This is a genomic window from Pseudomonas sp. MEJ108, assembly GCF_030208985.1.
Lineage (GTDB): Bacteria > Pseudomonadota > Gammaproteobacteria > Pseudomonadales > Pseudomonadaceae > Aquipseudomonas > Aquipseudomonas fragariae.
Genome location: NZ_JARVSW010000021.1, coordinates 1 through 57,155 on the forward strand (window position 1 = coordinate 1; position 57,155 = coordinate 57,155).

The 57,155-nt window shown below is 59.1% G+C and carries 54 protein-coding genes (1 of these 54 running past the window's edge); 16 read left to right on the forward strand and 38 right to left on the reverse strand.

Features of this window, described 5'->3' with window-relative positions; translation table 11 throughout:
- Positions 1-162: 162 nt before the first annotated feature.
- A complete protein-coding gene (gene queD / locus QRN50_RS11775; RefSeq protein ID WP_024639679.1) occupies positions 163-519 on the reverse strand; it encodes a 6-carboxytetrahydropterin synthase QueD in 357 nt (118 codons plus the stop codon).
- A gap of 186 nt (positions 520-705) precedes the next feature.
- Between queD and QRN50_RS11780 the strand changes: the two genes are divergently transcribed.
- The 5 genes from QRN50_RS11780 to QRN50_RS11805 all read left to right on the forward strand — a co-directional run bounded on the left by QRN50_RS11780 (position 706) and on the right by QRN50_RS11805 (position 4,684).
- Positions 706-1,014 (forward strand): PepSY domain-containing protein, encoded by a 309-nt coding sequence (locus QRN50_RS11780; RefSeq protein ID WP_024639678.1) that lies wholly within the window; start codon positions 706-708, stop codon positions 1,012-1,014.
- On the forward strand, positions 1,014-1,322 hold the full coding sequence (locus QRN50_RS11785) for a PepSY domain-containing protein (RefSeq protein WP_003317989.1): 309 nt from the start codon (positions 1,014-1,016) through the stop codon (positions 1,320-1,322). The genes QRN50_RS11780 and QRN50_RS11785 overlap by 1 nt, the downstream gene beginning before the upstream one ends.
- A complete protein-coding gene (locus QRN50_RS11790; protein ID WP_003405126.1) occupies positions 1,322-1,990 on the forward strand; it encodes a response regulator transcription factor in 669 nt (222 codons plus the stop codon). The genes QRN50_RS11785 and QRN50_RS11790 overlap by 1 nt, the downstream gene beginning before the upstream one ends.
- Positions 1,987-3,306, forward strand: coding sequence for a sensor histidine kinase (locus QRN50_RS11795; RefSeq protein ID WP_096126790.1), 1,320 nt, complete (start codon positions 1,987-1,989; stop codon positions 3,304-3,306). The genes QRN50_RS11790 and QRN50_RS11795 overlap by 4 nt, the downstream gene beginning before the upstream one ends.
- A 313-nt stretch (positions 3,307-3,619) precedes the next feature.
- Complete coding sequence (locus tag QRN50_RS11805) at positions 3,620-4,684, forward strand: AI-2E family transporter (protein WP_003405122.1); 1,065 nt, start codon at positions 3,620-3,622, stop codon at positions 4,682-4,684.
- Between the two features lie 134 nt (positions 4,685-4,818).
- Here the strand turns inward: QRN50_RS11805 and nuoN are convergent, their stop codons facing one another.
- The 22 genes from nuoN to QRN50_RS11915 form a co-directional block, all read right to left on the reverse strand.
- Positions 4,819-6,288: an NADH-quinone oxidoreductase subunit NuoN gene (nuoN, locus tag QRN50_RS11810; RefSeq protein WP_024642923.1), complete on the reverse strand. Its 1,470-nt coding sequence runs from the start codon at positions 6,286-6,288 to the stop codon at positions 4,819-4,821.
- 7 nt (positions 6,289-6,295) lie between these two features.
- Entirely contained in the window at positions 6,296-7,828 is a 1,533-nt protein-coding gene (nuoM, locus tag QRN50_RS11815; RefSeq protein WP_002554022.1) for an NADH-quinone oxidoreductase subunit M, read from the reverse strand.
- 39 nt (positions 7,829-7,867) lie between these two features.
- Positions 7,868-9,721 carry an NADH-quinone oxidoreductase subunit L gene (gene nuoL / locus QRN50_RS11820; protein WP_010427021.1) on the reverse strand — a complete coding sequence of 618 codons (1,854 nt, stop codon included), beginning with the start codon at positions 9,719-9,721 and terminating at the stop codon, positions 7,868-7,870.
- A complete protein-coding gene (nuoK, locus tag QRN50_RS11825) occupies positions 9,718-10,026 on the reverse strand; it encodes an NADH-quinone oxidoreductase subunit NuoK (protein WP_003317980.1) in 309 nt (102 codons plus the stop codon). The genes nuoL and nuoK overlap by 4 nt, the downstream gene beginning before the upstream one ends.
- Positions 10,023-10,532, reverse strand: coding sequence for an NADH-quinone oxidoreductase subunit J (gene nuoJ, locus QRN50_RS11830; protein WP_003317979.1), 510 nt, complete (start codon positions 10,530-10,532; stop codon positions 10,023-10,025). The genes nuoK and nuoJ overlap by 4 nt, the downstream gene beginning before the upstream one ends.
- A gap of 10 nt (positions 10,533-10,542) precedes the next feature.
- Positions 10,543-11,091 carry an NADH-quinone oxidoreductase subunit NuoI gene (nuoI, locus tag QRN50_RS11835; protein ID WP_003405112.1) on the reverse strand — a complete coding sequence of 183 codons (549 nt, stop codon included), beginning with the start codon at positions 11,089-11,091 and terminating at the stop codon, positions 10,543-10,545.
- An 11-nt stretch (positions 11,092-11,102) separates the two neighbouring features.
- Entirely contained in the window at positions 11,103-12,110 is a 1,008-nt protein-coding gene (nuoH, locus tag QRN50_RS11840; protein ID WP_003405110.1) for an NADH-quinone oxidoreductase subunit NuoH, read from the reverse strand.
- Positions 12,107-14,824, reverse strand: a complete 2,718-nt coding sequence (gene nuoG, locus QRN50_RS11845) for an NADH-quinone oxidoreductase subunit NuoG (RefSeq protein ID WP_096126789.1) — start codon at positions 14,822-14,824, stop codon at positions 12,107-12,109. Before nuoG ends, nuoH begins: the two co-directional genes overlap by 4 nt.
- Positions 14,825-14,960: 136 nt before the next feature.
- Complete coding sequence (gene nuoF, locus QRN50_RS11850) at positions 14,961-16,319, reverse strand: NADH-quinone oxidoreductase subunit NuoF (RefSeq protein WP_096126788.1); 1,359 nt, start codon at positions 16,317-16,319, stop codon at positions 14,961-14,963.
- Positions 16,316-16,813, reverse strand: a complete 498-nt coding sequence (gene nuoE, locus QRN50_RS11855) for an NADH-quinone oxidoreductase subunit NuoE (protein WP_003371730.1) — start codon at positions 16,811-16,813, stop codon at positions 16,316-16,318. The genes nuoF and nuoE overlap by 4 nt, the downstream gene beginning before the upstream one ends.
- A gap of 2 nt (positions 16,814-16,815) precedes the next feature.
- Positions 16,816-18,597: an NADH-quinone oxidoreductase subunit C/D gene (gene nuoC / locus QRN50_RS11860; protein WP_011268276.1), complete on the reverse strand. Its 1,782-nt coding sequence runs from the start codon at positions 18,595-18,597 to the stop codon at positions 16,816-16,818.
- A gap of 74 nt (positions 18,598-18,671) precedes the next feature.
- On the reverse strand, positions 18,672-19,346 hold the full coding sequence (locus QRN50_RS11865) for a NuoB/complex I 20 kDa subunit family protein (protein ID WP_003405105.1): 675 nt from the start codon (positions 19,344-19,346) through the stop codon (positions 18,672-18,674).
- A gap of 10 nt (positions 19,347-19,356) precedes the next feature.
- Positions 19,357-19,770 carry an NADH-quinone oxidoreductase subunit A gene (locus tag QRN50_RS11870; RefSeq protein WP_002554011.1) on the reverse strand — a complete coding sequence of 138 codons (414 nt, stop codon included), beginning with the start codon at positions 19,768-19,770 and terminating at the stop codon, positions 19,357-19,359.
- A 463-nt stretch (positions 19,771-20,233) separates the two neighbouring features.
- Positions 20,234-21,559: an isocitrate lyase gene (gene aceA / locus QRN50_RS11875; RefSeq protein ID WP_011268275.1), complete on the reverse strand. Its 1,326-nt coding sequence runs from the start codon at positions 21,557-21,559 to the stop codon at positions 20,234-20,236.
- Positions 21,560-22,087: 528 nt separating this feature from the next.
- Entirely contained in the window at positions 22,088-22,831 is a 744-nt protein-coding gene (locus QRN50_RS11880) for a secretin N-terminal domain-containing protein (RefSeq protein WP_003405102.1), read from the reverse strand.
- A 186-nt stretch (positions 22,832-23,017) separates the two neighbouring features.
- Positions 23,018-23,440: a GNAT family N-acetyltransferase gene (locus QRN50_RS11885; protein WP_003405100.1), complete on the reverse strand. Its 423-nt coding sequence runs from the start codon at positions 23,438-23,440 to the stop codon at positions 23,018-23,020.
- Positions 23,433-24,599 (reverse strand): ribosomal protein uL16 3-hydroxylase, encoded by a 1,167-nt coding sequence (locus QRN50_RS11890; protein ID WP_003405098.1) that lies wholly within the window; start codon positions 24,597-24,599, stop codon positions 23,433-23,435. Before QRN50_RS11890 ends, QRN50_RS11885 begins: the two co-directional genes overlap by 8 nt.
- A 60-nt stretch (positions 24,600-24,659) precedes the next feature.
- Positions 24,660-26,030, reverse strand: a complete 1,371-nt coding sequence (gene purB / locus QRN50_RS11895) for an adenylosuccinate lyase (protein ID WP_003371741.1) — start codon at positions 26,028-26,030, stop codon at positions 24,660-24,662.
- A gap of 131 nt (positions 26,031-26,161) precedes the next feature.
- A complete protein-coding gene (gene hflD, locus QRN50_RS11900; protein WP_003405097.1) occupies positions 26,162-26,782 on the reverse strand; it encodes a high frequency lysogenization protein HflD in 621 nt (206 codons plus the stop codon).
- On the reverse strand, positions 26,782-27,912 hold the full coding sequence (mnmA, locus tag QRN50_RS11905) for a tRNA 2-thiouridine(34) synthase MnmA (protein WP_011268273.1): 1,131 nt from the start codon (positions 27,910-27,912) through the stop codon (positions 26,782-26,784). The genes hflD and mnmA overlap by 1 nt, the downstream gene beginning before the upstream one ends.
- A 60-nt stretch (positions 27,913-27,972) precedes the next feature.
- Complete coding sequence (locus QRN50_RS11910; protein ID WP_024642112.1) at positions 27,973-28,419, reverse strand: NUDIX hydrolase; 447 nt, start codon at positions 28,417-28,419, stop codon at positions 27,973-27,975.
- A 43-nt stretch (positions 28,420-28,462) separates the two neighbouring features.
- The gene (locus QRN50_RS11915; protein ID WP_054092137.1) at positions 28,463-29,368 is read right to left on the reverse strand and encodes a LysR family transcriptional regulator; all 906 of its coding nucleotides are present in this window, start codon (positions 29,366-29,368) and stop codon (positions 28,463-28,465) included.
- Between the two features lie 300 nt (positions 29,369-29,668).
- Between QRN50_RS11915 and QRN50_RS11920 the strand changes: the two genes are divergently transcribed.
- Entirely contained in the window at positions 29,669-30,550 is an 882-nt protein-coding gene (locus QRN50_RS11920; RefSeq protein WP_003405090.1) for an alpha/beta fold hydrolase, read from the forward strand.
- A gap of 151 nt (positions 30,551-30,701) precedes the next feature.
- Here the strand turns inward: QRN50_RS11920 and QRN50_RS11925 are convergent, their stop codons facing one another.
- Both QRN50_RS11925 and cspD read right to left on the reverse strand, forming a co-directional pair.
- Positions 30,702-32,924 (reverse strand): NADP-dependent isocitrate dehydrogenase, encoded by a 2,223-nt coding sequence (locus tag QRN50_RS11925; RefSeq protein ID WP_003405089.1) that lies wholly within the window; start codon positions 32,922-32,924, stop codon positions 30,702-30,704.
- A gap of 618 nt (positions 32,925-33,542) precedes the next feature.
- Complete coding sequence (gene cspD, locus QRN50_RS11930; protein ID WP_080267645.1) at positions 33,543-33,821, reverse strand: cold shock domain-containing protein CspD; 279 nt, start codon at positions 33,819-33,821, stop codon at positions 33,543-33,545.
- A gap of 225 nt (positions 33,822-34,046) precedes the next feature.
- On the opposite strand from cspD, the gene clpS reads away from it, so the two are divergent.
- The gene (gene clpS / locus QRN50_RS11935; protein ID WP_003405085.1) at positions 34,047-34,409 is read left to right on the forward strand and encodes an ATP-dependent Clp protease adapter ClpS; all 363 of its coding nucleotides are present in this window, start codon (positions 34,047-34,049) and stop codon (positions 34,407-34,409) included.
- 30 nt (positions 34,410-34,439) lie between these two features.
- Complete coding sequence (gene clpA, locus QRN50_RS11940) at positions 34,440-36,713, forward strand: ATP-dependent Clp protease ATP-binding subunit ClpA (RefSeq protein ID WP_003317954.1); 2,274 nt, start codon at positions 34,440-34,442, stop codon at positions 36,711-36,713.
- 117 nt (positions 36,714-36,830) lie between these two features.
- Here the strand turns inward: clpA and infA are convergent, their stop codons facing one another.
- The 3 genes from infA to aat all read right to left on the reverse strand — a co-directional run bounded on the left by infA (position 36,831) and on the right by aat (position 38,596).
- Positions 36,831-37,049 carry a translation initiation factor IF-1 gene (gene infA, locus QRN50_RS11945; RefSeq protein ID WP_002553999.1) on the reverse strand — a complete coding sequence of 73 codons (219 nt, stop codon included), beginning with the start codon at positions 37,047-37,049 and terminating at the stop codon, positions 36,831-36,833.
- A 101-nt stretch (positions 37,050-37,150) separates the two neighbouring features.
- Entirely contained in the window at positions 37,151-37,858 is a 708-nt protein-coding gene (locus QRN50_RS11950; protein ID WP_003405082.1) for an arginyltransferase, read from the reverse strand.
- Between the two features lie 48 nt (positions 37,859-37,906).
- A complete protein-coding gene (aat, locus tag QRN50_RS11955; RefSeq protein ID WP_003405081.1) occupies positions 37,907-38,596 on the reverse strand; it encodes a leucyl/phenylalanyl-tRNA--protein transferase in 690 nt (229 codons plus the stop codon).
- A gap of 468 nt (positions 38,597-39,064) precedes the next feature.
- Between aat and ftsK the strand changes: the two genes are divergently transcribed.
- The 6 genes from ftsK (at position 39,065) to cysG (ending at position 46,578) form a co-directional block, all read left to right on the forward strand.
- The gene (ftsK, locus tag QRN50_RS11960) at positions 39,065-41,470 is read left to right on the forward strand and encodes a DNA translocase FtsK (protein ID WP_003405080.1); all 2,406 of its coding nucleotides are present in this window, start codon (positions 39,065-39,067) and stop codon (positions 41,468-41,470) included.
- A 77-nt stretch (positions 41,471-41,547) separates the two neighbouring features.
- Positions 41,548-42,171 carry an outer membrane lipoprotein periplasmic chaperone LolA gene (gene lolA, locus QRN50_RS11965; protein ID WP_003405079.1) on the forward strand — a complete coding sequence of 208 codons (624 nt, stop codon included), beginning with the start codon at positions 41,548-41,550 and terminating at the stop codon, positions 42,169-42,171.
- Positions 42,172-42,189: 18 nt separating this feature from the next.
- A complete protein-coding gene (locus QRN50_RS11970) occupies positions 42,190-43,512 on the forward strand; it encodes a replication-associated recombination protein A (RefSeq protein ID WP_003405078.1) in 1,323 nt (440 codons plus the stop codon).
- Positions 43,512-43,886, forward strand: a complete 375-nt coding sequence (gene crcB, locus QRN50_RS11975) for a fluoride efflux transporter CrcB (RefSeq protein WP_011268268.1) — start codon at positions 43,512-43,514, stop codon at positions 43,884-43,886. The genes QRN50_RS11970 and crcB overlap by 1 nt, the downstream gene beginning before the upstream one ends.
- A gap of 16 nt (positions 43,887-43,902) precedes the next feature.
- A complete protein-coding gene (gene serS, locus QRN50_RS11980) occupies positions 43,903-45,183 on the forward strand; it encodes a serine--tRNA ligase (RefSeq protein ID WP_003317946.1) in 1,281 nt (426 codons plus the stop codon).
- A complete protein-coding gene (gene cysG / locus QRN50_RS11985) occupies positions 45,184-46,578 on the forward strand; it encodes a siroheme synthase CysG (RefSeq protein WP_024652457.1) in 1,395 nt (464 codons plus the stop codon).
- Between the two features lie 50 nt (positions 46,579-46,628).
- On the opposite strand, the gene QRN50_RS11990 is transcribed toward cysG, so the two are convergent.
- From QRN50_RS11990 to tusD, 6 genes are all read right to left on the reverse strand, one after another.
- On the reverse strand, positions 46,629-47,627 hold the full coding sequence (locus QRN50_RS11990) for a glutathione S-transferase family protein (protein ID WP_024639669.1): 999 nt from the start codon (positions 47,625-47,627) through the stop codon (positions 46,629-46,631).
- A gap of 95 nt (positions 47,628-47,722) precedes the next feature.
- On the reverse strand, positions 47,723-48,724 hold the full coding sequence (locus QRN50_RS11995) for a glycosyl transferase family protein (protein WP_024639668.1): 1,002 nt from the start codon (positions 48,722-48,724) through the stop codon (positions 47,723-47,725).
- Positions 48,721-49,056 (reverse strand): TusE/DsrC/DsvC family sulfur relay protein, encoded by a 336-nt coding sequence (locus QRN50_RS12000; protein WP_003317943.1) that lies wholly within the window; start codon positions 49,054-49,056, stop codon positions 48,721-48,723. The genes QRN50_RS11995 and QRN50_RS12000 overlap by 4 nt, the downstream gene beginning before the upstream one ends.
- On the reverse strand, positions 49,053-49,352 hold the full coding sequence (gene tusB, locus QRN50_RS12005; RefSeq protein ID WP_096126787.1) for a sulfurtransferase complex subunit TusB: 300 nt from the start codon (positions 49,350-49,352) through the stop codon (positions 49,053-49,055). Before tusB ends, QRN50_RS12000 begins: the two co-directional genes overlap by 4 nt.
- On the reverse strand, positions 49,352-49,714 hold the full coding sequence (gene tusC, locus QRN50_RS12010; RefSeq protein WP_003405065.1) for a sulfurtransferase complex subunit TusC: 363 nt from the start codon (positions 49,712-49,714) through the stop codon (positions 49,352-49,354). The genes tusB and tusC overlap by 1 nt, the downstream gene beginning before the upstream one ends.
- A 1-nt stretch (position 49,715) precedes the next feature.
- On the reverse strand, positions 49,716-50,108 hold the full coding sequence (tusD, locus tag QRN50_RS12015) for a sulfurtransferase complex subunit TusD (RefSeq protein WP_024639665.1): 393 nt from the start codon (positions 50,106-50,108) through the stop codon (positions 49,716-49,718).
- Between the two features lie 234 nt (positions 50,109-50,342).
- Between tusD and QRN50_RS12020 the strand changes: the two genes are divergently transcribed.
- Positions 50,343-51,644 (forward strand): MFS transporter, encoded by a 1,302-nt coding sequence (locus QRN50_RS12020; RefSeq protein WP_011268262.1) that lies wholly within the window; start codon positions 50,343-50,345, stop codon positions 51,642-51,644.
- A gap of 16 nt (positions 51,645-51,660) precedes the next feature.
- Entirely contained in the window at positions 51,661-52,440 is a 780-nt protein-coding gene (locus QRN50_RS12025) for a substrate-binding domain-containing protein (RefSeq protein ID WP_024642106.1), read from the forward strand.
- Here QRN50_RS12025 and QRN50_RS12030 read toward each other — a convergent pair.
- The 4 genes from QRN50_RS12030 to QRN50_RS12045 form a co-directional block, all read right to left on the reverse strand.
- Positions 52,426-53,334 (reverse strand): LysR family transcriptional regulator, encoded by a 909-nt coding sequence (locus QRN50_RS12030; protein ID WP_096126786.1) that lies wholly within the window; start codon positions 53,332-53,334, stop codon positions 52,426-52,428. The two genes, QRN50_RS12025 and QRN50_RS12030, sit on opposite strands and share 15 nt — an antisense overlap.
- Before the next feature lie 74 nt (positions 53,335-53,408).
- Positions 53,409-55,592, reverse strand: coding sequence for a DEAD/DEAH box helicase (locus tag QRN50_RS12035; RefSeq protein ID WP_096126785.1), 2,184 nt, complete (start codon positions 55,590-55,592; stop codon positions 53,409-53,411).
- 43 nt (positions 55,593-55,635) lie between these two features.
- The gene (locus QRN50_RS12040; protein ID WP_096126784.1) at positions 55,636-56,931 is read right to left on the reverse strand and encodes an ATP-binding protein; all 1,296 of its coding nucleotides are present in this window, start codon (positions 56,929-56,931) and stop codon (positions 55,636-55,638) included.
- Positions 56,928-57,155, reverse strand: the end of a protein-coding gene (locus QRN50_RS12045) for a tellurite resistance TerB family protein (protein ID WP_096126783.1). It continues 2,316 nt past the right edge of the window; the window shows 228 of its 2,544 coding nt (coding positions 2,317-2,544); its start codon lies beyond the right edge, outside the window — the gene reads right to left on this strand; the stop codon is at positions 56,928-56,930. The genes QRN50_RS12040 and QRN50_RS12045 overlap by 4 nt, the downstream gene beginning before the upstream one ends.

A 57,155-nucleotide genomic window follows, 5' to 3' on the forward strand; every position in this document is an offset into this window, starting at 1 on the left:
CGTCAAGATTGAATTCCAGAAACCCTCATCGCTTACGCGTTGAGGGTTTTTGTTTTTTCGGCTAACAGAAATCCGGCATGTGAAGTGCCTCATTCAATACGTGCTGCCGGTCTACAGGCACAAAAAAACCACCGCTGAGGTGGTTTTTTATTGTCAGGGCAATCAGTCGCCGCGGTATTCACATCCGCTGGTGCAGGTCTCGTGAATACGGACTGCCGACAGCTCCGGGAGCAGAGGCTTTAATTCATTCCAGATCCATTTCGCCAGGTTTTCGCTGGTTGGATTATCAAGGCCCGGGATGTCATTCAGGTAGTTATGATCGAGGCGTTCATACAGCGGCTTAAAGATCGCCTTGATTTCCGAGAAGTCCCGGATCCAGCCGGTATGGGGATCAACCTTTCCGGCCAGATGAATGCCGACACGAAACGAATGGCCGTGCAGACGTCCACACTTGTGCCCCTCCGGAACGTGGGGGAGGCGGTGTGCTGACTCGAAGGTAAACTCTTTGAAAATTTCCACTGTGTATTGGCCCCGGAAAAATGGCGATCGCTAACGCGATAAATGCAATCGGGGAGTTTAACAGCAATGGCCTGAAACTCCATGCCAGGAGCGCTTGGTGGCACTCGGCCAGATCTATTCAGTTTGAGTTAAGTTGTACCGGTTAAGGTGGATGCCATAGAAGCACCGATCGCTATGGATACCCCTATGAAAACGCTGACGACCCTGCTGGCGGCCCTTACATTTGGTTTGACGTCCTGTTTCATTCAGGCGCGTGAGGTCGACCCACAGGAAGTGCTGCGCCTCAGTGATGCAGGTACGCTTCATTCGGCTGAAAAGCTCGATGCCAAAGCGCTGAGCAAACACCCCGATGCCCGTATCATTGGCACGCAGTTCAAGAACATATACGGCAGGTACGTTTACAATGTCGAGCTGCGTGACAAACAGGGTATCGAGTGGGTTCTCGAAATGGACGCCGCCACGGGCCAGGTCTACAGGAATCATCAGGACAACTAATGAATGTCGACAAGCGTCTCTGTGTCATCCTTGGTTTGAGCCTGACCTGCTCCTTTGTGTACGCCAGAGATCTGAATCAGGATGAAGCGCTCAGTTTGCGGCAGCGCGGAGTCATATTGCCTCTTGAACAGTTCATTGAGCGCGCGATGGGCCTTCATCCGGGCTCTCGTTTGCTGGAGGCCGAGCTTGAGGAAAAGAATAATGTGTACGTGTATGAATTTGAATTGCTGACCCCTGAGGGCGTTGTTCGCGAGCTCAAGTTCGATGCGCGTGATAGCCGATTGTTGAAAGACGAGGATGATGACTGATGCGCCTGCTACTGGTTGAAGACCACGTTCCCCTGGCCGATGAGCTGCTCGCTGCGCTGGGGCGTCAAGGCTATGCGGTCGACTGGCTGGCTGACGGGCGCGATGCGGTTTATCAAGGAGCAAGCGAGCCGTATGACTTGATTGTTCTGGATCTGGGCTTACCCGGCATGCCAGGGCTCGAGGTTCTTCAGCAGTGGCGCAGCAAAGGTCTGGCGACCCCTGTGTTGATTCTGACCGCGCGGGGTTCCTGGTCAGAGCGTATAGAAGGTTTGAAGGCAGGCGCTGATGATTACCTGACCAAGCCTTTTCATCCTGAAGAGCTGCAGCTGCGTATTCAGGCGCTGTTGCGACGTTCGCACGGGCTGGCCAACCAGCCCACGCTGGAATCGGCCGGTCTTAATCTGGATGAAGGCCGGCAATGCGTCAGCCGGGATGGCGTGGATATCCAGCTCACCTCGGCTGAGTTTCGTCTGCTGCGTTATTTCATGCTCCACCCGGGACAGATTCTCTCGAAAAGCCATCTGTCGGAGCATTTGTACGATGGCGAAAACGAGCGTGATTCCAATGTTATTGAAGTCCATGTCAATCACCTGAGGCGCAAGTTGGGCCGTGCAGTCGTCGAGACACGCCGTGGCCAGGGCTATCTGTATGGCGGAGCCGGCGGTTGAAGTCCATACAGCGACGTCTGAGTCTGGGGCTGATCGCCGTCATGGTCGTTGTCGGTCTGGTGATGGCACAGACCAGTCTGTGGCTGTTCGAAGTGGGCTTGCAACGCTACCTGGAGTCAGGTCTGCGCAACGAGAGTGAAAACCTGCTGGTAGCGCTAGTGCGAGGTCCTGCCGGGCTACAACTGGATGACCATCGCCTTTCGGGTGCCTACCAGCGTCCGTTGTCTGGCCATTATTTCCGTATGGACTTGCCGCAGGGACACTGGCGCTCCCGCTCCCTGTGGGATTTCGAGCTGCCCCAGCCCGGGGTGGGTTTGCATGCCAATCTTGAGCTCGGCAAGACCGGGCAATCGCTATTGATGCTGACCAGCGAATACCGCAAGTTCGGCAAGCGGGTTTCAATCACCGTCGCCCAGGATTACACGCCGGTCAGGGCGAGTTTTCGTCTCATGCAGCAGATCGGGCTGGGGCTCGGGCTTGCCGCGCTGATCCTGGTACTGGTGTTGCAACGCATCACCGTGCGAAGAGCGCTTCGTCCGCTTGAAACCGTTCGCGAGCAGATTTTTCAGCTTCAGCAGGGCCAGCGTTCACAGCTGGACAATCAGGTTCCCCTCGAACTCGAACCACTGGTGGCGCAGATCAACCACCTGCTTGCGCATACCGAAGACAGCCTGAAACGCTCACGCAATGCGCTGGGTAATCTGGGACATGCCTTGAAGACACCACTTGCGGTGTTGCTCAGCCTGGCCCTCAGCGGACAGTTGGACGCCAACCCGGCCTTGCGCAGGACCCTGCAGGAACAGCTGGAAAATATCCGTCTGCGTCTGGAGCGTGAGCTCAATCGCGCACGCCTCTCCGGGGACGCTCTACCGGGAGCCCGCTTCGATTGCGATGCCGAACTGCCCGTACTTTTCTCCACACTGGGCATGATTCATGGTGCCCACCTCCAGTTGATCAACGATGTCGAGACGGGCATGTACCTGCCGTGGGATCGGGAAGACATTCTCGAACTGCTCGGCAACCTGCTGGACAACGCCTGCAAATGGGCCGACAGCGAGGTACGTCTGAACATTTTGAGTCAGGGTCAGGGCTTCTGCCTGTTGGTGGATGACGATGGCCCTGGTATTCCCGAGGCGCAACGCGCAGAAGTGTTCAGTCGTGGCGCTCGTCTTGACGAGCAGATTACCGGCCACGGGCTGGGCCTGGGTATCGTGCGCGACATCGTCGAAGCGTGGGGCGGTCAATTGCAATTGCAGGAGAGCCCGGCAGGGGGATTGCGGGTACGCATAGACCTGCCAGAGCGGACTGCCCCGTAGTACGTCAGCCCGCATCTTTCAGAGAAATCAATCGCAGCGTTCATTAGCTCGCGGCTGCTGTCGAGAGCGTCGCCGATGAAGCCCGGCAAAGCGCAGAGACCTCCCGCAGCCTGGCAGAACCGGGCGCGCGCCTGGACAGTCTGGTCGATCAGGTCCGGGGCTGATGCCTGTCTGGCAGGGGCTTGAACCCCTGCCATCACTCGCGACTGGCATCGCCGTCATATTGCCTTCATGGAAGATGGCACTCGTGCGCTCGCGTGCTGACTAAGCTCTAGACCGGGCGCGATGCGCGGTCTAATGACATGGACAGGACATGAACGAAACCACGCTGCAATACAAAACCCTCATTCTGCTACTGGTACTGGTGACCATTGCCTTCATATGGATTCTGCTGCCGTTCTATGGCGCAGTATTCTGGGCGGTCATCCTTGGAATCATCTTCGCGCCTGTGCAGCGCAAGTTGCAGATCAAGTTCAACTGGTCACGCAATCTCACTTCCCTGTGCACCCTGACGATCTGTCTGGTCATCGCGATTCTGCCGGTGATCGTGATCAGCGCCTTGCTGGTTCAGGAGGGCACCACGCTGTACAAGAACGTCGAGACCGGGCAACTGGATATCGCCGGTTATCTGGCCGAGTTCAAGGACCTGTTGCCGCACTCCATGCAGGCGCTGCTCGATCGTCTGGGCATGGGCGACCTGGAGGGGTTACGCGACAAGATCGCCAAGGGCGCGATGCAGGGCAGTCAGTACCTGGCGACGCAGGCATTCAGTTTCGGGCAGGGCACCTTCGACTTTGTCGTCAGCGTCTTCATCATGCTTTACCTGCTGTACTTCTTCCTGCGCGACGGACAGGAGCTGGTACGCAAGATCCGCACGGCCTTCCCGTTGGGCGAACAGCAGAAGCGTCGTCTGCAGCTCAAGTTCACCCGAGTGGTACGTGCCACCGTCAAAGGCAACGTGGTGGTCGCGGTGACGCAAGGTGCGCTGGGTGGCTTCATCTTCTGGGTGCTGGACATCCCGAGTGCGTTGCTCTGGGCGGTGATCATGGCGTTCCTGTCGCTGTTGCCTGCGGTGGGAGCCGGGATTGTCTGGGCGCCAGTGGCGATCTACTTCCTGCTTAGCGGCATGATCTGGCAAGGTGTGGTACTGGGCTTGTTTGGCGTCCTGGTGATCGGTCTGGTGGATAACGTCCTGCGTCCGATCCTGGTGGGTAAGGACACCAAAATGCCGGACTACCTGATCCTTATTTCCACGCTGGGCGGCATGTCGGTCTTTGGTCTGAACGGCTTTGTGATCGGGCCTCTGGTGGCGGCGCTGTTCATGTCCAGCTGGGGATTGTTCAGCGGCGCCAAGAAGCCCGTGAAACTGCCAGGCTGACATTGCAAGGACGCATTGCCACGTTTGCCCATGACGTCAGGCATTAGCCGTTTTCGAAGACAAAAAAAGCCCTGCTCGAGAGCAGGGCTTTTTGTTTGCGCTGGATCAGCCTGCTACGTGTTGTTTGCGCTGGATCAGCCTGCTACGTGCAGACCGGCATTGAGCACCAGATCGAGCAGCGGTTGCGGATACACACCCAGCACGAAGGTCAGGATCGCAACGGCCAGCAGCATCACGCCGCCCGTGCGCTGTGCCCAGTTGATGGCTGCATCATGGCGAGGAAGCTTGTTGTCGACCAGATACATGGTGACCATCACGCGCAGGTAGTAGAACACGCCGATGGCGCTACCGATTACCAGAGCCCCGATCAGCCACCACAACTGCGATTCGACACCAGTGGCGATGATATAGAACTTGCCGATGAAACCTGCGGTGAGCGGGATACCTGCCAGCGACAGCATCATCAGGGTCATGACTGCCGTCAGGTAAGGGCGACGCCAGAACAGTCCACGGTATTCGAACATCGCGTCGGCATCACGTCCGCTGTAAGGCGAAGACATCATGGTGATCACACCGAAGCTGCCCAGCGAGGTCAGGACGTAAGTCGCCAGGTAGACGCCGATCGCCTCGACCGCCATGCCCTTGCTGGCCACCAGCGCAATCATCAGGTAACCGAAGTGGGCGATGGAGGAGTAGCCCAGCAGACGCTTGAGGTTGGTCTGAGTCAGCGCCAGCAGGTTGCCGACGAGGATCGACGCGACGGCGATGACTGCCAGTACATCATGCAAGACACCGCTGCTGGCTGCCGGGGAAATCTGGAACAGACGCACCAGTACCGCGAACACTGCCACCTTGCTGGCAGTTGCCAGGAAGGCAGCGACCGGCGCAGGGGCGCCTTCGTAAACGTCCGGGGTCCACAAGTGGAACGGCACCAGTGACAGCTTGAAGGCCAGGCCGACGACCATCATGCCCAGACCCAGGCTGGCAATCGGGCTCGGCATGCCGGTTGCCGCGATGGCCTTGCCGATACCGTCGAAGCTCAGCGAGCCTGCCTCTGCGTACAGCAGCGCCATACCGAACAGCAGGAACGCCGAGCCTGCAGCCGACAGGACCATGTACTTGATGCCGCCTTCCAGCGAACGCTTGTTGAAGAAGGCATAAGCCACCAACCCGTAGACCGGCACCGACAGCAGTTCCAGGCCGATGAACAGCCCCGCCAGATGCTGAGCGCTGACCAGAACCAGTCCACCGGCAGCTGCCAGCAGGATCAGCAGGTAAAGCTCTTCGCGATTGCCCGGATACCCGGCCTTGCCGTCACCTAGATAGGCGTGCGCCATGGTCACGCAAGCGAGGGTAGAGGCGAGGATGATCGCCATGTACAGGCAGGCAAAGTTGTCGATATGCAGCAGTGGCGTCACGACCAGAGGGGCGACTTTCAATGCCGGATAAATCGACAGCAGGGCCAGGTTGAGGCCTGCTACCGAAAGCAGGAACGTTTGCGAGTGATTGCGGCGCCATGCGATCGCAAGCATCACCACGACAATGGTGAGGCTGGTGATCAGCAGTGGCGCAAGCGCAATAAAGTGTTGAATCGTCAGGTCCATAGCGCTCTTACCGGGCCGAAGCGAGTTGAGTGAAGGCAGTGCCTAGCCATTGCTGCACGCCGTGCATGGTCGCCGCCGATGTGTCGAGGAACGGCTGCGGGAATACCCCGAGCACGACCAGCAGCACGGCAAGGCCCAGCACCATGATCATTTCCCGTCCGTCCATGCCCTTCAGAACCTCGTCGGACTTCGACGGGCCGAAGTAGGCGCGGTGGATCATGATCAGCGAGTAGACAGAACCAAATACCAGACCGGAAGTGGCAATCGCCGTGATCCAGGGTGAGCTGGCAAAGCTGCCCAGCAGAATCAGGAACTCGCCGACGAAGTTGCCGGTGCCCGGCAGACCCAGAGAGGCGGCGGCAAAGAACAGGCTGATGGCCGGGATGTAGGCGATGCGTGACCACAGACCGCCCATCTCCCGCATGTCGCGGGTGTGCAGGCGCTCGTACAACTGGCCACTGAGAATGAACAGTGCCGCAGCCGATAGACCGTGGGCGATCATCTGGATCAGTACGCCTTGCAGCGCTTGCTGGCTGCCCGAGTAGATACCGATCAGTACGAAGCCCATGTGCGAAACGCTGGAGAATGCGATCAGACGCTTGATGTCGGTCTGGGCAAACGCCAGGAATGCGCCGTAGAAGATACCGACCAGGCCCAGCGTCATTGCAATCGGTGCGAACTCGGCCGATGCGTTGGGGAACAGCGGCAGGGCAAAACGCAGCAGGCCGTAAGCCGCAGTCTTCAGCAGGATACCCGCCAGGTCGACGGAGCCTGCAGTCGGTGCCTGGGCATGCGCATCCGGCAGCCAGGAGTGCAATGGCACCACCGGCAGCTTGACGGCGAAGGCTATGAAGAAGCCCAGCATCAGGATGTACTCGGTGCCTGGTGCCAGTTTGGTCTTCAGCAGGTCGGCGTAGGCAAAGGTGATCACGCCGGTCTGATTGAAGTGCACCAGCACCAGACCCAGGATCGCCACCAGCATGATCAGGCCACTGGCCTGAGTGAAGATGAAGAACTTGGTGGCCGCGTAGATACGGGTTTTCTTGCCATCCGAAGAGCTGTGACCCCAGAGCGCGATGAGGAAATACATCGGCACCAGCATCATTTCCCAGAAGAAGAAGAACATGAACAGGTCGATGGCCAGGAACACGCCGACGACACCGCCCAGAATCCACATCAGGTTAAGGTGGAAGAAACCGACCTTGCGCTGGATTTCCTTCCACGAGCAGAGCACCGACAGCACGCCCAGCAGGCCGGTCAGCAGGATCATCAGCAGCGACAGGCCATCGAGTGCCAGATGCACATCGATGCCGAAGCGGGTGATCCACGGGTGGTGGAATTCCAGGGTCCAGGTCGGATCGGCACCCGGCACCGGCGCGTAGCCGAAGTTGCCGGTAGCCCACAGCCAGAGGCCGAGAACCAGTTCCAGGGTCATTGTCAGCAACGCAATCCAGCGCGGCAGGGTAGAGCCGAAGCGCTCACCCAGCCAGCACAGCAGGCCGCCGATGAAGGGGATCAGGATTAGCCAGGGCAGAATCATGACGGGCTCAATTCCTTTCGCAAATTCGCAAGGTTCATATCAGATCGCAACCAGAACGACGGCACCGAGTACCAGAACGGCACCCACGGCGATCGAGGCAGCATACCAACGCAACTGGCCGGTCTCGGTGCGGCTCATGGTGTCATGACCGCCTTTGACCAGACGTGGGATCAAGCCGATGGTGCGGTCGAACGGATCACTACGCAGTACATGGCTGATTGCCAGATACGGCTTGACGAACAGCTTGTCGTAGATCCAGTCGAAGCCCCATGCCGCGAACCACCAGGCCGAGAGGAAACGGCCCGGAGCGCTGTTGGCGATAGCCGTTGCCAGGCGGCGCTTGCCGAGGAACAGCAACGCTGCCAGCAGGATACCGGCCAGCGCGATGGCGCCGGAGGCGATCTCCAGACTGTGCTTGGCTTCGCCACCGGCATGGCCGACGCTCTGCGGCAGCACACCGGCCAGCGGCGGAGTGATCAGCGCGCCGATGAACGTCGACAGCACGATCAGCACCGACAGTGGCAGCCAGTGAGCGATGCCGTGACCTGCGTGTGCTTCGGTCTTGGCTTCTCCGTGGAACGCGATGAAGATCAGGCGGAAGGTGTACAGCGACGTCATGAACGCGCCCACCAGGCCGGCATACAGCAAACCGTTGTTACCGCTGGCAAATGCTTCCCAGAGAATTTCGTCCTTGGAGTAGAAGCCCGCCGTCAGCAGCGGCAGAGCGGAAAGAGCAGCGCCACCGACGATGAAGCTGGCGTAGGCCAATGGCAGTTTCTTCCACAGACCGCCCATCTTGAAGATGTTCTGCTCGTGGTGGCAGGCAACGATCACCGCACCGGAAGCAAGGAACAGCAGCGCCTTGAAGAAGGCGTGGGTCATCAGGTGGAAGATCGCGCCTTCCCAGGCGCCGACGCCCAGTGCCAGGAACATGTAGCCGATCTGGCTCATGGTCGAGTAGGCGAGGATACGCTTGATGTCGGTCTGCACCAATGCGGCGAAACCCGCCAGAACCAGCGTGACGCCGCCGACAATCCCGACCAGATGCAGAATGTCGGGTGCCAGTGCAAACAGGCCGTGAGTACGCGCGATCAGGTAAACGCCCGCCGTGACCATGGTCGCTGCGTGGATCAGCGCCGAAACCGGAGTAGGACCGGCCATCGCGTCAGCCAGCCAGGTTTGCAGTGGCAGCTGGGCGGATTTACCGACCGCACCGCCCAGCAGCATCAACGTCGCCAGCACGATCCAGAAATCGCCGACCTTGAAGTGTTCCGGCGCCCTGACCAGCAGTTCCTGCACATTGAGCGTGCCCAGTTGCTGGAACAGGATGAACAGACCGATAGCCATGAATACGTCACCGATACGGGTGACGATGAACGCTTTGAGCGCTGCGTTGCCGTTGTTGCGGTTGCTGTAATAGAAACCGATCAACAGGTAGCTGCACAGCCCTACGCCTTCCCAACCGAAGTAGATGAACAGCAGGTTGTCGCCCAGGATCAGGAACAGCATGCTGGCAATGAACAGGTTGGTGTAGGAGAAGAAGCGCGAATAGCCCGCTTCACCGCGCATGTACCAGGACGCGAACAGGTGGATCAGGAAGCCGACGCCAACCACGACGCCCAGCATCGTGACGGACAGCCCGTCCAGATACAGTGCGAAGTTGGGCTGGAAGCCATCGACGTCCATCCAGCGCCACAGCACCTGGGTGTAGTGACCGCCTTCGGGGGGTGCCACGTTGAACTGCCAGATGACCCAGGCAGTGACAATGGCTGACAGGCCGATGGAGCCGACGCCGATCAGCGCAGCGAGGTTTTCCGAGATGCGTCCACGGGAGAACGACAGCAGCAGAAAGCCGATGAGGGGGAATACGAAAGTCAGAAAGAGAAGATTCATCCGCGCATCTCGCTGGCAGCATCGATATCGAGAGTGTGGAAGCGGCGATACAGTTGCATCAGGATCGCCAGGCCGATACTGGCCTCGGCTGCCGCAAGGCTGATCACCAGGATGAACATCACCTGCCCGTCCGGTTGTCCCCAGCGACTGCCGGCAACGACGAATGCCAGTGCAGCGGCGTTCATCATGATTTCCAGGCTCATCAACACGAAGAGAATATTACGGCGCACCATCAGGCCGACCAGACCCAGACAGAACAGGACCCCGGCGACCGCCAGACCGTGCTCAAGAGGGATAGCATTCATTGGCTTGGCTCCTTGGCCTCGTTGCGGCCCAGATGGAAGGCCGTGATGGCTGCTGCAAGCAGCAGCATCGAGGCGAGTTCCACCACCAGCAGATAGGGCCCGAACAGGCTGATGCCGACTGCCTTGGCGTCGACCGTGGTGTGACCGACACCAGCGCCGGTCGGGTTGGCGAACAGCACATACAGCAACTCGGCCAGCAACAGCGCGCCGAGAATGACCGGGCCTATCCAGATGCCGGGTTTGAGCCAGGCACGTTCCTGCTGAACCGAGGCCGGGCCGAGGTTGAGCATCATCACCACAAACACGAACAGGACCATGATCGCGCCCGCGTAGGCAATGACTTCCAGCACACCGGCGAACGGCGCGCCGAGGCTGAAGAACGTCATTGCTACGGCGATCAGCGAGATGATCAGGTAGAGCAGGGCGTGCACCGGGTTCGTGTTGGTGATCACCCGCAGGGTGGACACAACAGCGATACCGGATGCGAAGTAGAAAGCGAATTCCATCTTTACTTCCTTAAGGCAGCAAGCTCTTGACGTTGATCGGCTCGGCTTCGTTCTGTGCGGAGCCCTTGGGCTTGCCGCCAATGGCCATACCGGCAACGCGATAGAAGTTGTAGTCAGGGTTCTTGCCGGGACCGGAGATCAGCAGATCTTCCTTCTCGTACACCAGATCCTGACGCTTGAACTCGGCCATCTCGAAGTCCGGCGTAAGCTGGATCGCGGTAGTCGGGCAGGCTTCTTCGCACAGGCCGCAGAAGATGCAACGCGAGAAGTTGATGCGGAAGAAGTCGGGATACCAGCGTCCGTCCTCTGTCTCGGCTTTCTGCAACGAAATACAGCCAACCGGGCAGGCTACTGCACACAGGTTGCACGCTACGCAGCGCTCTTCGCCATCGGGGTCGCGGGTCAGTACGATGCGACCGCGATAGCGAGGAGGGAGATAAACCTGCTCTTCGGGATATTGCAGGGTGTCGCGCTTGCGAAAGCCGTGGCCGAAGACCATGACCATACTGCGCAACTGGGTACCCGTACCCTTAACGATGTCACCAATATATTTGAACATGGGTCAAATCCTCACTGAACCGAGCCTGCCGGTGTGTTCAACAACACAATCGCAGCAGTCACCAGCAAATTGATCAGGGTCAGCGGCAGACAGAACTTCCAGCTGAAATCCATGACCTGGTCATAACGCGGGCGCGGGATGGAGGCGCGCAGCAGAATGAACAGCATGATGAAAAACGCGGTTTTCAAGGCGAACCAGAAGAAAGCCAGCGATGGCAGAATGTCGAACGGGCCGTGCCAGCCACCGAAGAACAGCGTCACCAGCAGCGCCGAGATCAAGATGATCCCGATGTATTCGCCCACGAAGAACATGCCCCATTTCATGCCGGCATATTCAATGTGGTAGCCGTCAGCCAGTTCCTGCTCGGCTTCCGGTTGGTCGAACGGGTGGCGGTGAGTCACCGCGACGCCTGCGATGAAGAACGTACAGAAGCCGAAGAACTGCGGAATGATGAACCACAGGTTCTGCGCCTGATATTCAACGATGTCGCGCATGTTGAAAGAGCCGACCTGAACCACGATGCCCATCAGCGCAAGACCCATGAACACTTCGTAGGACACGGTTTGTGCCGAAGCACGCAGGCTGCCCAGCAGGGCGAACTTGTTGTTGCTCGACCAGCCGGCGAACAGCACCGCATACACGGACAGACCGGCCATGGCGAAGAAGAACAACAGACCGATGTTCAGATCCGCGACGCCCCAGGTCGGGGTGATCGGGATGACCGCAAAGGCGATCAGCAAGGCGCTCATGGCAACCACTGGCGCCAGGGTGAAGATCACCTTGTCGGCGAACGGTGGGGTCCAGTCTTCCTTGAAGAACATTTTCAACATGTCGGCTGCGATCTGGAACATGCCGAACGGACCCACGCGGTTCGGGCCATAACGATCCTGCCACCAACCCAGCAGACGACGCTCGATGAAACTCAGCAGGGCACCGCAAATCACGACGGCCAGCAACACCACGATGGCCTTGACCACCGCGATGATTGCGTCGATCACATCAGGGGTAAACCAGGTCATTGCGCTGCCTCCTGCAGACCGTCAACGGATTTGCCGAAGAGTGCTGGCGGAATGCCGGGCAGTCCTGCCGGCAATGCCACAAGACCCGCGCCCAGTTCTTCGCTGATGCGCAGCGGCAAGGTCAGCGTTTCGCCGCCGATGCTCAAGGAGAGCAGGGCACCGTCGTTGACGCCGAGACGATCGGCTTCGGATTTGGCCAGGGCGACATAGGCCTGCGGGATGCGTTCCTGAACCGGCGCGGCCAGAGACGAGGTTTCGTCGCTGCCGAACAGGTGGAAGAACGGCACGACCTGCCAGGTGCCGCGTTCTGGAGAGAACGCGCGTGGCACGCTGGAGAACCATGAGAGACCATCGCCCTGGCTTTCGATCAGGCGAGTGCCCGGATCGCCGGCACGCAAATGACCGCCGACTTCGTCCTGAAACTTGTTCCAGGCCTGCGGCGAGTTCCAGCCCGGCGACCAGGCGAATGGCACCTGCTGACGAGGCTCGGCCGAGCCCGAGTAGCCTTCCATGGAGAAAGAGAACGCGGTGTCGATGTCTTGCGAGGTGCGCGGCTCATGCACGCTGATGTTGGCTCGCATCGCTGTACGGCCGCTATAACGCAGCGGTTCGCGAGCCAGTTTCAGGCCCTTGATGCGGAACGATGCAGACGGCGCGGCGTTGACGATACCCGCCAGTTGCGGCGTGCTGCCGGCGCAGGCTTCGGTGACGTGGTCGAGTTGCGTCCAGTCGACCGGCTTGTTCAGCAAGGTGGCACGCAGGGCATGCAACCAGCGCCAGCCTTCGTGGACCAGAATGCTGGCATCCAGATAGGTCGGATCGAAGACCTGGAAGAAGCGCTGGGCGCGGCCTTCCTGGCTGACCAGTGTGCCGTCGCCTTCAGCGAAGCTGGCTGCTGGCAGAATCAGATGGGCACGGTCGCTGGTCGGGGTTTTCTGATGGTCAGCGACGATCACGACTTTCGCAGCGCTCAGCGCGGCGTCGACGATCTTGGCGTCCACACGACGATACAAATCGTTTTCCAGCACTACGATAGCGTCGGCCTTGCCGGAGATCACGGCTTGCAGCGCGGCATCTGCGGACTCGCCGCCGAACATCGCCAGGCCCATGCTGTTGGCTTCAGGCACGATCAGGCTGATGGAACCCTGCTTGTCGCGCAGCTTCAAGGCCTTGGCGATGTTGGCAGCGGCTTCGATCAGCGCTGTCGAACCCAGCGAGCTGCCGGAAATGATCAGCGGTCGTTTGGCAGCCAGCAGTGCGTCGGCAATGCGTTGCGCCAGTTCCAGCGCCTCGCTGTCCAGGCCTTCGACGGCCGGTGCGCTGGCGTCCAGGGCGTGGGCCACGGCAAAACCGATACGCGCCAGGTCATCGGGCGCTGCATGTACGCATTCTTCTGCCACGTCGTCGAGACGGGTTTCGGCGAGGCTGGCGATGAACAGCGGATTGAGCTCGTGCTGACCGATGTTCTTCACGGCTGCGTCGAGCCACGGCTGGACTTTCATCGCCGCTGCCATGTCTTCAGCCTTGCCTTTGACGGCCTGGCGCAAGCCCAGGGCCATACGCGCTGCTGTCTGGGTCAGGTCTTCGCCGAGGACGAAGATGGCATCGTGATCTTCGATGTCACGCAGGGTCGGGATCGGCAGCGGACTGTCGTTCAGGACCTTGAGAATCAGCCTGATACGCTCCAGCTCACCGGCTTCGATACCGCTGTAGAAATGCTCGGCGCCCACCAGTTCACGCAGTGCGTAGTTGCTTTCGAGGCTTGCGCGAGGAGAACCGATGCCGACGATGTTACGGCCGCGCAGCAGGTCCGCCGCCTTGTCCAGCGCCTCGTCCAGGCTCAGTTTGACCTGGCCGTCGACGAGCAATGGCTGACGCGGGCGGTCCTTGCGGTTGACGTAGCCGTAGCCGAAACGTCCGCGGTCGCAGAGGAAGTACTGGTTCACCGAGCCGTTGTAACGGTTTTCGATGCGGCGCAATTCACCGTAGCGTTCACCCGGGCTGATGTTGCAGCCGCTGGAACAGCCATGGCAGATGCTTGGAGAGAACTGCATGTCCCACTTGCGGTTGTAGCGCTCGGAGTGGGTCTTGTCCGTGAACACACCGGTCGGGCAGACCTCGGTGAGGTTGCCGGAGAACTCGCTTTCCAGCGTGCCGTCTTCAACGCGACCGAAGTACACGTTGTCATGGGCACCGTAGACGCCCAGGTCGGTGCCGCCCGCGTAGTCTTTATAAAAGCGTACACAGCGATAACAGGCGATGCAGCGGTTCATCTCGTGCGCGATGAACGGCCCCAACTCCTGATTCTGGTGGGTACGCTTGGTGAAGCGATAACGGCGCTCGTTGTGGCCGGTCATCACGGTCATGTCTTGCAGGTGGCAGTGACCGCCTTCTTCGCAGACCGGGCAGTCATGCGGGTGGTTGGTCATCAGCCATTCGACGACACTGGCCCGGAAGGCCTTGGATTCATCATCTTCGATGGAGATCCAGGTGTTGTCGGTGGCTGGCGTCATGCAGGACATGACGATACGACCGCGTGTGTCATTCTCGTCCGTGTACTGCTTGACCGCGCACTGGCGACAGGCGCCAACGCTGCCAAGGGCGGGGTGCCAGCAGAAATAAGGGATATCGAGGCCCAGCGACAGACATGCCTGTAACAGGTTGTCTGCACCATCGACTTCGAGCGCTTTGCCGTCTACGTGAATAGTAGCCATGGTTCAAAGGTCTTCGTTGGCCCGTTGTCAGCGGGCGTGGCTAATGGAATCTCGGTAGTACCCGTATCGTTCAGCCCGGAGGGCGTCAGCAGGTACGAGGACGGCAGCCCGAACAGCCGCCGACCGTTGTGTCTTGTTATGCGCCGACCACTGTCGGACTTTTGCCCGGAACGAGCGTGGCTGCGCTGGCTGGCGCGATACCGGCTTCGAACTCGGAACGGAAATACTTGATCGCACTGCCCAAGGGTTCAACAGCGCCCGGTGCATGGGCACAGAAGGTCTTGCCAGGGCCGAGGAAATTGACCAGACCCAGCAGGGTTTCGATATCCCCCGGCTGACCCTGACCGTTCTCGATGGCGCGAAGCATCTTCACGCTCCATGGCAAGCCGTCGCGGCATGGCGTGCAGAAGCCACAGGACTCCTGAGCGAAAAACTCTTCCATGTTGCGCAGCAGCGAGACCATGTTGACCGAATCGTCGACCGCCATCGCCAGCCCCGTACCCATCCGGGTGCCGACCTTGGCGATACCGCCTGCGTACATCTGCGCGTCCAGATGCTCCGGCAGCAGGAAACCCGTACCGGCGCCTCCGGGTTGCCAGCACTTGAGCTTGAAACCATCGCGCATGCCGCCGGCGTAGTCCTCGAACAGTTCGCGAGCCTGTACGCCGAAGGGCAGTTCCCACAAACCGGGGTTTTTGACCTTGCCGGAGAAACCCATCAGCTTGGTGCCGTGGTCTTCACTGCCTTCGCGAGCCAGCGACTTGTACCAGTCGTTGCCGTTGTTGACGATGGCAGGCACGTTGCACAAAGTCTCGACGTTGTTCACACAAGTCGGCTTGCCCCACACGCCCACCGCAGCAGGGAAGGGCGGCTTGGAACGCGGGTTGGCGCGGCGGCCTTCCAGCGAGTTGATCAGTGCGGTTTCTTCACCGCAGATGTAGCGACCGGCACCCGTGTGCACGAACAGTTCGAAGTCGAACCCGGTGCCGAGAATGTTCTTGCCCAGCAAACCGGCGGCCTTGGCTTCAGCCACTGCGCGATTGAGGTGCTTGGCTGCGGTGACGTATTCGCCGCGCAGGAAGATATAGCCGCGATAGGCTTTCAGCGCGCGGGCACTGATCAGCATGCCCTCGACCAGCAAATGGGGCAGTTGCTCCATCAGCATGCGGTCTTTCCAGGTATTGGGCTCCATCTCGTCCGCGTTGCACAGCAGGTAGCGGATGTTCATGGACTCGTCTTTGGGCATCAGGCCCCACTTCACCCCCGTGGGGAAGCCTGCGCCACCGCGGCCCTTGAGGCCGGAATCCTTGACCGACTGGACGATATCGTCAGGCGCCTGCTGCATCAGCGCCTTGCGCGCTGCAGCGTAGCCGTCCTTGGTCTGGTACTCGTCGAGCCAGACCGGTTCGCCGTCGTCGCGCAGACGCCAGGTCAGCGGATGGGTTTCTGCCGTGCGCGCAATGCGGTTGGCAGGGCCGAAGGAAGTGATGGTCATAGGTAACCCTCCAGCATCTTGGCAACGCCAGCAGGCTGTACATCGCCGAAAGTGTCGTCGTCGACCATCACGGCCGGCGCCTTGTCACAGTTGCCGAGGCAGCAGACCGGCAGCAGTGTGAAACGACCGTCGGCGGTGGTCTGACCCAGGCCGATGCCCAGTGAGTTCTTGATCTCGTCGACCACGTTTTCGTGGCCGCCGATGAAACACACCATGCTGTTGCAGACACGAATGATGTGACGCCCGACCGGCTGGCGAAAGATCTGGCTGTAGAAGGTGGCAACGCCTTCGACGTCGCTGGCGGGGATGCCCAGCAGGTCGCCGATCGCGTAAATGGCACCGTCAGGCACCCAGCCGCGTTCCTTCTGAACAATTTTCAGGGCTTCGATGGACGCCGCGCGCGGGTCCTCGTAGTGATGCATCTCATGCTCGATGGCCGAGCGCTCGGTTTCGCTCAGGGCGAAACGGTCAGTCTGGATTAGCGGGCTATTCATGCTTAGCGGTCCACGTCGGCCATAACGAAATCGATACTACCCAGGTACGCGATCAAGTCCGCGACCATGCTGCCTTTGATCACCGAAGGGATCTGCTGCAGGTGCGGGTAACTCGGGGTGCGGATCCGGGTACGGTAGCTCATGGTGCCGCCGTCGCTCGTCAGGTAATAGCTGTTGATACCCTTGGTCGCTTCGATCATCTGGAAGGATTCGTTGGCCGGCATGACCGGGCCCCACGAAACCTGCAGGAAGTGCGTGATCAGGGTTTCGATGTGCTGCAGGGTGCGCTCTTTCGGCGGCGGCGTGGTCAGCGGGTGATCCGCCTTGTACGGGCCTTCCGGCATGTTGCGCATGCACTGGTCGATGATCTTGATGCTCTGGCGCATCTCTTCGACGCGGACCATGCAGCGGTCATAGGCATCGCCGTTGGCGGCAAGCGGCACTTCGAATTCGAAGTTCTCGTAGCCCGAGTAAGGGCGAGCCTTGCGCAGATCGAAGTCGCAACCGGTGGAGCGCAGGCCTGCACCGGTGACGCCCCACTCGAGGGCTTCCTTGGTGTTGTAGGCGGCGACGCCAATGGTACGACCCTTGAGAATACTGTTTTGCAGGGCCGCCTTGGTGTATTCGTCGAGACGCTTGGGCAGCCAGTCGACGAAGTCCTTGACCAGTTTTTCCCAGCCACGCGGCAGGTCGTGAGCGACCCCGCCGATGCGGTACCAGGCAGGGTGCAGACGGAAGCCGGTAATGGCTTCGATCACGGTGTAGGCTTTCTGGCGGTCGGTGAACGTGAAGAACACCGGTGTCATGGCGCCCACGTCCTGAATGTAGGTTCCCAGGAACAGCAGGTGACTGGTGATACGGAAGAACTCGGCCATCATGATGCGGATGACGTCGACCTTTTCCGGCACCTTGATGCCTGCCAGCTTCTCGACCGAGAGCACATAAGGCAGGTTGTTCATCACCCCGCCCAGGTAATCGATACGGTCGGTGTAGGGAATGAAGCTGTGCCAGGACTGACGTTCGGCCATCTTCTCGGCACCACGGTGGTGGTAGCCGATGTCCGGAACGCAATCGACGATTTCTTCACCGTCCAGTTGCAGAATGATACGGAACGCACCGTGAGCGGAAGGGTGGTTCGGGCCCAGGTTGAGGAACATGTAGTCCTCGTTGGCGCCAGAGCGTTTCATGCCCCAGTCTTCCGGACGGAAGCGTGCGGCTTCCTCTTCCAGTTGCTGTTTGGCTAGGGTCAGGCTGTACGGGTCGAATTCCGTCGCACGGGCAGGGAAGTCCTTGCGCAGCGGATGGCCTTCCCAGGTCGGCGGCATCATGATGCGGCTCAGGTGCGGGTGGCCCGGGAAATCGATACCGAACATGTCCCAGACTTCACGCTCGTACCAGTTGGCGTTCGGCCAGATGCTGGTGATGGTCGGTACACTCAGGTCGCTTTCGGAAAGCGCTACCTTGATCATCACGTCGCTGTTTCGCTCGATCGACAGCAGGTGATAGAACACGGTGAAGTCTGCGCCGGGCAGACCACGACGGTTTGTGCGCAGCCGTTCGTCCACGCCATGCAGGTCATAGAGCATGGAGTAGGGCTTGGGCACGTTGCGCAGGAACGTCAGAATTTCAAACAGTCGGGCGCGCTCGACCCACAGCACGGGCATACCGGTGCGAGTCGGCTGGGCAGTGAAAGCCTCGGCACCAAAACGGTTATTCAGTTCAACGACGACATCTTGGTCGTCAGCCTTGTAAGGCGGGATGTACAGAGCGTTGTCTGCAGTCATAGGTCTCAATCACTTCGGTCAACGTACAGAATCAACCCCGGTTCTTGTCTTTTTTATAAGAAGAACGGGCTGGATCAGACTTCGTCGGGGCTGCGCAGGTTGGTCACCTGAATACGCTGTTCGCGGCGCTGTTCCTTTTGCGATGGCATCTCGGCGCGGTATACGCCTTGATCGCCAACGACCCAGGAAAGAGGGCGACGCTCCTTGCCGATGGATTCCTGCAACAGCATCAAGCCTTGCAGAAACGCTTCGGGGCGGGGCGGGCAGCCGGGCACGTAGACATCCACGGGAAGGAATTTGTCCACCCCCTGGACCACTGAGTAGATGTCGTACATGCCACCGGAGTTGGCACACGAACCCATGGAAATGACCCACTTGGGTTCGAGCATTTGCTCGTAGAGACGCTGGATGATCGGCGCCATCTTGATGAAGCAGGTACCGGCAATAACCATGAAATCCGCCTGCCGTGGCGACGCCCGGATGACTTCAGCGCCAAAGCGCGCGATGTCGTGGGGGGCCGTGAAAGCGGTGGTCATTTCCACATAGCAGCACGACAGGCCGAAGTTGTAGGGCCACAGGGAGTTTTTACGCCCCCAGTTGACCGCACCGCTCAGCACGTCTTCCAGCTTGCCCATGTAGATGTTTTTGTGGACTTGATCTTCTAACGGATCGGAAACGGTTTCCCGTTTGCCGATGGGGTACTGCTCGTTAGGAGCGTCCGGGTCGATCCTGGTGAGATTATATTGCATCGCCAAAGCCTCATTGTTTCAGCTTCGCTTGCCGATTACGGCGACCTTCAGGAGCCCAGTCAAGAGCGCCAACCCGCCATAGGTAGACAAGACCTGCCAACAGAATTGCTATGAAAACGAGAGCTTCGACGAATCCGGTCCAGCCGCTTTCGCGGACGGACACAGACCAGGCAAAGAGAAAGAGGGCTTCAATGTCAAAGATCACGAAAAGCATCGCGACCAGATAGAATTTTGCGGAGAGACGCAGACGCGCACTGCCGGTGGGCAGCATGCCGGATTCGAAAGGTTCGTTCTTGCTGCGGCCCCAGGCCTTGCTTCCGAGCAGGCTGGACAGACCGAGCATGAAGGCGCAAAGGCCGACAACACCCAAAAGGAAAATGGCGAAGCCCCAGTTGTGGGCAATCAGACCTGTCGATTCGGGCATGCTGTCAGTCCTTGTTAGAGAGCAAAGGTCTCTGTGCTTGATAAAGAGTCGAGGCAGTGACGAAATGTCGCAGTGCGGTCAACGGATTGATTTTATGTGCAAACAGTTGGCAAGTAAATTTTCTACATCAAATTTATTTACGGAATCAATCGCCCGAGACCTGTCGGGAAGGCTGCAGGGCCTGTGAGGCGGGCGTCAGCAGGGTTTTCGTTAATTATGTTTCTTGATGACGAAAAGGAATAAAAGGCAATTTGAATGATAATTAATATCATTTGAAGAGGCCTTGATAGTTCAAAGTACGGTAGTCGGCGCATAGTGAGTGACGGTACTGCTTATAAAGTGCGCCTTTTATAGCATCCACTCGGCAACTGCATATTGTCCGAAGTCAATACCGGAACCCTCTGACACAACAGACAGACCGCCCTTACGGACGGCCTGTATTTTCAACGCGTTGCGCGGTGTGTCAGTGGAATTGCTCTTCTTCGGTCGAGCCGGTCAGTGCGGTTACCGACGATACGCCACCCTGGATCACGGTCGTCATGTCATCGAAATAGCCCGTGCCCACTTCCTGCTGGTGAGCCACGAAGGTGTAGCCCTTGGCAGCGTCGGCAAACTCCTGTTCCTGCAGCTTCACATAGGCGGTCATGTCATTGCGGGCGTAGTCGTGCGCCAGGTTGAACATGCTGTGCCACATGTTGTGAATGCCCGCCAGGGTGATGAACTGGTGCTTGTAGCCCATGGCCGAGAGCTCGCGCTGAAACCTGGCGATGGTTGCGTCGTCGAGGTTTTTCTTCCAGTTGAAGGACGGCGAGCAGTTGTAGGACAGCAACTGATCGGGGTATTGCTTTTTGATCGCTTCGGCGAAGCGGCGTGCCTCGTCGAGGTCCGGCCTGGCTGTTTCGCACCAGATCAGATCAGCGTAAGGCGCGTAGGCCAGGCCGCGCGCGATGGCCTGATCGAGGCCGGCGCGAACCTTGTAGAACCCCTCATGGGTCCGTTCGCCGGTCACGAATGGCTTGTCATACGGATCGCAATCGGATGTCAGCAAGTCGGCAGCGTTGGCGTCAGTCCGGGCCAGAATGATGGTCGGTACACCGGCCACGTCGGCGGCCAGGCGTGCAGCGACCAGTTTCTGTATGGCTTCCTGAGTCGGGACCAGCACCTTGCCGCCCATGTGGCCGCATTTCTTCACCGACGCCAGTTGATCTTCAAAGTGCACCCCGGCGGCACCGGCCTCGATCATGCTTTTCATCAGCTCATAGGCATTGAGTACGCCGCCGAACCCGGCTTCCGCATCTGCGACGATCGGAGCGAAGTAGTCGATGTAGCCTTCGTCACCCGGCGCCTTGCCGGCTTTCCACTGAATCTGGTCGGCACGGCGGAACGAGTTATTGATGCGCTTGACCACGGTCGGCACCGAGTCGACCGGGTACAGCGACTGATCCGGGTACATGGACTCGGCAGAGTTGTTGTCGGCAGCGACCTGCCAGCCGGACAGGTAGATGGCCTGAATGCCGGCCTTGACCTGCTGCACGGCCTGGCCACCGGTGAGGGCGCCCATGCAATTGACGAAATCCTTGTCCGGCCGGAAGGACGGTTTGGCACCCTGGGTCACCAGATTCCACAGCTTGTCTGCACCCAGTCGTGCAAAGGTGTGTTCGGGTTGAACCGAGCCGCGCAGGCGGACCACATCTGCAGCGGAGTAAGTACGGGTCACGTTTGTCCAGCGCGGATTTTCAGCCCAGTCTTTCTCGAGAGCCGCTATTTGTTGTTCGCGTGTCAGTGCCATGGTGATAAACCTCTAGAAGTAGGTCTCGCTGGAAAGTCCTGCTCCGCCAAAACGCCTCGTTTATCGAAGGCACGGTAGATGGCTGCTCGCTGATCCGGGGTTTTGCTTGAAGCCGCACGTTACGTGGGTCGCGACGGGTGAACGATGTGCTCGAGGGGAGAGCGGGCGTCCGGACATGAGGCTGTCAGGTGGACAGTCGGGCCTGCAGTGGCGTTGTGCATCACCGTCGGCCTTGCCGGGTTACCGTTTACGCTTCCGTCCCTCGGGACAACTTCGTTCCAGTCGCAACCTCGTCAAACTGCCTTGTGGGCGGTGCGGACACGAATCGGCTCTGCGGGGTGATTGAGAGCGGCGACTCGAAGGCTTTTTGCAAAGCCTCTGATTAGCGGGAGCGAGGCAATCATGCCTCGCACTTATGGGGGCGTCAAACGTTTTGTAGTGCTTTTTTTAGATCACTACATATTTGTGAAAAGTCGACCGGCCAGTCATCAAAAGGCCCGTAAGTATTGGGTTTTCAGCCCGGGCAGGCTATTCGAGGGTTTCAACCTTTACGCGCAAAATCATGTCGTCGCGACCCTGGGTGGAATAGCGCTGCGCCAGGCCACTCTGATCAGCGACGGATTCATTGCTGTTGCTCGCCAGCGTGATCCATTCTCCCAGTCGGCCACTGACCTGGCTGTCGGTACTTTGCACCTTGATAGCGTCAGGGCGCTCTTGGCTCATGCGATCATGATTGGTGCTGATGCTCAGGTGAACCGTGTCGCCGGTCACGCTGGCCGTGACGTAGAACCCTTGGGTTACGTTGCGGTACTCGGTGTCGCTTCGGGAGTATCCGTACGTGTCCGTGGAGGAGGAGGTCAGCGGTACGCTCTGGCCAACCTGGATGAGTGCAGGAGTGCCTTCGCTGGTTTGCACTTGTTGCACGCCGCCTTCACGGCTGGCGGTACCGTACTCGATTACTCGCGAGCCGCTGCTGCTGCGCGTCGCGCTGTCGCTGGTGTCGACGCTGATCAGCAAGCGTTTCGGCGCGGTATCGAGTTGCGAGATCAAGGTGCGAAGTTCTTCGATCTTGCGGGACTCTGCGTTCACGATCAGTTGATTGCCATAGGCGCTGACGGTGCCTTCGTCGCCCAGAAAGGATTTGGCGACCGGCAACAGATCGGCACTGGTGCGGTAGTTGAGCGGGACGACTTCAGTCGCCGCAAAGACGTGAGCGCTGAAGGCGATCAGCATCGAGGTGAGCGCTGCATTGAGCAAGTTGCGTACTGACATGTTCATTCTCCGCGGTAAGCGCGTAAAGCATGATTGTGCCACTGTGTCGGCTGCAGGCAATCAAGCTGAATGGTCAGGCATAAAAAAGCCCTGCCGCTTTTCGGTTCGACCTTGAGAGGGTCTAGCGAAAAAGGGCAGGGCGATCATTATGTAGTGCCGCGGTGAGCGCCTACATAACGGCGTTGATCACGCTTCGCGGAGCATATCGACGTGTGGCAGGCCGGCTTCGAGAAACTCGTCGCTGATAACCGAAAAGCCGAAGCGCTGATAAAACTCGACGGCCTGCACCTGAGCGCTCAGCTTGAGCGGCTTGAGGCCACGCTGTTCGGCTTCATGGATCACGGCATCCAACAGAGCCTCACCGACCTTCAGGCCACGCCAGTCTCTCAGGACTGACAGGCGACCGATCTCGCCATCGGGCAGCAGTCGGGCAGTGCCCACCGCATATTCACCCTCGTACGCAAGAAAGTGCACGGCACCTGCGTCTTCGGCATCCCACTCCAGTTCCGGCGGCACCGATTGTTCGGCAATGAATACCGAATCGCGTATGCGCCGGATATCGGCGTTGTTCTTCTGCCATTGGGCGACAGCTACAGTGACTTTATTCATCGGCAAATCCCAGGCTTCCTTGTTTTACGAGTTCGCAAAGCAAATTGCGCCCCTCGTCATCGGCCAACCATTGGCCGAGGTTTTCGCTGTGCAACGCATCGGCGGCACAGATCAGTTTGAGCAGGTCACGCAGGCTGCCCGGCAGCAGGCGGCTCTGGCCACTGGCAAACAGTAGCAGATCGTCATCGACTTCAGACCAGGCCAGCCGTGCGCTCGGGTTGCGAATCAGCACCGCGCCCTGCTCGAGGCTGTCGAGCAGGTCCTGTTCGTCGAGCTCGGGGCCGGTTACCAGTTCCGGGTAGCGCGGCTCGGTCATGAACTGGCCGAACCAGGTCAGCAGCAGGCGTTCGTCACTCATGTGCTCGGCCAGCAGCGTTTTCAGGCGATCGAGCGCGTCATGCTGGATCTGATGGGGGTCGCTGACCGGCTGGGCATCAGCATCGGTATAGCGCTCTTCGTCCGGGATAAACTGGCTGAGGAAGTCGGTGAAGTGAGTCAGGACTTCGGCAGCGCTTGGCGCCCGGAAACCGACCGAGTAGGTCAGGCAGTCGTCGACGGCGACGCCGCAGTGCGCCAGGCGCGGCGGCAGATAAAGCATGTCGCCCGGTTCCAGCGTCCACTCTTCGGTCTTCTCGAATTCGGCAAGGATGCGCAGATCGGCATGCTGCAGCAGCGGGCTTTCCGCATCGCACATCTGGCCGATCTGCCAGTGGCGTTTGCCGTGTCCCTGCAGCAGGAACACATCATAGTTGTCGAAATGCGGACCTACGCTGCCGCCAGGGGCTGCGTAGCTGATCATCACGTCGTCAATCCGCCAGCTGGGCAGAAAGCGGAAGTTTTCCAGCAGCTCGCTGACCTCCGGAACGAATTGGTCCACGGCCTGGACCAGCAGCGTCCAGTCGCGCTCGGGCAGCTTGCTGAACTCGTCTTCAGCGAACGGGCCACGACGCAGCTCCCACGGACGCTCGCCGTTTTCGATGACCAGGCGCGACTCCACTTCTTCTTCCAGGGCGAGGCCGGCAAGCTCGTCCGCATCGATCGGGCTTTGAAAGTCCGGCAGAGCCTGGCGGATCAGCAGCGGTTTTTTCTGCCAGTAGTCACGCAGGAAAACGCGAGCACTGATGCCGCCCAGAAGTTGTAGAGGAATATCAGGATTCATGTGTAAGCCCTTGAAATGAAAACGCCCGGCACAGCCGGGCGTGTGCAATTTTTTTGCGTGTCAGATGCGCTTGGCCTGAGCGGCTGCGTTACCGATGTAATTGGCTGGCGTGAGCTTCTTGAGCTCGGCCTTGGCTTCGGCGGGCATATCCAGACCGTCGATGAAAGTCTGCAACGCTTCAGGACCGATGCCCTTGCCGCGGGTCAGTTCTTTCAGTTTTTCGTACGGGTTTTCGATGTTGTACCGACGCATGACAGTCTGAATCGGCTCTGCCAGAACTTCCCAGCATGCGTCCAGATCGGCGGCAATGCGCTGTTCGTTCAGTTCCAGCTTGCTGATGCCCTTGAGACTGGCTTCGTAGGCAATGACGCTGTGGGCAAAGCCGACGCCCAGGTTGCGCAGCACGGTGGAGTCGGTCAGGTCACGCTGCCAGCGAGAGACAGGCAGCTTGCTCGCCAGATGCTGGAACAGTGCGTTGGCGATGCCCAGGTTGCCTTCGGAGTTTTCGAAGTCGATCGGGTTGACCTTGTGCGGCATGGTCGAGGAGCCGATTTCGCCAGCGATGGTGCGCTGTTTGAAATAGCCCAGCGAGATGTAGCCCCAGATGTCACGGTCGAAGTCGATCAGGATGGTGTTGAAGCGCGCAATGGCATCGAACAGCTCGGCAATGTAGTCGTGCGGTTCGATCTGCGTGGTGTAGGGGTTGAAGCCCAGTCCCAGTTCGTCTTCGATGAAGGCGCGCGCGTTGGCTTCCCAGTCGATGTCTGCGTAGGCAGAGAGGTGGGCATTGTAGTTGCCGACTGCGCCGTTGATCTTGCCGAGCAACGGGACTGCCGCGATCTGGCTGATCTGGCGCTCGAGGCGGTAGACGACGTTGGCCAGTTCCTTGCCCAGTGTGGTCGGGGAGGCGGGCTGGCCGTGGGTGCGGGACAGCATCGGCACGTCTGCGAAGCGAATCGCCAGCTCGCGGATGGCGTCGGCGATCTGGCGCATCAGCGGCAGCACGACAGTGTCGCGGCCCTCGCGCAGCATCAATGCGTGAGACAGATTGTTGATGTCTTCGCTGGTGCAGGCGAAGTGGATGAACTCACTGACCTTTTCCAGCTCTGGCAATTTGGCAGCCTGCTCCTTGAGCAGATACTCCACAGCCTTCACGTCATGATTGGTGGTGCGCTCGATTTCCTTGACGCGCTCGGCATGCTCTACGGAGAAGTCTTCAGCCAGGGCATCCAGGATGGCGTTGGCTTGCGCGGAGAAGGCCGGGACTTCGGTGATCTGCGGGTGAGCCGCAAGACGCTGGAGCCAGCGAACTTCAACCATCACGCGGAAACGGATCAGGCCGTATTCGCTGAAAATAGGGCGCAAGGCCTGGGTTTTGCCGGCGTAGCGGCCATCAACAGGGGAAACCGCAGTGAGCGAAGAAAGCTGCATGGGATGCTCTCGGACAGTCGGGCGACGAAAAGGGCGCATATCATACATGAAAAGTCAGTCGGACCGGAGCCCGCTGACCAGCGTAGACAGCGTCGTGCCTGGGGTGGTGAAGGTCATTGGCGCGCGGCGGGTCAGCCGTGCAGCAATGGATAGAGTTCTTTCAACAACTTGCGGCGGCTGAACACCAGTTGCCAGCGATGACCGCCAACTTGCCGCCACAGCCGGGCAGAGCGAATACCGGCCAGCAGAATGCCGCGAATCTTCGAGGCATTGTTCGGCTGCTGCAGGTTGCGCATGTCGCCTTGTACCTGAATGCGCTGGCGCAAGGTGCTCAGGGTGTCCTGATACAGTGCGCCGGTCGCGGCAATCACGTTCTCGTGGGCGATGCCGAAATGCTCGACCTGGGACTGAATGACCGGAATGCGTTTGCCGATCACTTCAAGCAGGTCATCGCGCTTGGCCAACTGGCGTTCGAGGCCGAGCATCGACAGGGCGTAGCGCAACGGTTCGCGTTGCAAGGTTGCCGGGTCACGCTCCAGGGCGCTGGCCATGGCGCGATAGCCTTCGTGCAGGTTGAGGTCGTCGCCGCCGTAAACGTCAAGCGTATCCTTGGGGTCGACCACCAGCAGGCTGCCGAGCATGCAGCTCAGGGCCGCTTCGCTGATCTGACCGGTCTTGGCGATCCGGTCGACCAGCACGGCGGCCTGGAATACACCGCCCAGAGCGATCAGTTGTTCCTGAGTCGGGCTCATCAACGCTTGTCCTTGGTGGTCCAGGGTTCGGCAATTTCGATCACGCCGCCGCCCAGACAGATTTCGCCGTCGTAGAACACCACGGACTGGCCGGGGGTGACGGCGCGCTGTGGGTCATCGAATGTGGCGCGGTACCCGTCAGCGGTCTTTTCCAGCGTGCATGGCTGGTCGCCCTGACGGTAACGGACCTTCGCGGTGAGCCTGCGCGGGCTGCTCAGATCGATCGGATTGACCCAATAGATTTCCGAAGAGACCAGCGCACGGGAAAACAGCCAGGGATGATCGTTGCCCTGGCCGACGATCAGTTCATTGTTTTCCAGGTCCTTGACCAGCACGTACCACGGATCGTCGCTGGCGTCCTTGAGACCGCCAATGCCCAGGCCCTGACGCTGGCCGATGGTGTGGTACATCAGGCCGCTGTGACGACCGATGACTTCGCCTTCGGTGGTCTTGATCTCACCGGGCTGGGCGGGCAGGTACTGACGCAGAAAGTCGGTGAAGCGGCGCTCGCCAATGAAGCAGATGCCGGTGGAATCCTTCTTCTTGGCAGTGGCCAGGCCGTGCTTTTCGGCAATGGCACGCACTTCCGGTTTTTCCAGCTCGCCAACCGGGAACAACGTGCGGGCAATCTGCTCGCCGCCAACGGCGTGCAGGAAGTAGCTCTGGTCCTTGTTCGGGTCCAGGCCCTTGAGCAGCTCGGTACGTCCATCGATATCGCGGCGACGTACGTAATGACCGGTAGCAATAAGGTCGGCGCCGAGCATCAGTGCGTAGTCGAGAAACGCCTTGAACTTGATTTCGCGGTTACACAGGATGTCCGGGTTCGGCGTGCGCCCGGCCTTGTACTCTTCAAGGAAGTGCTCGAACACGTTGTCCCAGTACTCGGCCGCGAAGTTGGCCGTGTGCAGCTTGATGCCGATCTTGTCGCACACGGCCTGGGCATCTGCCAGGTCTTCGCGGGCGGTGCAGTATTCCGTTCCGTCGTCTTCTTCCCAGTTCTTCATGAACAAGCCTTCCACCTGATAACCCTGCTCCATGAGCAGTACGGCGGAAACGGAAGAGTCCACGCCGCCGGACATGCCGACTATGACGCGCTTCATTTCTGAGTTCGAGGGGGCTGGATCACGCATGGGGATTCAACGGCTGACCTGTAAAAGGACGCGATTCTATCAGGCTGAGGGCGTCGAGTCTCACGCCTTGTCGCGCAGCAGGTCGAGACTGAAACGTTCGCCATCGAGGTAGTCGTCCAGGCAACGCAATACCAACTCGCTGCGCCAGCGCTCCTGCTGGGCCACCAGTTCATCGCGAGTCAGCCAGACTGCGCCGACGATGCCTTCATCGAGTTGATATTGCGGATGGTGGCGCAGGGCCTTGGCGGCAAAGCAGATTCGCTGGTAGGTCACGCCATTGCTCGGCGCGGTGTACAGATAGATGCCCACCACGCTGCTCAATTCGACGTCCCAGCCGGTCTCTTCCAGGGTTTCACGCACGGCGGCGCGTTGCAGGCTTTCGTTCGGGTCGAGGTGCCCGGCGGGTTGGTTGAGTACGGCGCGTCCGCCTTTGATTTCTTCGACAAAAAGAAAGCGGCCTTGATCTTCGACGATGGTGGCGACGGTAACGTGGGCTTGCCAGGTCATGATAATGGGTCTCCTTGCAGGGGATTGAGTCAGCCTTAACAGCTTATGGGTGCTCGAACTGCAGATCATGCCTCAGCGCGCTGACGCAGAAGTCCACAAAGGCTCGCACTTTGGATGAGCGACGACGGCCCTCCAGGTAAACAACGTGAACCGGTTCCGGCATTATTTCGAACGTGTCCAGAACACACTTGAGCCTGCCTTCCTGCAGGTGCTCGCGTATCTGATAGTACGGCACCTGGGTCAGTCCCCAGCCCTGCAATGCTGCGCTGATAGCCGCCTGATACGACGTCAGGCTGAGTCTCGATGCGACGTCTACTGAGTAATGCTTGTCGTCGATCCGGAAAAGCCAGTGAGGCGAGCGTTCGGCGGTGCTGGTCGAAACTGTCGAATGCTGTCGCAAATCGTCGGGATGCTGCGGAACTCCGTGCTTTTCGAGATAGCCAGGGGATGCGCAAACCATACGCCGCACGCTACCTGTCTGGATTGCGGTAAGAGACGAATCGGGCAGGGTGCCGATCCTGACGGCCACGTCGACGCCCTCATCGAGCATGGACACGACCCGGTCGACCAGAATGGCACGGATGTCCACAGCCGGAAACCGCTCGAGAAAGCTCGTCATTACGGGCACGACATGCAGCGCGCCGAACATCTGAGGTGCGGTGACCGTCAGCAGGCCGCCTGGCAACGCATGCAAGCCGCCCGCCGCGCTTTCAGCCTCATCAAGGTCGGCAAGCAGTCGGCGGCAATCTGCGGCGAAGCGCTGGCCCGCCTCGGTGAGCCGCATGTTGCGAGTGGTGCGCACCACCAGAAGGATGCCCAGGCGACTCTCCAGACTCGCGACAGCCCGGGTTACCGTGGCGGTCGACAGGCCAAAGTGGCGGGCTACCCCGGCAAAACTGGTTTGCTCGGCAAGTCCGGCAAAAAGCGTCATTTCCTGAATACGGTCCATGGTCCGCCTGCCTGCCACGAGAGATGTGGAGTAGTATCAGTATTTCAGAAATTGAAATGGTGAATTGATTTTTACGGTGATTCTGCAGCTTAAATGCAATGACTAGGATAGCAACTCATTCATCCAGCCCGGTCAGACTCTCCTATGAAAAATTTCGGTTCAGTCGACGCTGAAAACGCCCCATCCGGTGTCAGTCGGCGCAAGGTTTTACAAGCGTCCGCGATAGGCGCTGCTTCTGCTCTCGGGGCGTCGTTGGTGAGCGCCGCTTCTGCAAGCAATAAACCTCTCAGGGAAAATGCAATGAACAGTGATGATGCTTTCCGCGTGACGTTTCACACTCAGCAGGTAGGAGACGTAAATGTGTTCTATCGCGAAGTCGGACCCAGGGACGCCCCGGTGCTTCTGCTGCTCCATGGGTTTCCGAGTTCCAGCCACATGTTTCGTGACCTGATGCCATTGTTGGCGAGTCAGTACCGCCTGATCGCTCCCGATCTGCCCGGTTTCGGCAATACCAAAGCACCACCGCGCGGGCAGTTCGATTACACATTCGAAAACCTTTACACGGTGATCGAGGGCTTTACCGAGGCACTGGGCCTGAAGAAATACGCGTTATACCTATTCGACTATGGCGCACCGACAGGCTTGCGGCTCGCAGCGGCGAACCCGGAGAAGGTTACTGCAATCATCAGTCAGAACGGCAATGCCTATCTGGAAGGATTCAGCGATCAATGGGGCCCGTGGCAAGCCTATTGGCGCGAGCCTTCGGCAGCCAATCGCGAAGCCTGTCGCGCCTCGTTGTCACCGCAAGTCATCCGGGACTGGCAATACGGTACGGGAGCCGATCCTGAAAAGCTTTCTCCCGATGGCTACAACCTCGACATCCTGTATATGGCGCGGCCAGGCGCAGAGGAAATCCAGCTTGACCTGATTCTTGACTACCGCAGTAACGTAGCGGCTTACCCCTCGTTTCAGGAATACCTGCGCAAATATCAGCCTCCCTTGCTGGCGGTCTGGGGCAAGCACGATCCGGCGTTCATACCTCCGGGCGCGCATGCTTATCGCAAGGACGTCCCGGCTGCTGAAGTGCATCTGCTGGATGCAGGGCACTTTGCATTGGAAACGCACGCGCCGGAGGTCGCCGAATACATTCGCGACTTTCTTTCGCGCACGCTGAAAGGCTGAGCGGAGTGATGGTGTGCTTGAGCAGGCATCTCCCTGGTGCCCGGGCTTACACAGGTAGCTGACATTTTCCATGGATAAAAAAATCCCCGGCAACAAGCCGGGGATTTTTTGTGAGACGGTGCATTTTTTATGCGCCGCCTTGGATTGCCTCTTACAGCGCGGCGATGGCCGCGTTGAGCGTGGCGCTCGGGCGCATGGCCTTGCTGGTGACTTCCGGGTTAGGGAAGTAGTAGCCGCCAATGTCCACCGGCTTGCCCTGAACGGCGTTCAGCTCGGCAACGATTTTTTCTTCGTTGTCGGTCAGGGTCTTGGCCAGCGGCGCGAACTGCGCCTTGAGGTCTGCGTCGTCGTTCTGAGCAGCCAGTGCCTGGGCCCAGAACAGGGTCAGGTAGAAGTGGCTGCCGCGGTTATCAATACCGCCGACCTTGCGCGAAGGCGACTTGTTGCGGTCCAGGAACTCGCCAGTGGCCTGATCGAGGGTCTTGGACAGAACCAGCGCTTTCGGATTGTTGTAGGCATGGCCCAGATGCTCGAGGGACGCCGCCAGGGCCAGGAATTCGCCCAGCGAATCCCAGCGCAGGAAGTTTTCCTCGACGAACTGCTGCACGTGCTTCGGAGCCGAACCACCGGCGCCTGTTTCGAACAGACCGCCGCCGTTCATCAGCGGAACGATCGACAGCATCTTCGCGCTGGTGCCCAGTTCCATGATCGGGAACAGGTCAGTCAGGTAGTCGCGCAGAACGTTGCCGGTCACCGAAATGGTGTCCTTGCCTGCGCGAGTGCGTTCCAGGGTCAGCTTCATCGCGTCGACAGGTGACAGGATCTGGATATCCAGGCCCGAGGTGTCGTGATCGCCCAGGTACTTGCGCACTTTTTCGATCATCACGCTGTCGTGGGCGCGGGATGAGTCCAGCCAGAAGATAGCCGGGGTGTTGCTGGCGCGGGCACGGTTGACGGCCAGTTTCACCCAGTCCTGGATCGGTGCGTCCTTGGCCTGGCACATGCGCCAGATATCGCCGGCTTCGACGTTCTGTTCCATCAGCAGGTTGCCCTGGCTGTCTGTTACGCGAACCACGCCGTTGGTCTGAATGTGGAACGTCTTGTCGTGGGAGCCATACTCTTCGGCCTTCTGAGCCATCAGGCCGACGTTCGGTACGCTGCCCATGGTGGTCGGGTCGAATGCGCCATTTTTCTTGCAGTCTTCGATGACCGCTTGATAGATGGTGGCGTAGCAGCGATCCGGAATGACGGCCTTGGCATCGTGCAACTGACCGTCTGTGCCCCACATCTTGCCGGAGTCACGGATCATTGCCGGCATCGAGGCGTCGACGATGACGTCGCTCGGCACGTGCAGGTTGGTGATGCCCTTGTCGGAATTGACCATCGCCAGCTGTGGACGAACGGCGTAGACCGCTTCGATGTCAGCCTTGATCTCTGCCTGCTTGTCAGCGGGCAGGGCAGTGATGCGCTCGTACAGGTCGCCGATGCCGTTGTTCAGGCTGAAGCCGATCTGCTTGAGCGTATCAGCGTGCTTGGTCAACGCATCCTTATAGAACTCGTCGACGATCTGGCCAAACATGATCGGGTCGGAGATCTTCATCATGGTGGCTTTCAAGTGCACCGAAAACAGCACGCCCTGCTTGCGGGCGTCTTCGATTTCGGCAGCAATGAAGCTGCGCAGGGCCTTGGCGCTCATGACCGAGCAGTCGACGACTTCGCCAGCCTTGACGGCGGTTTTTTCCTTCAGGACGGTGGTGGTGCCGTCCTGAGCGACGAGTTCGATCTTGACGGTATTGTCGGCCGCGATCTCGGCGGCTTTTTCGCTGCCGTAGAAGTCGCCGTTGCTCATGTGTGCAACGTGAGCCTTGGAGTCAGCCGACCAGGCGCCCATCTTGTGCGGGTGCTTGCGCGCGTAGTTCTTGACCGACAGCGGGGCGCGGCGATCGGAGTTGCCTTCGCGCAGAACCGGGTTCACGGCGCTGCCCTTGGTCTTGTCGTAGCGTGCGCGGGTTTCTTTTTCCGCGTCAGTGGCAGGGTTTTCAGGGTAGTCAGGAATGTTGTAGCCCTGATTCTGAAGCTCCTTGATGGTCGCCTTCAATTGCGGGACCGAGGCGCTGATGTTAGGCAGCTTGATGATATTGGCCTCTGGCGTGGTAGCCAGTTTGCCCAGCTCGGCGAGATGATCCGGCACTTTTTTGTCGGCAAGCAATTCCGGGAAGCTGGAAAGAACACGGCCCGCCAGAGAAATGTCGCGTGTTTCCACGTCGATATCGGAGGTCGCTGTGAACGCTTCGATAATGGGCAGCAGGGAGTAGGTGGCGAGGGCCGGAGCTTCGTCGGTGAAGGTGTAGATGATCTTCGAGCGGTTGGACATTCGTATTAACTCTCTTTTGCTGAGCATGCACAAAATCTCGATACGCGCATTGTAGGCGCGCTTGCCCACGGTTCGGCCATGAGCCAGGTCGAGGTTTATTCGCGGTGATGTTGGGTGCATCAGTCGAGCGTCAAGCTGTCGGGTCAGGTAGCAGCCCGACGCATAAGGAAGGCCGAGGGTCAGAATCCAGACGGGTCGGCCTTGATGACTCTGCGGTCACGGCGCGAGTATATCAAACCATTGGCACCACGCATTAATGCTATGCGAGCTATCGAAAAATGAATATCCGCCGTTGGTCGAACGCGCGGTCTTTCAGGCCGGGTTCGGGAATGCTTGCATGCGGGCCTGCACGCCTTGAGGCGGAGGATCAGATGGGAAGGGCAGAGTTTCGTTGCTCAGGATGGCTCGGGATAAACGAAGTGAACGTTCTGGATTGGAGTCTGGGCATCCGCGGTGCAATAACCGCTAATACGATACCCCGGGGAGCGCGACGGGTATAAAGCAGACCAATGTCTCTGTCTGTTTTATGTGTCCGGCAAAGCTCATTGCATGCTTCTGCCAATTCGGCGGGCTCTGATGGCTGCCGTTATACATCAACTGATTTTTTCCACACGAGCATCAGGCGTCCGCGTGAGCGTGGTCCTGCTGAAGCAGCGGCTGGGTATCTTTTGCCAGATCCTGCTTTTTTTCTTCCGAGCTGTTGATTTTTATCGCTTGAAGCCCTTTTGGGCCGTGGGCGACTTCAAATCTGACTTTCTGGCCAGCCTTGAGAGTTTTGTAACCGTCCATTTCGATGGCCGAGAAATGAACGAACAGATCCTCGTCACTCTTGCCTTCAGCGTTTATGAACCCAAACCCTTTTGCATTGTTGAACCACTTGACTTTTCCTTCAATCATCACCATCTCCCTCTGCAAAGGACTCCGTCAGGAGTATCATCCACTTCAATCCGCTCCCCACCCAAAAAAATTTTGGTTGACTGCGCGGACCCTTTTTACCCAATGTGGGCTCTATTGTTTGTAACACCGTTTAGCTGATAGTCAAGGTCATGTGGCAGCCCATTTAAAAACCGTCCAGACTGCGACTAAATTGCTCAATCCGCCCTCAAACGAACATTTCTTTCCATGCATGCATTCAGCAAGATTCGACTAACATTCAATCAGGATGATCCGCAGTCGCACGAGGACGACTCGGCGGGCATTGCGGTGCAGGACGCCAAGCCGACCCTGCAGGCGCCACCGATGTACAAGGTGGTTTTATTCAACGATGACTACACCCCGATGGATTTCGTCGTAGAAGTGCTCGAGGTGTTTTTTAACCTGAATCGTGAGCTGGCCACCAAAGTCATGCTGGCCGTCCATACAGAGGGACGGGCAGTCTGCGGATTGTTTACCCGCGACATCGCCGAGACCAAGGCAATGCAGGTCAATCAATACGCCAGGGAGAGCCAGCATCCGCTACTCTGTGAGATCGAGAAGGACGGTTAAACGCCGACCACTTGGGTATGAGGTGAAGCTATGTTAAACCGTGAGCTCGAAGTCACCCTCAATCTTGCCTTCAAGGAGGCACGTTCGAAGCGTCATGAGTTCATGACGGTCGAGCATCTCCTGCTGGCTCTATTGGATAATGAGGCTGCAGCCACTGTCCTGCGTGCCTGCGGCGCAAACCTCGATAAACTCAAGCATGATCTGCAGGAGTTCATCGACTCCACCACCCCGCTGATCCCCGTGCATGACGAGGATCGCGAGACACAACCGACGCTCGGGTTCCAGCGCGTGCTGCAACGGGCAGTCTTCCATGTGCAGAGCTCCGGCAAGCGCGAAGTGACCGGTGCCAACGTACTGGTTGCGATTTTCAGTGAGCAGGAAAGCCAGGCCGTATTTCTGCTCAAGCAGCAGAGCGTGGCCCGGATCGATGTCGTCAACTATATCGCCCACGGTATCTCCAAGGTGCCAGGGCATGGCGAACACTCTTCTGAAGGTGAGCAGGATATGCAGGACGACGAGGGCGGTGAAGCATCTTCCTCAGGCAATCCTCTGGATGCCTATGCCAGCAATCTGAACGAGTTGGCGCGTCAGGGACGCATCGACCCACTGGTCGGCCGCGAAAGCGAAGTCGAGCGGGTGGCACAGATTCTGGCTCGTCGTCGCAAGAACAATCCTTTGCTGGTCGGTGAAGCGGGCGTCGGTAAAACGGCCATCGCCGAAGGGCTCGCCAAACGCATCGTCGACAATCAGGTGCCTGATCTGCTTGCCAACAGTGTCGTCTACTCGCTCGACCTGGGCGCGTTGCTGGCCGGGACGAAATACCGCGGCGATTTCGAGAAGCGCTTCAAGGCGTTGCTCAACGAGCTGCGCAAGCGTCCCCAGGCGATCCTGTTCATTGACGAGATCCACACGATCATCGGTGCCGGCGCAGCTTCTGGCGGGGTAATGGATGCTTCCAACCTGCTCAAGCCGCTGCTGTCTTCCGGCGAGATCCGTTGCATCGGTTCGACCACCTTCCAGGAGTTTCGCGGGATTTTCGAGAAGGATCGTGCCTTGGCGCGTCGTTTCCAGAAAGTCGATGTGTCCGAGCCTTCGGTCGAGGACACCATCGGTATCCTGCGTGGCCTGAAAAGCCGTTTCGAGCAGCATCACAGCATCGAATACAGCGACGAAGCCCTGCGCGCTGCCGCCGAGCTTGCATCGCGCTACATCAACGACCGTCATATGCCTGACAAGGCCATTGACGTGATTGATGAAGCGGGTGCGTACCAGCGTCTGCAGCCGGTCGAAAAGCGTGCCAAACGTATCGATGTGCCCGAGGTTGAAGACATCGTTGCCAAGATCGCGCGTATTCCGCCAAAACACGTCAACAGCTCCGACAAGGAACTGCTGCGTAACCTGGAGCGCGATCTCAAGCTCACTGTATTCGGACAGGATGCGGCGATCGACTCGTTGTCGACGGCGATCAAGCTGTCTCGCGCAGGTCTCAAGTCGCCTGACAAGCCGGTCGGTTCGTTCCTGTTCGCCGGTCCTACGGGCGTCGGCAAGACCGAGGCGGCTCGTCAGCTGGCCAAGGCACTGGGCGTCGAGTTGATCCGTTTCGACATGTCCGAGTATATGGAACGGCACACCGTTTCCCGTCTGATCGGCGCGCCTCCGGGCTATGTCGGTTTCGACCAGGGCGGTCTGCTGACCGAGGCCATTACCCGTCAGCCACATTGCGTGCTGTTGCTCGATGAAATCGAAAAGGCTCACCCGGAAGTCTTCAACCTGCTTCTGCAGGTGATGGACCACGGTACGCTGACCGACAACAACGGGCGCAAGGCGGACTTCCGCAATGTGATCGTGATCATGACCACCAACGCCGGGGCCGAGTCTGCTGCGCGGGCTTCGATCGGTTTCACGCATCAGGACCATTCGTCCGACGCGATGGAAGTGATCAAGAAGAGCTTCACGCCAGAGTTCCGCAACCGCCTGGATACCATCATTCAGTTCGGTCGCCTCAGCCACGAAGTCATCAAGAGTGTGGTCGACAAGTTCCTCACCGAGCTTCAGGCCCAGCTGGAAGACAAGCGCGTACTGCTCGAAGTGTCCGAGGCGGCGAGAAGCTGGCTGGCGCAGGGTGGTTACGATGCAGCAATGGGTGCCAGACCGATGGCTCGCCTGATTCAGGACAAGATCAAACGGCCACTCGCCGAAGAGATCCTGTTCGGCGAACTGTCAGAGCATGGCGGCGTGGTTCACATCGATATCAAGGATGGCGAGATCACCTTCGATTTCGAAACCACGGCGGAAATGGCCTGATAGCCGACGCCTCGCCCCGCATCATTGATCGATGCGGGGCAGGTCGAGGGCATCGGACGTAAAAAACAGGCATACAAAAACGCCCGGCTTATGCCGGGCGTTTTTGTTAATGCCTGTTTAACGAGCGCGGTAGGTGATGCGCCCTTTGCTCAGGTCGTAGGGCGTCAGCTCTACACGCACTTTGTCACCGGTCAGAATACGGATGTAGTTCTTGCGCATCTTGCCGGAGATATGCGCGGTTACGACGTGCCCGTTTTCCAACTCCACGCGAAACATGGTGTTGGGCAGGGTGTCGACGACAGTGCCTTCCATTTCGAAGCTGTCTTCTTTCGACATGCAGTAAAGCCCTCGGTATACAAATGAGTGGCCCGGTGCAAGTGGCGCCAGGCAAAAGCGGCGTGCATTGTGCCCGAAAAAACCAGTTTAAGCCAAGGGGTTCAATACAGAGTGACCCATCTTTGATTGGTGAGCAGCTCGATGGGGCGATATTGGGTCTTGTAATTCATCTTTTTGCAGTTCTTGATCCAGTAGCCCAGGTACACCGCCTGCAGTTGAAGTCTGGCAGCCTCGGCGATCTGCCACAAAATGGCGTAACGGCCCAGACTGCGGCGTTCTTCATCGGGTTCGTAGAACGTGTAGACCGCGGAAAGTCCGTTGGGCAGCAGGTCGGTGACGGCAACTGCCAGCAAACGTTGATCGACACGAAATTCGTAAAAGCGCGAAAAAGGCAGATCGCGAACCAGGAATGTCGAAAATTGCTCCTGGCTCGGCGGAAACATGTCGCCGTCAGCATGACGTTGTTCAATATAACGCTGATAAAGATCGAAGTATTCCTGAGTGAACGCGGGCTTGGCGCTTTGCACCTGAATGTCGACATTGCGTTTCAGAATGCGTTTTTGCTGACGGTCGGGTACGAAGAGGTTCACCGGAATGCGCGCAGGCACACAGGCACTGCAGTTCTGGCAGTGCGGGCGATAGAGATGGTCACCGCTGCGGCGAAACCCCATGTCCGACAAGTCAGCGTAGACCTGTACGTCCATCGGCTGGCTGGGGTCCAGAAACAGGGTCGTCGCCTGCTCTTCGGGCAGGTAACTGCAAGTGTGCGGTTGAGTGGCATAAAACTTCAGCCTCGCCAGCTCTGTCATGGTCGTCGCCTAATGGTGAATCCTTACCCATGAGTGTATGCCAGCCTGTCAAACTCGCCTAGCTGACCAGTCGGCGTCGGTCGGCTGATCCAGATGGCGGGACAGGTAATCGGCGAAGGTCTGCCGGGGAATGGAGCGCGCGCCGAAGCTATGCAAATGTTGCGTGGGCATCTGGCAGTCGATCAAGACAAATCCCCAGGCAGTCAAATGTTCCACCAGGGTGGCAAAACCGACTTTCGAGGCATTGTCTGCCCGGCTGAACATCGACTCGCCGAAAAACAGCTGGCCCATTGCCAGGCCGTACAGCCCGCCGACCAGCTCATCCTGATCCCAGACCTCGACGCTATGTGCGTGACCGCGGCGGTGCAGTTCGACATAGGCCGCCTGCATCGAGCCGGTTATCCAGGTTTCGTTGGCATAACTGCGAGGGGCGGCGCAGGCCTTGATCACGCTGGCGAAATCCTGATCGAAGGTCACCCGATAGCGCGACTGGCGCAGAACCTTGGCCAGGCTGCGCGAAATATGAAGTTCTTCGGGAAACAGCACCGTGCGCGGATCGGGAGACCACCAGAGAATCGGCTGCCCGTCCTGAAACCAAGGAAAGCAGCCGTGTCGATAGGCGCTGATCAGGCGATCGGCTGACAAGTCTCCGCCTGCGGCGAGCAAACCGTTGGGTTCACGGAGGGCTTTTTCCAATGGGGGAAAATCGAGGCTGTTGCGGTTCAACCAGGTCAGCATGGCATCACAACTTTACGGAAGGGGAGGGCGCACCTGTCTGTGAGTGCAACTCTGTGCGACAGGTGTGGTCACAAGCGGTTGTCATTATGGCGCGTACCTTGTGCATGCGGTAGGGCGCGAGCCGCGCAGCGGTCATGTGGCCGTTCAAGTTGCAGACTGTTGATAGAAACACGTCATAAGCCTTTGTCACAAAACGTAATGCATGCTCAAATTGAACATCGTCAGTGAAGGTGAAGGCATGTTCCGGCTTGCGGAACCGTCTGAAGTGGATCTGGTGTGTTTTCGTACAGACTCAAGTGGCTGTAAAACCGTACAATGCCTGTTTTGGGCGTTATCATTCAAGCGTCTGTCGACAGGCTTTCCCGCTGTCTGTACTCCCTGTCCATGCGGGAGCAGTCAGTGCCGTCCGACAGCCGTTTCTGGTCAATCAACGAGATGTTCGCGCTACCGCGCAGGAAATAAAGCGTTTTGAAGAAATCCACCCCAGCACCCAGCGCTGTCCCGCTCTGGCGACAGCAATTGCACTACCGGCTCAAGGAAGGGGCCCTGATCGCCTTTGGCGCACTGTGCCTGTATCTGATGATGGCCTTGCTGACCTACGATCAGAGCGATCCCGGCTGGAGCCACACCAGCAGCAATGCGGCACAGGTGCAGAATGCCGCAGGACGTGCAGGTGCGTTCTGTGCCGATATTCTGTTCATGATTCTGGGCTATTTCGCCTACATCTTCCCGCTGTTGCTGGCGATCAAGGCCTGGCAGGTGTTTCGCCATCGCCATGAGCCTTGGCAATGGAGCGGCTGGCTTTTCTCCTGGCGTCTGATCGGGCTGGTGTTCCTGATCCTGGCGGGCGCTGCGCTGGCGCATATCCACTTCCATTTCTCGGCCGGCTTCCCGGGCTCGGCAGGCGGTGTACTGGGCGAAGTGCTCGGCGATCTGGCCAAGAAAGCGCTGAATATTCAAGGCAGCACCTTGCTATTCATCGCCCTGTTTCTATTCGGTCTGACCGTGTTTACCGACCTGTCCTGGTTCAAGGTGATGGATGTCACCGGCAAGATCACCCTCGACCTGTTCGAACTGTTTCAGGGCGCTGCAAACCGCTGGTGGACTGCCCGCGCCGAGCGCAAGCAGATGGTTGCGCAGCTGCGTGAAGTGGACATGCGCGTCAACGATGTGGTCGCGCCTGTAGCGCCCGATCGGCGCGAGCAGGCCAAGGCCCGAGAGCGTCTGGTGGAGCGTGAAGCGTCGTTGAGCAAACACATGACCGAGCGCGAAAAGCACGTGCCCGCAGTCATCGCGCCAGCGCCTTCGAAGCCTGTAGAGCCCAGCAAGCGTGTGATGAAGGAAAAGCAGGCCCCGTTGTTCGTGGACAGCGCAGTTGAGGGTACTCTGCCGCCGATTTCCATCCTCGACCCTGCGGAGAAGAAACAGCTCAACTATTCGCCGGAGTCTCTGGCGGCTGTCGGCCACCTGCTGGAAATCAAGCTCAAGGAATTCGGTGTGGAGGTGTCGGTAGACTCCATCCATCCCGGTCCGGTGATTACTCGTTACGAGATCCAGCCAGCCGCCGGCGTCAAGGTCAGCCGCATTTCCAACCTCGCCAAGGACCTTGCGCGTTCGCTTGCCGTGACCAGCGTGCGTGTGGTCGAGGTGATTCCGGGCAAGACCACGGTCGGTATCGAGATCCCCAACGAAGACCGCCAGATCGTGCGCTTCTCCGAAGTGTTGTCGACCCCCGAATACGATAACGCCAAGTCGCCCGTCACCCTGGCGCTGGGCCACGACATTGGCGGCAAGCCGGTGATTACCGATCTGGCCAAGATGCCCCACCTGCTGGTAGCCGGTACGACCGGTTCCGGTAAGTCGGTGGGTGTAAACGCCATGATCCTGTCGATCCTGTTCAAGTCCGGCCCGGAAGACGCCAAGCTGATCATGATCGACCCGAAGATGCTCGAACTGTCCATCTACGAAGGTATTCCGCACCTGTTGTGTCCGGTGGTCACCGACATGAAGGACGCCGCCAACGCCCTGCGCTGGAGCGTTGCCGAGATGGAGCGTCGTTACAAGCTGATGGCGAAGATGGGTGTACGTAACCTGTCCGGCTTCAATCAGAAGGTCAAGGAAGCCCAGGACGCCGGTGAGCCGCTTGCCGATCCGCTGTACAAGCGCGAAAGCATTCATGACGAAGCGCCGCTGCTGAGCAAGCTGCCGACCATCGTCGTGGTGGTGGACGAGTTTGCCGACATGATGATGATCGTCGGCAAGAAGGTCGAAGAGCTGATCGCACGTATCGCCCAGAAAGCGCGTGCTGCGGGTATCCACCTGATTCTCGCGACCCAGCGTCCGTCAGTGGATGTGATCACCGGTCTGATCAAGGCCAACATTCCGACGCGTATGGCGTTCCAGGTGTCGAGCAAGATCGACTCGCGGACCATCATCGACCAGGGTGGCGCCGAACAGCTGTTGGGCCACGGCGATATGCTGTACATGCCGCCAGGCACCAGCCTGCCGATTCGTGTGCATGGCGCGTTCGTTTCCGACGAAGAAGTGCATCGTGTGGTAGAAGCCTGGAAGTTGCGAGGTTCCCCGGACTACAACGACGATATTCTCGCTGGCGTCGAAGAGCCCGGCAGCGGCTTTGATGGCGGTAGTGGCGAGGGCAGTGAAGACAGCGAAAGCGACGCGCTTTACGATGAGGCCGTCAAGTTTGTGCTGGAAAGCCGCCGTGCATCGATTTCCGCCGTACAGCGCAAGCTGAAGATCGGCTATAACCGCGCAGCACGCATGATCGAAGCGATGGAAATGGCAGGGGTCGTGACCTCCATGAATACCAACGGTTCGCGTGAAGTCCTGGCCCCCGGGCCGGTGCGCGACTGATTTTTTACCACCCCGTATTGCGGCGACGGCGTGCACGCCACGCCGTCGCATCATCATCGACTTCAAAGAGGAATCCAATGCGCCTTATCCGCATGCTGTTGGCCACCGCACTGACCTTCTCCATGATCCCCGCCCATGCCGACAGCAAGGACGTGGCGCGCCTGACCCAGTTGCTGGAGAAATCCCAGACCCTGACCGCCCGCTTCTCGCAACTGACGCTGGATGGTGGCGGTACCCAGTTGCAGGAAACCACCGGCGAAATGGCCCTGCAGCGCCCCGGCTTGTTCAACTGGCACACCGATGCGCCACAGGAACAGTTGATGGTCTCGGACGGCAAGAAAGTTTCGCTGTGGGACCCTGATCTGGAGCAGGTCACGATCAAGAAACTCGATCAGCGCCTGACCCAGACTCCAGCCTTGCTGCTGTCCGGTGACGTATCGAAGATCAGCGAAAGCTTCGACATCACCGCGAAAGAAGCAGGTGGCGTGATCGATTTCACGCTCAAGCCCAAAACCAAGGACACGCTGTTCGACAGCCTGCGCCTGTCGTTTCGCAACGGCATCATCAACGACATGCAGTTGATCGACAGCGTCGGGCAGCGCACCAATATCCTGTTCACCGGGGTCAAGGCCAACGAGTCGATCGCAGCCAGCAAGTTTCAGTTCCAGATTCCCAAGGGCGCTGATGTCATTCAAGAGTAAAAGGGCCGATTTCTGACCATGGATTTGTTCAGCCGCGAACCGATAGCCCAGCCTCTGGCTGCACGTTTGCGTGCTACCAACCTGGATGAATATGTCGGTCAGGAACATGTACTTGCCCACGGCAAGCCTCTGCGTGAGGCGCTGGAGCAAGGCGCACTGCACTCGATGATTTTCTGGGGGCCGCCCGGCGTGGGCAAGACCACCCTGGCGAAGCTGCTGGCCAAGGTGTCGGACGCGCACTTCGAGACGGTTTCGGCGGTGCTCGCCGGGGTCAAGGAAATCCGTCAGGCAGTGGAAGTGGCCAGGCAGCAGGCCGGACAGTACGGCAAGCGCACCATCCTGTTCGTTGACGAAGTGCACCGCTTCAACAAGTCACAGCAGGACGCCTTCCTGCCTTACGTCGAGGACGGTACGCTGATCTTTATCGGCGCGACCACCGAAAACCCCTCGTTCGAACTCAACAACGCCTTGTTGTCCCGGGCGCGTGTCTACGTGCTCAAAAGCCTGGACGAAGCGGCGCTGCGCAAGCTGGTCAATCGTGCCCTGACCGAAGAGCGCGGGCTGGGCAAGCGGCAACTGACCCTGAGCGATGAGGGGTTTGCGATTCTGATGTCTGCCGCCGATGGCGACGGTCGGCGCATGCTCAACCTGCTGGAGAACGCTTCGGATCTGGCCGAAGACGGCAGCGAAATCGACGTCGGGCTGCTGCAAAGCCTGTTGGGTGACAGTCGACGCCGCTTCGACAAGGGCGGCGAGGCGTTCTATGACCAGATATCGGCCTTGCACAAGTCGATTCGCGGTTCAAATCCCGATGCGGCGCTGTACTGGTTTGCGCGGATGATCGACGGCGGCTGTGATCCACTGTATCTGGCGCGCCGCGTGGTGCGCATGGCCAGTGAAGATATCGGCAATGCCGATCCTCGTGCGCTGCCCTTGTGCATGTCCGCCTGGGATGTACAGGAACGCCTTGGCAGCCCCGAGGGCGAGCTGGCGGTCGCACAGGCCATTGTCTATCTCGCCTGTGCGCCGAAAAGCAACGCGGTCTACATGGCGTTCAAGGCGGCCATGCGTGAAGCGGGTGAGCACGGTTCGCTGGAGGTTCCGCTGCACTTGCGCAATGCGCCTACCAAGCTGATGAAGCAGCTCGGTTATGGCGAAGAATATCGCTATGCCCATGATGAGCCTGATGCTTACGCAGCTGGCGAAGACTACTTTCCAGATGAGCTGGAGCCACGGCAGTATTACCAGCCTGTGCCTCGCGGTCTGGAGCTCAAGATCGGTGAAAAGCTCAGGCATCTGAACGCATTGGACGATGCCAGCCCTCGCAAGCGGAGAAAGTGATGATTCAGACTATTCTTGCGGTGTCGATTGCCGGGATCGCTGGTACATTATTGCGCTTTGCGACAGGCACCTGGGTCAGCGCCAACTGGCCACGTTATTTTTACGCGGCGACGCTGGCAGTCAACATCGTCGGGTGCCTGATCATCGGTGTACTGTACGGACTGTTCCTGCTGCGTCCGGAAGTACCCATCGAAATTCGTGCCGGCTTGATTGTCGGTTTTGTAGGCGGTCTGACGACCTTTTCATCCTTTTCACTGGATACGCTGCGCCTGCTGGAAAGCGGGCAGGTACCGCTGGCCCTCGGCTATGCCGGTATCAGTGTATTCGGCGGGCTGCTCGCAACCTGGGCTGGCCTGTCCCTGACCAGACTTTGATAGACGAGAGAACGATATGCTCGATTCCAAACTGTTACGTACTCAACTTCAGGACGTAGCGGATCGCTTGGCTTCCCGTGGTTTCACGCTGGATGTGGCGCGCATTGAATCGCTGGAAGCCCAGCGCAAGGTAGTGCAGACCCGCACCGAACAGCTGCAGGCCGAGCGCAATGCCCGTTCCAAATCCATTGGTCAGGCCAAGCAGCGCGGTGAGGACATTGCGCCGTTGATGGCTGATGTCGAGCGCATGGGCAACGAGCTGAGCGAAGGCAAGGTCGAGCTGGACGGCATTCAGGCCGAACTGGATGCGCTGGTGCTGAGCATTCCGAACCTGCCTCACGAGTCCGTGCCGGTCGGTGCCGACGAAGAAGGCAACGTCGAAGTACGTCGCTGGGGTACGCCGACGTCATTCGATTTCGAGGTCAAGGATCACGTTGCGCTGGGCGAGAAGTTCGGCTGGCTGGATTTCGAGACTGCCGCCAAGCTGTCCGGCGCGCGTTTTGCGCTGCTGCGTGGCCCGATCGCACGTCTGCACCGTGCCCTCGCACAATTCATGATCAATCTGCACATCAACGAGCACGGCTACGAAGAGACCTACACGCCCTATCTGGTGCAGGCTCCAGCGTTGCAGGGCACAGGTCAGCTGCCCAAGTTCGAGGAAGACCTGTTCAAGATCTCCCGCGAAGGTGAAGCCGACCTGTACCTGATTCCGACTGCCGAAGTGTCGCTGACCAATATCGTGTCGGGTGAAATCCTCGACGCCAAACAGCTGCCTCTCAAGTTTGTCGCCCATACCCCTTGCTTCCGCAGTGAAGCGGGCGCGTCCGGGCGTGATACCCGCGGCATGATCCGCCAGCACCAGTTCGACAAGGTCGAGATGGTCCAGATCGTTGCGCCTGACGACTCCATGGCCGCGCTCGAGTCGCTGACCGGCAACGCCGAACGCGTCCTGCAACTGCTTGAACTGCCTTATCGCACGCTGGCGCTGTGCACCGGCGATATGGGTTTCAGTGCGGTGAAGACCTACGACCTGGAAGTCTGGATTCCGAGCCAGGACAAATATCGCGAAATCTCTTCCTGCTCCAACTGCGGTGATTTCCAGGCGCGCCGCATGCAGGCTCGCTGGCGCAACCCGGAAACCGGCAAGCCGGAGCTGGTCCACACCCTCAACGGGTCGGGCCTGGCGGTAGGCCGCACACTGGTGGCGGTGCTGGAAAACTATCAGCAGGCGGACGGTTCGATTCGTGTGCCTGAGGTGCTCAAGCCTTACATGGGCGGCCTTGAGGTCATCGGTTAAATGGAATTTCTGCCGCTGTTCCATAACCTGCGTGGCAGCTGGGTGCTGGTGGTTGGCGGCGGTGAAATCGCCCTGCGCAAATCACGTCTGATTGCCGACGCCGGGGCAGTGCTGCGCGTGGTTGCGCCGGAAATCGAGGCACAACTGAGCGAACTGGTTGTCCAGAGCGGCGGTGAGATGATCCTGCGCGGCTACAGCGAGTGCGACCTCGATGGTTGCGTGCTGATCATTGCTGCGACGGACGATGAGCCGCTCAATGCTCAGGTGTCCCGCGATGCCCGCTTGCGTTGCGTTCCGGTCAACGTCGTCGACGCCCCGGCGTTGTGTACGGTGATCTTTCCGGCCATCGTCGACCGATCGCCGCTGGTGATCGCCGTGTCCAGTGGCGGCGATGCGCCGGTGCTGGCACGTTTGATTCGCGCCAAGCTGGAAACCTGGATTCCGTCCTCCTACGGTCAGCTCGCCGGGCTGGCCGCTCGTTTTCGCAATCAGGTCAAAGGCCTGTTTCCGAACGTGCAGCAGCGTCGGGCGTTTTGGGAAGAAGTTTTTCAGGGGGCCATCGCCGATCGCCAACTGGCCGGGCAGGGCGCCGAGGCCGAGCGCATGCTGATCGCCAAGATTGCCGGCGAGCCGCCTCCCGAGACCGGTGAGGTCTATCTGGTCGGTGCGGGTCCCGGTGATCCGGATTTGCTGACTTTTCGGGCCTTGCGCCTGATGCAGCAGGCGGATGTGGTGCTGTACGACCGCTTGGTTGCACCGACGATTCTTGACCTGTGCCGTCGTGATGCCGAGCGGGTCTACGTTGGCAAGCGCCGTGCGGAACATGCCGTTCCGCAGGAGCAGATCAACCAGCAACTGGTTGCGCTGGCAAAGCAGGGCAAGCGAGTGGTGCGTCTGAAGGGCGGTGATCCGTTCATATTCGGCCGTGGCGGCGAGGAAATCGAAGAGCTGGCGGCGCATGGCATTCCGTTCCAGGTGGTGCCTGGCATCACCGCTGCCAGCGGTTGCGCGGCGTATGCGGGTATACCGCTGACGCACCGTGATCACGCGCAATCGGTACGTTTTATCACCGGGCACTTGAAAAACGGCACGACCGATCTGCCTTGGTCAGACCTGGTAGCGCCTGCGCAAACACTGGTGTTTTACATGGGGCTAATCGGTTTGCCAGTCATCTGTGAGCAGTTGATCCGGCACGGTCGCTCTGCCGACACGCCTGCTGCACTGGTCGAGCAGGGCACCACCGTCAATCAGCGTGTGTTCACGGGTACCCTTGCAAACCTGCCGCAACTGGTCGCCGAGCATGATGTTCATGCGCCGACGCTGGTGATCATTGGTGAGGTGGTCAAATTGCGTGAAAAGCTGGCGTGGTTCGAGGGCGCTCAGGCGACTCTCTGATGCCAATGGTGGGTAGCCCGTCCGGGCTATCCACCCCTTCTTCCCATACGTCAGTTGTTCCAGACACCTTCACCGGACAGTCGCTCACGGTCATGATCGGCCTGCAGATCGAGTGCGGGCCCCTTCGGTATGATGCCGGTCGGGTTGATGGTGCGATGGCTCCCGTAGTAATGCCCTTTGATGTGCTCGAAACTCACCGTCTCTGCGATCCCCGGCCACTGATACAGCTCGCGTAGCCAGTTGCTGAGATTGGGGTAGTCCGCGATGCGCCGCAGGTTACATTTGAAGTGGCTGTAATACACCGCATCGAAGCGCACGATGGTGGTGAACAGGCGTATGTCGGCTTCAGTGAGGTGTTTGCCTGTCAGGTAGCGCTTTTCGCCGAGCAGGGTTTCCAGCACATCCAGTTCAGCGAACACATCATCGAACGCCTCCTCATACGCACCCTGCGAGGTGGCGAAACCAGCCCGGTATACGCCGTTGTTGACCTTCGGGTAGATCTGCTCGTTAAGCTCGTCAATGCTCGCGCGTAGCGCTTGCGGGTAGAAATCCAGCGTATTGCCGGTCAACTCGTCGAATGCAGAATTGAACATGCGAATGATTTCCGCAGATTCGTTGCTGACGATGCATTGCTCCTGCTTGTCCCACAGCACCGGAACGGTGACACGGCCGGTGTACCGAGGGTCGTCGGCGGTGTAGCGTTGGTGAAGGAACTGCAGGTCATCCAGTGCATCGCCGCTGGAGCCTTTCTGCTGGTCGAAGGTCCAGCCGTTTTCCAGCATCAGCCAACTGACTACCGAAACATCGATCAGGCTTTCCAGGCCCTTGAGCTTGCGCAAGATAAGCGTGCGGTGTGCCCACGGGCACGCCAGAGACACGTACAGGTGATAGCGGCCCGCCTGCGCAGCAAAACCGCCTGCACCGGACGGTCCCGGCTGTCCATCGGGCGTGACCCAACTGCGTCGCTGAGCATTTTCGCGCTGAAATGCGCCATCTTTGCTGCTTTCGTACCACTGGTCTTGCCAGTGTCCTTCGACCAGAAGGCCCATGTCTGACTCCCATTTCCAGGTGATAGAGCTTGGAGGTCAGTGCGGGTGCATCGGTTCGACTGGATTCGGCCTTTCATTGTCGAAAGGCCGAAGGGTCACAGATTGATGTTGCGGCGATCCCAGAATACCTGCGCCTGGGCGAAGGCCTCGTCACGATCGACGCCCAGGCCGCGCAAGGCGAGCGCCATGGTCGATATCAAGGCCAGTTGCGGGTAACTGTCTTCGATTTCTCCTCGCCACAAGGCCAGCAGTTGCTGCGGGTCGAGCGTTGCCGGTTTTACGTGGCGGCGCGGTGAGAGCGCTGGCCATTCTTCATCCCACGGCTGGCCGCCGGTGGTGCCGTACAGGTGGCTGATGGTGTCGGGGTTGATCTCGATTTCGCCGCCATCACCCTTGACCACGATGGCGTTGTCGCCGAGCAGGCTGCTGGCATCGCGATGCACGCTTTGATAGCCCGGGTGAAAAATGCTTTGCAGGCCGCAACGCGCCTGCAGCGGATTGAGAATCCTCGCCAGCGAGTGAATGGGCGAGCGCAGCCCCAGCGTGTTGCGCAGGTCGATCATGCGCTGCAACTGTGGTGCCCAGTCGGCGAGCGGAATGAACGCCAGCTGTTCTTGCTCGAGCGAGGTCTTGACCGCTGACCAGTTGCGGCACAGAGGAATCTTCAGCAGGTCCAGCAGTTGCTCGGTGTACAGACGCCCTGCGGTATGCGCGCCGCCGCCGTGCAGGAGGATCCTGACGCCGTTTTGCGCCAGGCATTTGGCCGCCAGCAAATACCACGGCAGGTGACGCTTTTTCCCGGCATAGGTTGGCCAGTCGATGTCGACTTGCATGGCAGGAGCGTTGAGACGTTCGCGCACCGCTTCGGTAAACCCTGCCAGTTCCTCGGGACTTTCTTCCTTGTGGCGCAGCAGCATCAGAAAAGCCCCGAGCTGGGTGTCCTCGACTTTCTCATCGAGCAGCATGCCCATGGCTTCCCGTGCTTCCTCGCGAGTCAGGTTGCGCGCGCCACGTTTGCCTTTGCCCAGAATGCGAACGAAGGTCGCAAAGGGATGTTCTTCAGGTGTTTCAGTGACAAGCGCAGCGTAATCATTCATATGCAATTGGTCGGTTTGGGCAGGCCCGCCAGCTTGGCGGCGAGTTTGGCGGGAGTGCCGTTGAACAGGCGGTTGAGGTGCATGCTGTTGCCTTTTTCCGCACCCAGCTTCAGCGCGGTGTATTTGATCAGCGGCCGTGTCGCGGGCGAAAGCTGGAACTCGGCGTAAAAGCCGCGCAGCAATTCGAGGATTTCAAGGTGCTCGGCACTCAGCTCGATGCCTTCCTCGGCGGACAGGGCGTGGGCGACGTCCAGCGACCAGTCGCTGAGGTCTTGTAGAAAACCATCCTTGTCCAGTTCGATGCTGCGCCCGTCAATGTTCAACTGTTTCATAACCAGGTATTGACCTTGTCGAAGCGCAGCGACAGTTCAACGAACGCCGGGTAGTCGATGCTGTTGACTCCGGCAGGGAGAGGCAGATTGCGTGCGCGGAGGTCTTCGTCGAGGGCGAACAACTGCGATGATTCGACCAGAGGCTGAAGGGCTTTGAGCTGCGTGCAGGACGGCATCAGCGCATAGGTGGCATCGCCACAGAGCAGTACGCCATCATCCTTGCCCAGCAAGCGCAGGCAACTGTCCAGCCGGGTGTCGGCAAACGGCGAGTGAGAGAGAACGTGCAAAGTAGCCATCAGATCGTAATCACCTCGTCGTACCGGTCAAAAAGTGCTGACAATTCCGCGCGCGTGGTCAACTGGCTCATCTCTTCGCTCAATGCGCCAAGGGAGATGCCGCGCTCGGCCAGGCTCTGTCCGCAGACGTAAAGGTCTTCGACACCGAACATCGGCAGGGCTTTCAGGTTTGCAGTCAGGTCTTTCTGTTGCAGGGCGTCGGGCGACTGCTGTGGCGACAACTGAAAAACCCCGTCGTCCAGAAACAGCAGGCCCACCGACAGATCGAATGCACCGCCCGCCAGTACGATATCCAGCGCCTCGCGGGCACCGGGGCCGGACCACGGCGACTGGCGGGTGACAACCAACAGTGATCTGGGCATCTCATGGCCCTCCGAAGCAGATCAGGCGATCAGCCGATTGCACGGCATCGTGCAACTGGCCCAGCCCGGACAATTCCCACGGCTCGCGCAGGTTTGCCGCCGGCCGCTGATAACGCTCGGCCTCTTGGGTGTCGAGCACACCGCGACGCAACGCGGCGGCAATGCACACCACGCCGTCCAGATTGTGCTCGACGATGAAGTCACGCCACTGCAGTGCCATATCCTGCTCGTCCTGCGGCGTCACGACATTGGCCGACGCGCTGTGTACACCGTCCTGATAGAAGAACAACCGGACAATTTCATGCCCGCCTGCCAACACCGCCCTGGCGAACTGCAAGGCTCGCCGAGAGGAGGGCGCATGCGCGGCGGAAAAAAGGGAGATGGCGAATTTCATGATCGGCTCTGCCAACAAAACATGCGCAATGATAAAGAATTCAAGGGCAGGCGTGTGAGTTTGGCGCGTGCTGACCCGCAAATGCGGGGTCAGGGCGCAACCGCTTGAGTTTCGATTGATGTCCAACGGGCATCAATCGATGAAAACATAGCACTTATCGTTTCAAAGTGTGTCCGGCAGACTCCTTCCTCACAAGCGCTTACAACACTCTAATAAGATCGCTGGAGAACACTGATGCACGGCTCATCCTCATTACGAAAAGAATCCTCCCGGTCGAAGGCAGGCGCGGTATTTCGGGTCACCTCCGGTAATTTCCTCGAGCAATTCGACTTCTTCCTGTTCGGCTTCTATGCCACCCAGATCGCTTCCGCCTTTTTCCCGGCCAGCAGTGAGTTTGCTTCGCTGATGATGACCTTCGCGGTCTTCGGGGCGGGCTTCCTGATGCGTCCGCTGGGTGCCGTCATTCTCGGTGCCTACATCGATGACGTGGGCCGCCGCAAAGGGCTGATCGTGACGCTGTCGATCATGGCCAGTGGTACGTTGCTGATCGTTCTGGTGCCCGGTTACGCGAGCATCGGCTTGTGGGCACCGGCCCTGGTATTGGTCGGACGCTTGCTGCAAGGCTTCTCTGCCGGTGCGGAATTGGGCGGGGTGTCGGTGTATCTGGCAGAAATGGCGACACCCGGCCGCAAGGGCTTCTACACCAGTTGGCAGTCAGGTAGTCAGCAGGTGGCAATCGTTGTCGCCGCTGCACTGGGTTACGGCCTGAACCAATGGATGGCACCTGCTGCTGTGGCCGATTGGGGCTGGAGAATTCCGTTTGCCATCGGTTGCCTGATCATCCCGTTCATTTTCCTGTTGCGCCGCAGCCTGCAGGAAACCGAAGAGTTCGCTACTCGCTCTCACCGTCCGACCATGCGACAGGTGTTCGCGACGCTGCTGCAAAACTGGCGTGTGGTGATTGCCGGAATGCTGATGGTGGCGATGACCACTACCACCTTTTACCTGATCACCATCTATGCACCGACATTCGGCAAAACCGTACTCAACCTGAGTACTGCCGATGCGCTTCTGGTGACGCTGCTGGTCGGTGTCTCCAACTTTATCTGGCTGCCGGTCGGCGGCATGTTGAGTGACCGTTTCGGGCGCAAGCCACTGTTGGTCGCGATGACCCTGCTGACCATCATCAGTGCGTACCCGGCGCTGTCTTTCCTCGCCCTGGCGCCCAGCTTCGGCCATATGCTGGAAGTGCTGTTGTGGTTCTCGTTCCTCTACGGCTTGTATAACGGCGCGATGATTCCGGCGCTGACCGAAATCATGCCGGTAGAGGTGCGTGTTGCCGGTTTCTCGCTGGCCTACAGCCTGGCGACGGCGGTTTTCGGTGGTTTCACTCCGGCGATCTCGACCTGGTTGATCCACTTGACCGGCGACAAGGCTGCACCTGCTTACTGGATGACATTTGCTGCAGCCTGTGCGCTGGGCGCCACACTGGTGCTCTACCGGCACATCTCGACCCGCCCGCAACTGGCTGTTTAATCAAGGAAAAATCACTATGAAATCGTTATACAAACATCAACTGGCAGCGCTTTTTCTCGGCTGTATCGCGGTCAGTGCGGCGGCGCAGGCTGAACAGCTCAAGGTCATGACCTCCGGCGGCTTTACGGCTGCGTACAAACTGCTCGGACCGCAATACGCGGCATCTTCCGGAGACTCGCTGGACACCATTCTCGGCCCATCGATGGGCAAGGCACCCGAGGCCATCCCGAATCGTCTGGCCCGGGGCGAGCACGCCGATGTGGTGATCATGGTCGGCTATGCGCTGGATGATCTGATCAAGCAAGGCAAGGTAGACCCGGCATCGCGGGTCGAACTGGCTGATTCGCGGATCGGCATGGTGGTGAAGGAGGGCGCGGCCAAGCCTGCGATCGGCAACGACAGTGAGCTTAAAGCCACCCTGCTCAAGGCCAGGTCTGTGGCTTACTCCGACAGCGCCAGTGGCGTGTACATCGAAAAAGAGCTTTTCAAAAAGCTCGGTATCGAGAAGGAACTCGCGCCGAAGGGCAAGATGATCGAGCGCATCCCGGTGGCTTCGGTGGTTGCCAAGGGCGACTACGAAGTGGGCTTTCAACAGGTTGCCGAGCTGCTGCCGATTCCCGGCGTGACGTTCGTGGCGAAGATTCCGGAAGACGTTCAGTCGGTAACCCGTTATGCCGCGGGCATCCCGGTCAATGCCGAGCACCCGAAAGAAGCGAAAGCGTTGCTGGATTACCTGGCCTCCCCGAAAGCCCAGGCCACGGTGCAGTCCACCGGTCTGGATTCAGTTCCCCGCTGAACGTGACGGCATTTTCCTGACCAGTTGCTCCAGCTCGAGGGCTGCCGGTGTCAAGGTCCTGCCACGACGCTTGATCAGCCCTACGTTGCGAATCACCTCGGGCGCAACCAATGGCACGCTCACCAGAAACGGGTGAGCGGTCATCGGCATGGCGATGGAGGGCACCGCAGCCACGCCAAGGCCCGCTTCCACCAGGCCGATCATGGTTGTGACATGACGGGTTTCGCAGATGCTTTCCTTGTGCGGGCGCGAAGGTGCCAGCGCCTGATCCAGCACCAGACGATTACCCGAGGTGATGTCCAGGGCGATGTAGTCGTGGCGGTACATCTCTTCCCAACTGACGCTTTCGCACGTAGCCAGCGGGTGATCCCGCCTGCAGGCCATTACGTAGCGTTCCTGCAGCAGCAGTTCGAAGTCCACTTCCGGCGCCAGATTGCCGCTGAAACTCACCCCGAAATCGGCTTCGCCCAGGGCAACTGCGCTGTTGACCTCGTTGGCGCTGGCATCCATCACCCGGATTCTGATTTTCGGAAACAACCGATGGAAAGCGCTGATGACCTGCGGCATGAAGTAATAGGCGGCTGAAGGCACGCAGGCAATCGTCACGCTGCCCATTCGCGTGGAGCCGACGCCTTCGATGGTCATCAATGCGCTGTCCAGATCGTCCAGAATGCGCTCGACCTGAGGCAGAAATGCGCGGCCGACCGTAGTCAGACTGACCCTGCGGGTGGTGCGCTCGAACAGCTTCACGTTCAGTGCAGACTCGAGCTTTTCTATCCGCCGACTGAGCGGAGGCTGGGTGATCTGCACGGTTTCAGCGGCCTTGCGGAAGCTGCCGTTCTCCACTACGGCACGAAATGCCTGGAGGTCGTTGAGGTCGAAATTGATGGGCATTTGAACGTTGATCTATTGATACAGGATGCGCATCAATATATCAGACGGCGCGGGCTGAGCCGCGAGGCCTGCCGTCAAGTCGTCAATGTCTTGGCAAGCGCAATCGCGTTGGGTATATCCAGCTGGCTGGAGGCAAATGATTTGATCAACAGCGATTTTGGCAGGGCCCAGTCCCACTTTTCCCGGATCAGATTCTTCACATCTTTCAACAGGGGCTCCACATCGGTTGCATCCAGCTCTGCAATCCTGGCCAGTGCTGTCCGCACGCTTTCCTGAGAAGCGCTGATTTCCAGTACCAACCCCGAAGCTGTGCACATGACCCCAGCCTGGTTGAGCAGCAGGCACAGCGCATCATTGGTGTAGTCGCCCGCCCAGGTCAGCAGGTAGCTGCTTGAGGTCGAACCCGTCAGGCGCTGGTCAGCCAGCCCCAGCCGGTGAAAGGTCTGGCGCGCTTCCGCCAGCAGGGCTTGTGCATTGGCATCAAGGAACGGGCAGGGCGTGACCTCCGTCAGTACCGCGCGCATTTCTTCACGCACCCGGTCATGGATCTTGGCGCCCAGCCCGTCGAATACCGGAGGTTCGCCGCCACGTGCGCGTATGACCGCAATGACTTTCTTTTCCAGGTCTACATCCATGACCTGCCAGCGTTTGCCTGCGAAGATGATGCGTTGCCCCAGGGTCAGCGGGCGACTGACAGGAATGGAACCCAACGGCTTGCCATCGCGAAGCAGTCTGAATTCCTCATCGCTGCTGAATGCACTGTAAAACTCATAGTGGTTGACCAGCTTTTCACCGATTTCGCCAGGCAATAGCAGGCCAGAGCTGTCCTGGACGATCAGTTTCTTTTCACCCAGAGCCTTGAGAAGGGCCATGAAGTCGGTTTTATCAATGGCTGCAAATGTTCCGCTCGCGATCAGCTCATTCCACAGCTGCGAAGCATGTGCACCACCTTGCTGCGCAATCGTCGACAGGCATTGCTGAACCAGCGTCGAGGCGTGCAGGCCGTTGGCTCTCGGAGGTTCGAACCACTTCTCTATCAACAATCGAATCATGGCGATCGTCTGCACCAGGTTTTGCCGGAGCTGATCCGAGAGGTCCGAATCAGGTGTCAGGGTGTCTTCCTGGCAATAGGCACGAAGTGTGGCAGGCTCACCTGCGCGACGTCCGGAGCGACCCAGTCGCTGGCGCAGGCTGGCCACTGATGGCGGAGGTCCGATCTGCGCAACTGCTTTGATGTTGCCGATATCGATCCCAAGCTCGAGGGTCGTGGTGCAGACGGCCGAGGCGGGCGGGCTACCCGCTTTCAGTGCTCGCTCCGTATCTTCACGCAAGTCTCGGGACAAGCTTCCGTGGTGAGGCAGGAACTCATTCGGCAAACCGTCGTTTTCGCACAAGTGCCGCAGCCTGTCGGCGTACCATTCAACCTTGTCGCGGCTGTTGGGAAAGATCAGGTTGTTACTGCCACGCAGCACCTTGTACATATGCGCGGCTATGGCGTGTCTGGTCCCGGAGACATCCTCTTCCTGCTCTTCATCCTGATCGGCGTTGTCGTCGTCTTTTGTCACGACCATCTGCAGGTTTGCCGCCAGTTTGTTCATCGGCAGCATGGTGTAACCGCGTACCTGAACCTGAAGGTCCTGGCCCGAGGCTCGAGAAATGATTTCGTCCATGCGTCGGCCTTGCCCCGGACGCAGGAACTCGCGGGCGAGTGCCATCTCGCCCAGGGTCGCAGACAGGCCTACGCGTGGCAGCTTTTTGCCGACAACCGTTTCTACGCGGTGCATCAGGGACTGCAATTGTTTACCGCGCTCGCTGCCGATGAACGCGTGTAATTCGTCGATGACGATATAGCGAAGGGGCTGAAAGAGCCCCGCAAGCGCCGAGCCCCGGTTCACGAACAGGGCTTCCAGCGATTCTGGGGTTATGAGCAGGATCCCTCTGGGCGATTTCAGAAAGCGGTGCTTCCTGCTTGCCGAAACGTCCCCGTGCCAGCCGACCACCGGGATTTCCAGGCGCTCGCAAAGACGTGTCAGCCTGTCCCACTGATCATTGATCAAGGCCTTGAGCGGGCTGATATAGAGGACAGCGCCTGGCGCATCGGTGTTGCTGAGCAAATGGGTCAGAATGGGCAGAAACGCCGCCTCGGTCTTGCCCGCTGCAGTGGAGGCCGCAATGATGACGTCGCGATCAGCGTCGATCAGCGCAGGTATGGCACATTCCTGAGCATCCCTGAGCGATGTCCAGCCTTGCGACCACACCCATTGTTGTACATCGGGGTGAAGCCGTTCGAATGCGGATGAGTCAGAGCTTGAAGCTTGTGAGTTCATCATCGGCCTCTACAGTGAAATCACTTTTGCCGCCGTCATCCCTGGCAATGTCAATGGCGCCCAAAAGGTTTCTCCAGTCGGCCTCAGGGTTTTGCTCAAGAACCGCCAGCAGGTTGATGAACGCGGTGATGGTGGTGCGTGGCGTTCGAAAGTAAGCTTCGCCCATACGCTGACCGCAGTGCTCGATGAAGGCCGGGATGGCCTCTTCCGGAAGCAGGTAGTGTTCCGCGTCGCCGTAGGCATAAACGTTACGCAGGTTCAGCAGGAGGACATAGAAGTCCTCCGGGGTCAGGCTGGTCAGCCGAATGACAGGGCCGGAAAGGTCGACGTAGCCAGCCTTGGCAAAGGTGTTTTCTGCCAGGCGTGACTGTAAAGCCGGGTAGCTGTAGAGGCCGCGGCGAGTGTCCATCAGGAATTCCGGCGTGCCGCCCAGAACGAAGCCCAGTCCGTCAGTCGACCCTTGCAGTGAGTCATTGAGGATGCGCAGGATCTGTTCGTAGTTCGCATTGCGAGCCTGCGTGTTGGCAAGCTTGTAGAGGTTGACCAGTTCGTCCAGGCACACCATAAGCCCGCCGAAGCCTGCCAGGCGCACAAATCGGGAAAGCAGTTTGAGCTGATCGTACACGGACGCGTCGTCAACGATGCTTCTGACCCCGAGGGCCGCTCGTGCGTCCGTCCTGGTGGTGAATTCCCCCCGAAGCCAGCGTATTGCATCGGCTTTGAGCTGTTCGTTGCCTTCGTTAAAGCCACGGCAGTAAGCCGCTATGACTTCGGCAAAGTCATAGCCGTTGACCATTTCGGTAAGCTCGGCGAGGTTCTGGCGTATGACGGTCTCGCTGTCTACGCCTTTACTGCTCGCGTGGGTTCTGGCCTGGGAAATAAACTTTTCGACGATACCCTGAAGCGCGCCACCGTCCGGCTTGGTACGTGTAGACATGTTCTTGGCAAGCTCGGCGTACAGGGTGCGCGCCTGACCACCTGAAGCGTGCAGGCGTCGATCGGGGTTCAGATCAGCGTGCATCGTCACCAGCTTGCGTTCCATCGCAATGCCTCTGACCAGATTGAGGAAGAACGTCTTGCCCGCGCCATACTCGCCGACCACGATACGAAAGGCAGAACCACCTTCGGCCAGCCTGTCTACATCCTTGATAAGAGCTGCCAGCTCACCCGCTCGTCCGACCTGAATCAAGTGCTGCCCGACACGAGGAACGACACCTGCGCGCAGTGATTGAATGACCGCATCGCGATCCTTGGCTCGTATCTTGTTCATAGGGCAAGCTCGCTTAAAATATCCGGGTTGATTTCGATAGGGTCATCGCCCTCGGAAACCGGCATGTCGAACAACTCGAATGCCATATCGTTGATTTGCTCCAGCGCACCGTCGAGCATCAACGCCATACCTGCCGTCGCGACTTCCAGCTCTCGTCGACTCCATTGGTTGCGCGAGACCAGCAGGCGCAGAAACGCAGAGTGCCCCGCATCGAGTCCATGGAG

Coding starts and splice junctions, on each gene's coding strand:
- QRN50_RS11780 (WP_024639678.1), top strand. CDS start 706: ATGAAAACGCTGACGACCCTGCTGGCGGCCCTTACATTTGGTTTGACG.
- QRN50_RS11785 (WP_003317989.1), top strand. CDS start 1,014: ATGAATGTCGACAAGCGTCTCTGTGTCATCCTTGGTTTGAGCCTGACC.
- QRN50_RS11790 (WP_003405126.1), top strand. CDS start 1,322: ATGCGCCTGCTACTGGTTGAAGACCACGTTCCCCTGGCCGATGAGCTG.
- QRN50_RS11805 (WP_003405122.1), top strand. CDS start 3,620: ATGAACGAAACCACGCTGCAATACAAAACCCTCATTCTGCTACTGGTA.
- nuoN (WP_024642923.1), bottom strand. CDS start 6,288: ATGGACCTGACGATTCAACACTTTATTGCGCTTGCGCCACTGCTGATC.
- nuoM (WP_002554022.1), bottom strand. CDS start 7,828: ATGATTCTGCCCTGGCTAATCCTGATCCCCTTCATCGGCGGCCTGCTG.
- nuoL (WP_010427021.1), bottom strand. CDS start 9,721: ATGAATCTTCTCTTTCTGACTTTCGTATTCCCCCTCATCGGCTTTCTG.
- nuoK (WP_003317980.1), bottom strand. CDS start 10,026: ATGAATGCTATCCCTCTTGAGCACGGTCTGGCGGTCGCCGGGGTCCTG.
- nuoJ (WP_003317979.1), bottom strand. CDS start 10,532: ATGGAATTCGCTTTCTACTTCGCATCCGGTATCGCTGTTGTGTCCACC.
- nuoI (WP_003405112.1), bottom strand. CDS start 11,091: ATGTTCAAATATATTGGTGACATCGTTAAGGGTACGGGTACCCAGTTG.
- nuoH (WP_003405110.1), bottom strand. CDS start 12,110: ATGACCTGGTTTACCCCTGATGTGATCGACGCAATCATCGCGGTGGTC.
- nuoG (WP_096126789.1), bottom strand. CDS start 14,824: ATGGCTACTATTCACGTAGACGGCAAAGCGCTCGAAGTCGATGGTGCA.
- nuoF (WP_096126788.1), bottom strand. CDS start 16,319: ATGACCATCACTTCCTTCGGCCCTGCCAACCGCATTGCGCGCACGGCA.
- nuoE (WP_003371730.1), bottom strand. CDS start 16,813: ATGAATAGCCCGCTAATCCAGACTGACCGTTTCGCCCTGAGCGAAACC.
- nuoC (WP_011268276.1), bottom strand. CDS start 18,597: ATGACTGCAGACAACGCTCTGTACATCCCGCCTTACAAGGCTGACGAC.
- QRN50_RS11865 (WP_003405105.1), bottom strand. CDS start 19,346: ATGCAATATAATCTCACCAGGATCGACCCGGACGCTCCTAACGAGCAG.
- QRN50_RS11870 (WP_002554011.1), bottom strand. CDS start 19,770: ATGCCCGAATCGACAGGTCTGATTGCCCACAACTGGGGCTTCGCCATT.
- aceA (WP_011268275.1), bottom strand. CDS start 21,559: ATGGCACTGACACGCGAACAACAAATAGCGGCTCTCGAGAAAGACTGG.
- QRN50_RS11880 (WP_003405102.1), bottom strand. CDS start 22,831: ATGTCAGTACGCAACTTGCTCAATGCAGCGCTCACCTCGATGCTGATC.
- QRN50_RS11885 (WP_003405100.1), bottom strand. CDS start 23,440: ATGAATAAAGTCACTGTAGCTGTCGCCCAATGGCAGAAGAACAACGCC.
- QRN50_RS11890 (WP_003405098.1), bottom strand. CDS start 24,599: ATGAATCCTGATATTCCTCTACAACTTCTGGGCGGCATCAGTGCTCGC.
- purB (WP_003371741.1), bottom strand. CDS start 26,030: ATGCAGCTTTCTTCGCTCACTGCGGTTTCCCCTGTTGATGGCCGCTAC.
- hflD (WP_003405097.1), bottom strand. CDS start 26,782: ATGAGCCCGACTCAGGAACAACTGATCGCTCTGGGCGGTGTATTCCAG.
- mnmA (WP_011268273.1), bottom strand. CDS start 27,912: ATGCGTGATCCAGCCCCCTCGAACTCAGAAATGAAGCGCGTCATAGTC.
- QRN50_RS11910 (WP_024642112.1), bottom strand. CDS start 28,419: ATGACCTGGCAAGCCCACGTTACCGTCGCCACCATCGTCGAAGATCAA.
- QRN50_RS11915 (WP_054092137.1), bottom strand. CDS start 29,368: ATGGACCGTATTCAGGAAATGACGCTTTTTGCCGGACTTGCCGAGCAA.
- QRN50_RS11920 (WP_003405090.1), top strand. CDS start 29,669: ATGAACAGTGATGATGCTTTCCGCGTGACGTTTCACACTCAGCAGGTA.
- QRN50_RS11925 (WP_003405089.1), bottom strand. CDS start 32,924: ATGTCCAACCGCTCGAAGATCATCTACACCTTCACCGACGAAGCTCCG.
- cspD (WP_080267645.1), bottom strand. CDS start 33,821: ATGATTGAAGGAAAAGTCAAGTGGTTCAACAATGCAAAAGGGTTTGGG.
- clpS (WP_003405085.1), top strand. CDS start 34,047: ATGCATGCATTCAGCAAGATTCGACTAACATTCAATCAGGATGATCCG.
- clpA (WP_003317954.1), top strand. CDS start 34,440: ATGTTAAACCGTGAGCTCGAAGTCACCCTCAATCTTGCCTTCAAGGAG.
- infA (WP_002553999.1), bottom strand. CDS start 37,049: ATGTCGAAAGAAGACAGCTTCGAAATGGAAGGCACTGTCGTCGACACC.
- QRN50_RS11950 (WP_003405082.1), bottom strand. CDS start 37,858: ATGACAGAGCTGGCGAGGCTGAAGTTTTATGCCACTCAACCGCACACT.
- aat (WP_003405081.1), bottom strand. CDS start 38,596: ATGCTGACCTGGTTGAACCGCAACAGCCTCGATTTTCCCCCATTGGAA.
- lolA (WP_003405079.1), top strand. CDS start 41,548: ATGCGCCTTATCCGCATGCTGTTGGCCACCGCACTGACCTTCTCCATG.
- QRN50_RS11970 (WP_003405078.1), top strand. CDS start 42,190: ATGGATTTGTTCAGCCGCGAACCGATAGCCCAGCCTCTGGCTGCACGT.
- crcB (WP_011268268.1), top strand. CDS start 43,512: ATGATTCAGACTATTCTTGCGGTGTCGATTGCCGGGATCGCTGGTACA.
- serS (WP_003317946.1), top strand. CDS start 43,903: ATGCTCGATTCCAAACTGTTACGTACTCAACTTCAGGACGTAGCGGAT.
- cysG (WP_024652457.1), top strand. CDS start 45,184: ATGGAATTTCTGCCGCTGTTCCATAACCTGCGTGGCAGCTGGGTGCTG.
- QRN50_RS11990 (WP_024639669.1), bottom strand. CDS start 47,627: ATGGGCCTTCTGGTCGAAGGACACTGGCAAGACCAGTGGTACGAAAGC.
- QRN50_RS11995 (WP_024639668.1), bottom strand. CDS start 48,724: ATGAATGATTACGCTGCGCTTGTCACTGAAACACCTGAAGAACATCCC.
- QRN50_RS12000 (WP_003317943.1), bottom strand. CDS start 49,056: ATGAAACAGTTGAACATTGACGGGCGCAGCATCGAACTGGACAAGGAT.
- tusB (WP_096126787.1), bottom strand. CDS start 49,352: ATGGCTACTTTGCACGTTCTCTCTCACTCGCCGTTTGCCGACACCCGG.
- tusC (WP_003405065.1), bottom strand. CDS start 49,714: ATGCCCAGATCACTGTTGGTTGTCACCCGCCAGTCGCCGTGGTCCGGC.
- tusD (WP_024639665.1), bottom strand. CDS start 50,108: ATGAAATTCGCCATCTCCCTTTTTTCCGCCGCGCATGCGCCCTCCTCT.
- QRN50_RS12020 (WP_011268262.1), top strand. CDS start 50,343: ATGCACGGCTCATCCTCATTACGAAAAGAATCCTCCCGGTCGAAGGCA.
- QRN50_RS12025 (WP_024642106.1), top strand. CDS start 51,661: ATGAAATCGTTATACAAACATCAACTGGCAGCGCTTTTTCTCGGCTGT.
- QRN50_RS12030 (WP_096126786.1), bottom strand. CDS start 53,334: ATGCCCATCAATTTCGACCTCAACGACCTCCAGGCATTTCGTGCCGTA.
- QRN50_RS12040 (WP_096126784.1), bottom strand. CDS start 56,931: ATGAACAAGATACGAGCCAAGGATCGCGATGCGGTCATTCAATCACTG.